Origin of the sequence: Buttiauxella cochleicola, assembly GCF_021283185.1 — a bacterium.
Classification (GTDB): Bacteria; Pseudomonadota; Gammaproteobacteria; order Enterobacterales; family Enterobacteriaceae; genus Buttiauxella; species Buttiauxella massiliensis.
The window spans coordinates 115,343-173,013 of sequence record NZ_JAJSOS010000010.1; the positions used below are offsets into that span (position 1 = coordinate 115,343).

The 57,671-nt window shown below is 49.5% G+C and carries 47 protein-coding genes, 4 tRNA genes and 2 pseudogenes (2 of these 53 running past the window's edge); 19 read left to right on the top strand and 34 right to left on the bottom strand.

What is annotated here, in order from left to right:
• From gudD to syd, 7 genes and pseudogenes are all read right to left on the bottom strand, one after another.
• Nucleotides 1–609, bottom strand: the 5' end (the start) of a protein-coding gene (gene gudD, locus LVQ76_RS16245; RefSeq protein ID WP_232922058.1) for a glucarate dehydratase. 726 nt of this gene lie to the left of the window's left edge; only the first 609 of its 1,335 coding nucleotides appear in the window; it begins with the start codon at nt 607–609; its stop codon lies beyond the left edge, outside the window.
• Nucleotides 610–637: 28 nt separating this feature from the next.
• Nucleotides 638–1,324 (bottom strand): annotated as a pseudogene (locus LVQ76_RS16250) (enolase C-terminal domain-like protein); the annotation flags it as partial.
• Nucleotides 1,321–1,683 (bottom strand): annotated as a pseudogene (locus LVQ76_RS16255) (MFS transporter); the annotation flags it as partial. The pseudogenes LVQ76_RS16255 and LVQ76_RS16250, both read right to left, overlap by 4 nt.
• 476 nt (nt 1,684–2,159) lie before the next feature.
• Nucleotides 2,160–2,609 carry a flavodoxin gene (locus tag LVQ76_RS16260; protein ID WP_232922059.1) on the bottom strand — a complete coding sequence of 150 codons (450 nt, stop codon included), beginning with the start codon at nt 2,607–2,609 and terminating at the stop codon, nt 2,160–2,162.
• A 27-nt stretch (nt 2,610–2,636) separates the two neighbouring features.
• Nucleotides 2,637–3,407: a tRNA pseudouridine(65) synthase TruC gene (truC, locus tag LVQ76_RS16265; protein WP_232922060.1), complete on the bottom strand. Its 771-nt coding sequence runs from the start codon at nt 3,405–3,407 to the stop codon at nt 2,637–2,639.
• Nucleotides 3,407–3,736: a YqcC family protein gene (locus LVQ76_RS16270; protein WP_232905211.1), complete on the bottom strand. Its 330-nt coding sequence runs from the start codon at nt 3,734–3,736 to the stop codon at nt 3,407–3,409. Before LVQ76_RS16270 ends, truC begins: the two co-directional genes overlap by 1 nt.
• 654 nt (nt 3,737–4,390) lie before the next feature.
• Nucleotides 4,391–4,939 carry a SecY-interacting protein gene (gene syd / locus LVQ76_RS16275; protein WP_232922061.1) on the bottom strand — a complete coding sequence of 183 codons (549 nt, stop codon included), beginning with the start codon at nt 4,937–4,939 and terminating at the stop codon, nt 4,391–4,393.
• A gap of 68 nt (nt 4,940–5,007) precedes the next feature.
• Here syd and queF point away from each other — a divergent pair, with 68 nt between their 5' ends.
• From queF to LVQ76_RS16295, 4 genes are all read left to right on the top strand, one after another.
• Complete coding sequence (gene queF, locus LVQ76_RS16280) at nt 5,008–5,850, top strand: NADPH-dependent 7-cyano-7-deazaguanine reductase QueF (RefSeq protein ID WP_232922062.1); 843 nt, start codon at nt 5,008–5,010, stop codon at nt 5,848–5,850.
• 115 nt (nt 5,851–5,965) lie between these two features.
• Complete coding sequence (gene ppnN, locus LVQ76_RS16285) at nt 5,966–7,330, top strand: nucleotide 5'-monophosphate nucleosidase PpnN (RefSeq protein ID WP_064513378.1); 1,365 nt, start codon at nt 5,966–5,968, stop codon at nt 7,328–7,330.
• 478 nt (nt 7,331–7,808) lie between these two features.
• A complete protein-coding gene (locus LVQ76_RS16290; protein ID WP_134184453.1) occupies nt 7,809–9,107 on the top strand; it encodes an HAAAP family serine/threonine permease in 1,299 nt (432 codons plus the stop codon).
• A gap of 67 nt (nt 9,108–9,174) precedes the next feature.
• On the top strand, nt 9,175–10,539 hold the full coding sequence (locus tag LVQ76_RS16295) for an L-serine ammonia-lyase (RefSeq protein ID WP_232905209.1): 1,365 nt from the start codon (nt 9,175–9,177) through the stop codon (nt 10,537–10,539).
• A gap of 181 nt (nt 10,540–10,720) precedes the next feature.
• Here the strand turns inward: LVQ76_RS16295 and kduI are convergent, their stop codons facing one another.
• Nucleotides 10,721–11,557, bottom strand: coding sequence for a 5-dehydro-4-deoxy-D-glucuronate isomerase (gene kduI, locus LVQ76_RS16300; RefSeq protein ID WP_151993272.1), 837 nt, complete (start codon nt 11,555–11,557; stop codon nt 10,721–10,723).
• A gap of 408 nt (nt 11,558–11,965) precedes the next feature.
• On the opposite strand from kduI, the gene kdgT reads away from it, so the two are divergent.
• The gene (gene kdgT / locus LVQ76_RS16305) at nt 11,966–12,961 is read left to right on the top strand and encodes a 2-keto-3-deoxygluconate transporter (RefSeq protein ID WP_151993271.1); all 996 of its coding nucleotides are present in this window, start codon (nt 11,966–11,968) and stop codon (nt 12,959–12,961) included.
• A 52-nt stretch (nt 12,962–13,013) separates the two neighbouring features.
• Here the strand turns inward: kdgT and LVQ76_RS16310 are convergent, their stop codons facing one another.
• Nucleotides 13,014–14,198: an aminotransferase-like domain-containing protein gene (locus LVQ76_RS16310; RefSeq protein WP_232922063.1), complete on the bottom strand. Its 1,185-nt coding sequence runs from the start codon at nt 14,196–14,198 to the stop codon at nt 13,014–13,016.
• A 186-nt stretch (nt 14,199–14,384) separates the two neighbouring features.
• On the opposite strand from LVQ76_RS16310, the gene xni reads away from it, so the two are divergent.
• The gene (xni, locus tag LVQ76_RS16315; RefSeq protein ID WP_232865797.1) at nt 14,385–15,155 is read left to right on the top strand and encodes a flap endonuclease Xni; all 771 of its coding nucleotides are present in this window, start codon (nt 14,385–14,387) and stop codon (nt 15,153–15,155) included.
• A 40-nt stretch (nt 15,156–15,195) separates the two neighbouring features.
• Here the strand turns inward: xni and rlmM are convergent, their stop codons facing one another.
• From rlmM to LVQ76_RS16335, 4 genes are all read right to left on the bottom strand, one after another.
• Nucleotides 15,196–16,296 carry a 23S rRNA (cytidine(2498)-2'-O)-methyltransferase RlmM gene (rlmM, locus tag LVQ76_RS16320; protein WP_151993269.1) on the bottom strand — a complete coding sequence of 367 codons (1,101 nt, stop codon included), beginning with the start codon at nt 16,294–16,296 and terminating at the stop codon, nt 15,196–15,198.
• On the bottom strand, nt 16,289–16,684 hold the full coding sequence (locus LVQ76_RS16325; protein ID WP_034457526.1) for a DUF423 domain-containing protein: 396 nt from the start codon (nt 16,682–16,684) through the stop codon (nt 16,289–16,291). The genes rlmM and LVQ76_RS16325 overlap by 8 nt, the downstream gene beginning before the upstream one ends.
• 49 nt (nt 16,685–16,733) lie before the next feature.
• Complete coding sequence (gene gcvA, locus LVQ76_RS16330; RefSeq protein WP_034457527.1) at nt 16,734–17,651, bottom strand: glycine cleavage system transcriptional regulator GcvA; 918 nt, start codon at nt 17,649–17,651, stop codon at nt 16,734–16,736.
• 368 nt (nt 17,652–18,019) lie between these two features.
• Nucleotides 18,020–18,247: a YgdI/YgdR family lipoprotein gene (locus LVQ76_RS16335; protein ID WP_034457528.1), complete on the bottom strand. Its 228-nt coding sequence runs from the start codon at nt 18,245–18,247 to the stop codon at nt 18,020–18,022.
• Nucleotides 18,248–18,439: 192 nt separating this feature from the next.
• On the opposite strand from LVQ76_RS16335, the gene csdA reads away from it, so the two are divergent.
• The gene (gene csdA / locus LVQ76_RS16340; protein ID WP_232922064.1) at nt 18,440–19,645 is read left to right on the top strand and encodes a cysteine desulfurase CsdA; all 1,206 of its coding nucleotides are present in this window, start codon (nt 18,440–18,442) and stop codon (nt 19,643–19,645) included.
• The gene (gene csdE, locus LVQ76_RS16345) at nt 19,646–20,086 is read left to right on the top strand and encodes a cysteine desulfurase sulfur acceptor subunit CsdE (RefSeq protein ID WP_151993266.1); all 441 of its coding nucleotides are present in this window, start codon (nt 19,646–19,648) and stop codon (nt 20,084–20,086) included.
• On the opposite strand, the gene tcdA is transcribed toward csdE, so the two are convergent.
• Together tcdA and mltA are read right to left on the bottom strand one after the other, a co-directional pair.
• Nucleotides 20,077–20,886, bottom strand: coding sequence for a tRNA cyclic N6-threonylcarbamoyladenosine(37) synthase TcdA (gene tcdA / locus LVQ76_RS16350; RefSeq protein ID WP_232922065.1), 810 nt, complete (start codon nt 20,884–20,886; stop codon nt 20,077–20,079). The genes csdE and tcdA overlap by 10 nt on opposite strands.
• A 19-nt stretch (nt 20,887–20,905) precedes the next feature.
• Complete coding sequence (mltA, locus tag LVQ76_RS16355) at nt 20,906–22,006, bottom strand: murein transglycosylase A (protein WP_232865748.1); 1,101 nt, start codon at nt 22,004–22,006, stop codon at nt 20,906–20,908.
• Nucleotides 22,007–22,238: 232 nt separating this feature from the next.
• Here mltA and LVQ76_RS16360 point away from each other — a divergent pair.
• The 4 genes from LVQ76_RS16360 to LVQ76_RS16375 all read left to right on the top strand — a co-directional run bounded on the left by LVQ76_RS16360 (nt 22,239) and on the right by LVQ76_RS16375 (nt 22,731).
• Nucleotides 22,239–22,315, top strand: a tRNA-Met gene (locus tag LVQ76_RS16360).
• 62 nt (nt 22,316–22,377) lie between these two features.
• Nucleotides 22,378–22,454, top strand: a tRNA-Met gene (locus LVQ76_RS16365).
• A gap of 62 nt (nt 22,455–22,516) precedes the next feature.
• A tRNA-Met gene (locus LVQ76_RS16370) sits at nt 22,517–22,593 on the top strand.
• 61 nt (nt 22,594–22,654) lie between these two features.
• Nucleotides 22,655–22,731, top strand: a tRNA-Met gene (locus tag LVQ76_RS16375).
• Between the two features lie 119 nt (nt 22,732–22,850).
• Here LVQ76_RS16375 and amiC read toward each other — a convergent pair.
• The gene (gene amiC / locus LVQ76_RS16380) at nt 22,851–24,107 is read right to left on the bottom strand and encodes an N-acetylmuramoyl-L-alanine amidase AmiC (RefSeq protein WP_151993263.1); all 1,257 of its coding nucleotides are present in this window, start codon (nt 24,105–24,107) and stop codon (nt 22,851–22,853) included.
• Nucleotides 24,108–24,341: 234 nt separating this feature from the next.
• Here amiC and argA point away from each other — a divergent pair, with 234 nt between their 5' ends.
• Nucleotides 24,342–25,673 (top strand): amino-acid N-acetyltransferase, encoded by a 1,332-nt coding sequence (argA, locus tag LVQ76_RS16385; RefSeq protein ID WP_064513409.1) that lies wholly within the window; start codon nt 24,342–24,344, stop codon nt 25,671–25,673.
• A gap of 24 nt (nt 25,674–25,697) precedes the next feature.
• Here argA and recD read toward each other — a convergent pair whose 3' ends face one another.
• The 12 genes from recD to rppH form a co-directional block, all read right to left on the bottom strand.
• Entirely contained in the window at nt 25,698–27,533 is a 1,836-nt protein-coding gene (gene recD / locus LVQ76_RS16390; protein WP_232922066.1) for an exodeoxyribonuclease V subunit alpha, read from the bottom strand.
• The gene (gene recB / locus LVQ76_RS16395) at nt 27,530–31,072 is read right to left on the bottom strand and encodes an exodeoxyribonuclease V subunit beta (RefSeq protein WP_232922067.1); all 3,543 of its coding nucleotides are present in this window, start codon (nt 31,070–31,072) and stop codon (nt 27,530–27,532) included. Before recB ends, recD begins: the two co-directional genes overlap by 4 nt.
• 44 nt (nt 31,073–31,116) lie before the next feature.
• Nucleotides 31,117–34,005, bottom strand: a complete 2,889-nt coding sequence (gene ptrA / locus LVQ76_RS16400) for a pitrilysin (RefSeq protein WP_232922068.1) — start codon at nt 34,003–34,005, stop codon at nt 31,117–31,119.
• 155 nt (nt 34,006–34,160) lie between these two features.
• Nucleotides 34,161–37,535 (bottom strand): exodeoxyribonuclease V subunit gamma, encoded by a 3,375-nt coding sequence (gene recC, locus LVQ76_RS16405; protein WP_232922069.1) that lies wholly within the window; start codon nt 37,533–37,535, stop codon nt 34,161–34,163.
• Between the two features lie 7 nt (nt 37,536–37,542).
• Nucleotides 37,543–37,884 (bottom strand): prepilin-type N-terminal cleavage/methylation domain-containing protein, encoded by a 342-nt coding sequence (locus tag LVQ76_RS16410; RefSeq protein ID WP_064513419.1) that lies wholly within the window; start codon nt 37,882–37,884, stop codon nt 37,543–37,545.
• Nucleotides 37,866–38,300 (bottom strand): DUF2509 family protein, encoded by a 435-nt coding sequence (locus tag LVQ76_RS16415; protein WP_232865754.1) that lies wholly within the window; start codon nt 38,298–38,300, stop codon nt 37,866–37,868. Before LVQ76_RS16415 ends, LVQ76_RS16410 begins: the two co-directional genes overlap by 19 nt.
• Complete coding sequence (locus LVQ76_RS16420) at nt 38,297–38,857, bottom strand: prepilin peptidase-dependent protein (protein WP_151993257.1); 561 nt, start codon at nt 38,855–38,857, stop codon at nt 38,297–38,299. Before LVQ76_RS16420 ends, LVQ76_RS16415 begins: the two co-directional genes overlap by 4 nt.
• Nucleotides 38,848–39,321: a prepilin peptidase-dependent protein gene (locus LVQ76_RS16425; RefSeq protein ID WP_151993256.1), complete on the bottom strand. Its 474-nt coding sequence runs from the start codon at nt 39,319–39,321 to the stop codon at nt 38,848–38,850. The genes LVQ76_RS16420 and LVQ76_RS16425 overlap by 10 nt, the downstream gene beginning before the upstream one ends.
• A 184-nt stretch (nt 39,322–39,505) precedes the next feature.
• Nucleotides 39,506–40,300, bottom strand: a complete 795-nt coding sequence (gene thyA, locus LVQ76_RS16430) for a thymidylate synthase (protein ID WP_151993255.1) — start codon at nt 40,298–40,300, stop codon at nt 39,506–39,508.
• 6 nt (nt 40,301–40,306) lie between these two features.
• Entirely contained in the window at nt 40,307–41,182 is an 876-nt protein-coding gene (gene lgt, locus LVQ76_RS16435) for a prolipoprotein diacylglyceryl transferase (protein WP_151993254.1), read from the bottom strand.
• A gap of 234 nt (nt 41,183–41,416) precedes the next feature.
• The gene (gene ptsP, locus LVQ76_RS16440) at nt 41,417–43,663 is read right to left on the bottom strand and encodes a phosphoenolpyruvate--protein phosphotransferase (protein ID WP_232922070.1); all 2,247 of its coding nucleotides are present in this window, start codon (nt 43,661–43,663) and stop codon (nt 41,417–41,419) included.
• A 12-nt stretch (nt 43,664–43,675) separates the two neighbouring features.
• Complete coding sequence (rppH, locus tag LVQ76_RS16445) at nt 43,676–44,206, bottom strand: RNA pyrophosphohydrolase (protein ID WP_034457550.1); 531 nt, start codon at nt 44,204–44,206, stop codon at nt 43,676–43,678.
• 685 nt (nt 44,207–44,891) lie between these two features.
• Here rppH and mutH point away from each other — a divergent pair.
• The 4 genes from mutH to LVQ76_RS16465 all read left to right on the top strand — a co-directional run bounded on the left by mutH (nt 44,892) and on the right by LVQ76_RS16465 (nt 48,030).
• Nucleotides 44,892–45,578 (top strand): DNA mismatch repair endonuclease MutH, encoded by a 687-nt coding sequence (gene mutH, locus LVQ76_RS16450; RefSeq protein ID WP_232865759.1) that lies wholly within the window; start codon nt 44,892–44,894, stop codon nt 45,576–45,578.
• 73 nt (nt 45,579–45,651) lie between these two features.
• The gene (locus tag LVQ76_RS16455) at nt 45,652–46,365 is read left to right on the top strand and encodes a TerC family protein (RefSeq protein WP_232865760.1); all 714 of its coding nucleotides are present in this window, start codon (nt 45,652–45,654) and stop codon (nt 46,363–46,365) included.
• A gap of 126 nt (nt 46,366–46,491) precedes the next feature.
• Entirely contained in the window at nt 46,492–46,710 is a 219-nt protein-coding gene (locus LVQ76_RS16460; RefSeq protein ID WP_034457556.1) for a YgdI/YgdR family lipoprotein, read from the top strand.
• A 279-nt stretch (nt 46,711–46,989) separates the two neighbouring features.
• Nucleotides 46,990–48,030 carry an NADP(H)-dependent aldo-keto reductase gene (locus tag LVQ76_RS16465; RefSeq protein WP_232865762.1) on the top strand — a complete coding sequence of 347 codons (1,041 nt, stop codon included), beginning with the start codon at nt 46,990–46,992 and terminating at the stop codon, nt 48,028–48,030.
• Between the two features lie 35 nt (nt 48,031–48,065).
• Here LVQ76_RS16465 and lplT read toward each other — a convergent pair whose 3' ends face one another.
• Nucleotides 48,066–49,262 (bottom strand): lysophospholipid transporter LplT, encoded by a 1,197-nt coding sequence (lplT, locus tag LVQ76_RS16470; protein WP_232865763.1) that lies wholly within the window; start codon nt 49,260–49,262, stop codon nt 48,066–48,068.
• Entirely contained in the window at nt 49,255–51,414 is a 2,160-nt protein-coding gene (gene aas, locus LVQ76_RS16475) for a bifunctional acyl-ACP--phospholipid O-acyltransferase/long-chain-fatty-acid--ACP ligase (protein WP_232922071.1), read from the bottom strand. The genes lplT and aas overlap by 8 nt, the downstream gene beginning before the upstream one ends.
• Nucleotides 51,415–52,107: 693 nt before the next feature.
• On the opposite strand from aas, the gene galR reads away from it, so the two are divergent.
• Nucleotides 52,108–53,115, top strand: coding sequence for an HTH-type transcriptional regulator GalR (gene galR, locus LVQ76_RS16480; protein WP_064555224.1), 1,008 nt, complete (start codon nt 52,108–52,110; stop codon nt 53,113–53,115).
• 3 nt (nt 53,116–53,118) lie between these two features.
• On the opposite strand, the gene LVQ76_RS16485 is transcribed toward galR, so the two are convergent.
• The 4 genes from LVQ76_RS16485 to LVQ76_RS16500 form a co-directional block, all read right to left on the bottom strand.
• Nucleotides 53,119–53,568, bottom strand: a complete 450-nt coding sequence (locus LVQ76_RS16485; RefSeq protein WP_232905197.1) for a GNAT family N-acetyltransferase — start codon at nt 53,566–53,568, stop codon at nt 53,119–53,121.
• Nucleotides 53,565–54,338 carry a GntR family transcriptional regulator gene (locus LVQ76_RS16490; protein ID WP_232922072.1) on the bottom strand — a complete coding sequence of 258 codons (774 nt, stop codon included), beginning with the start codon at nt 54,336–54,338 and terminating at the stop codon, nt 53,565–53,567. The genes LVQ76_RS16485 and LVQ76_RS16490 overlap by 4 nt, the downstream gene beginning before the upstream one ends.
• Nucleotides 54,339–54,427: 89 nt before the next feature.
• Complete coding sequence (locus LVQ76_RS16495; RefSeq protein ID WP_232922073.1) at nt 54,428–55,855, bottom strand: glycoside hydrolase family 1 protein; 1,428 nt, start codon at nt 55,853–55,855, stop codon at nt 54,428–54,430.
• A 7-nt stretch (nt 55,856–55,862) separates the two neighbouring features.
• Nucleotides 55,863–57,200, bottom strand: coding sequence for a PTS sugar transporter subunit IIC (locus LVQ76_RS16500; RefSeq protein WP_232922074.1), 1,338 nt, complete (start codon nt 57,198–57,200; stop codon nt 55,863–55,865).
• Between the two features lie 306 nt (nt 57,201–57,506).
• Here LVQ76_RS16500 and LVQ76_RS16505 point away from each other — a divergent pair, with 306 nt between their 5' ends.
• A protein-coding gene (locus LVQ76_RS16505; RefSeq protein WP_232922075.1) for a LacI family DNA-binding transcriptional regulator crosses the window boundary here: on the top strand, nt 57,507–57,671 show its 5' portion. Its footprint extends 864 nt past the window's final position; the window shows 165 of its 1,029 coding nt (coding positions 1–165); it begins with the start codon at nt 57,507–57,509; its stop codon lies off the right edge, out of view.

The window sequence follows — 57,671 nt, forward strand, 5'->3', positions numbered from 1 at the left end:
TTTGAAGTCATTGAAGCCATATTTCTCGTAAGCTGCTTCTGCCAGACGCACGACGGAATCAGGTGTCATGGCCTCATCATGGCGAATGCGGTACCAATCGCATTTCTCATCGGGCTGGCTCTGATAAGGCAGCGGAGTTTGTTTGCGATTGCCGACGAAGAACAGATAGCCCAGCATTTCGACTTCGCTACGCTGCTGCCCGTCACCCAACAAAGACGCCACATTCACGCCCAGATGCTGACCCAGCAGGTCCAGCATGGCGGACTCAATGCCGGTAACGACGTGAATCGTGGTGCGCAAATCGAAAGTCTGTAAACCACGTCCACCGGAATCACGGTCGGCAAACTCGGCACGCACCAGGTTGAGAATATTTTTATACTCACCCAGCGTTTTGCCAATTACCAGGGCGGCGGCCTCTTCCAGAGTCTGGCGAATTTTTTCACCACCAGGAATTTCACCCACCCCCGTATGGCCAGAGTTATCTTTGATAATCACAATATTACGGGTGAAAAACGGTGAGTGTGCGCCGCTCAGGTTCATCAGCATGCTGTCATGGCCTGCAACGGGAATAACCTGCATCGCAGTGACTATCGGAGTAGAAGTTGTCATGTTATTTATTCCTTTTCTTTCATATGAGTTAGTTGCGGCCAAATGCCGGGCATTTACGATCAAACTTCCAGCCCGGAACCAGATACTGCATTGCCGTCGCGTCGTTGCGCGAGCCACCTGGCAGGGACTTATACACCTCGTGAGCTTTTTGTACCTGTTCCCAGTCAAGCTCAACCCCCAGGCCTGGTGCATCCGGCACGGCGATTTTGCCGTTAACGATTTGCAGTGGGGAATTGGTCAGGCGCTGCTCGCCTTCCTGCCAAATCCAGTGTGTGTCGATAGCCGTTGGTTTACCGGGTGCAGCAGCAGCCACATGGGTAAACATCGCCAGGGAAATATCGAAATGGTTATTAGAGTGACAACCCCACGTTAGCCCCCATTCATCGCACATCTGCGCGACGCGAACGGCTCCGCTGAGTGTCCAGAAATGTGGGTCGGCTAACGGAATGTCCACTGCGTTAAGCATGATGGCGTGATTCATTTCGCGCCAGTTGGTGGCAATCATATTGGTTGCGACAGGCAAGCCGGTGGCGCGGCGGAACTCAGCCATCACTTCACGGCCTGAATAGCCTTGTTCCGCACCGCATGGGTCTTCGGCATAGGTCAACACATCGCCCATTCCTTTACACAACGCGATGGCTTCTTCCAGCATCCATGCCCCATTAGGGTCAACGGTAATGCGTGCATCCGGGAAACGTTTTTTTAGCTCGCGCGCAGCGTAAACAGCGCGATGATGATGCCAAAACCACTGAAGATATCAACGAAACCTTGTAGCAAGGTAAACAGCGACCAGATAAAGATGGACCAGAAATAAACCCGTTTTGAACCGAATTTATCCAGCAACCAGCCGCCGGGAATTTACCCTATGACATATGCCCAGGAAAACGCGGAAAACACATAACCCATGCCAATAGGATCGAGGCCGATATCTTTTGCCATTTCTGAACCGGCAATAGATAACGTGGCGCGGTCTCAATAGTTAAACGAGGTGACGATGAAGAGCATTACTACTATCCAATAACGAGCGTTGGTCCTTTTTTCGGCAACGCTCGCCGTTTGGCTAATTGTATTCATGTTGCACTCCTGAATTTTCACTTTCATGCCCTAAATAATTCGAGTTGCATCGCGGCGGCAAGAGAACGAGTCCCGATGAGCTTAGTAAACTAAGTGATTCGGGTGAGCGAACGTAGCCAACAACAATGCAGCTTGAAGAATGAAGGGCGAAGCTACATTCATTCTGAACTGAATTTGTAGGGTAATCAGAATGAGGTATCAGCCTGTCCACAGTATTTTTGTGATGCTGTATCTGCGGTTTTTATTTGGCTGATGGAAAGTATATGAAGGGAGTGAGCGAGTCTCATCGTGCAAAGACACAAGTTTACCGAACGATTTATGAGCAGTTTATGGCGACTGTCCAACGCGCTGGGGGATGGTTCACGATTTTTGAAACAACCAGATAAAACGAAGGGATTAAGCTTGAGGTGAAGCGGAGTGCAAATTTTATTCGGAGGGCAGGTAAGTGTGATGTCACCCGCCCTGGATTCATGTTGTTACTTTAACAATCCAGCCCACTGCTCAACCCAAGGGTTAGAGACCGATTCAGGTTCGGGATGATCGTTAGCATCAATGGCTAAAACTGTGCCCACACGTTTAGCGCCCTGCTCTTGCAGTAAGGAATCAAACTGCTTCCCGCCACCACAAAAATGCTCGTAGTTGCTGTCACCTAATGCAATCAAACCGTAATGCAATTCAGGCTGGTAACCGATTTTGTCTTTGAGGGCCTGAAACAGAGGAACAATACTGTCTGGCAAATCGCCCTGGCCGGTGGTTGATGTCACAACCAGCACATATTGATCGCTATATTTTTGCCAGTCGGCAAGTTCAGGATCTTCGAATACTGTTGCTTTATGACCATTCTTTTTTAGGATCGCTGCGGCTTCTTCTGCCACCAACAGCGAGTTTCCATACATCGTGCCAACAAAAATTCCCACTTCGGCCATCAGTTAACTCCTTGCGTTACGGCTGTATTATTCATCCTGGCCGTTGCTTGCAACAAACTCAACCTTTTCGATATCACTCAGCAATCCGCTCCAGCCAAACTGTGACATCATCTGCATCCAGGTGTCATCAAGGTTTGCACGCAGGCACAGCGGTTCACCGGTAACCGGGTGATTTAACGAAAGCTGACTTGCGTGAAGCATTAAACGCTCGCAGCCAAAATGTTCCGCAGCGGCACGGTTTTGACGCAAATCACCATGTTTTGAGTCACCAATCATCGGGTGGCGCAAATGAGACATATGACGGCGTAACTGGTGTTTACGACCAGTTTTAGGTTCGAGTTCAACCAGGCTGTAGCGCGCTGTTGGGTAACGCCCAACCGGAACCGGCATTTCCACTGTCGCCAGACCACGATAATGCGTTACCGCAGGTTGTGCCTCTTTATCCTGAGTCGCTTTTTTATCGGCGATTTTGTCCAGCTCTTCAACGAGCGGGTAATCAAGCACCGCATCATCTTCAAGCCAGCCACGCGTCACAGCGTGGTAGCGCTTCTGAATCTGGTGATTTTCAAACTGCTGAGACAATAAATGCGCGACTTCGCTGGAAAGCGCCATCAGCAATACGCCAGATGTTGGCCTGTCGAGGCGATGAACGGTGAAAACGTGCTTGCCGATTTGGTCGCGTACGGTTTGCATCACAAAAACGGTTTCGTGCCTGTCGAGCCAGCTGCGATGAACCAACCAACCTGACGGCTTATTAACGGCCACCAGCCACTCATCCTGATAAATAATTTCCAGCATTATTTCGTGTCACTCGCAAACAGAGCATCGAGATCTTGTAGCGCTTTTAACAGCGGATCGCGCCCGACATGTGCCGCATCCAGCGCCATTTCGTAATAAGGCGCGAGGGCAAAATCAGCAGGCAGAGGGTGTTGAGCGTCAAGAAGTGCGTGCATTCGGGGAATCAGAACCCATTGCAACCATTCGTGAGGCTGCATTGTATCCAGGCAAAATGGTTGCGTGCTTTCAAAGGCTTCAGCATCTGGAGCACAGCCCTGCCAAAGTTGATGGTCACGCAAAACTTGTTCAATGATAAGTAAATGCTGGCGTACCAGCGCGTGGCGTTCCATGAAAACCTCCGGCATCAGTCAAAAGAAGCCGGCAATCATACCACTTCTTGCAATGGGCGAAAAAAAGCATAAAAAAAGGGAGCACTGTATAAACAGTGCTCCCGGTTCGTTTCGCAGCTAATCCGGCTACTTTTGGTGCTCCCTGCTCGTCCGTGACAACTATGTCCTGTGGTCTCCTGACCTACAATCCGTCGTACTCGCTTCCTGCTACCATCATCCTGAGGTGTTCCGGCATCATCCTGATGCAATATCCTTTGGTCTTCCAGACCCACCGAACATCCAAATTCGGCTCTCTTTCTCCGTCCTGGAGGTGTCCCTTACTCTTCCTGAGTGATCCTTGCTTCGTCCTGAAGCCTTCCTTGCAACACCATCCTGGTGTGTTCCGCTTCTTCAATGAAGTGACATCATCCTGACATCTCCTTCACTTCCCGACTTCCTGTCGACGGACATAGAATCTACCATTTCGTTCACTCTGGCAAGGCACTCACAACTGAAGCTTACGATAACTTTCATTCAAAAGCAGACCGGAATAATCATAATATTATGATAAATAATGATTTTTATATTTATCACTCACAAAAGTCTGCATGCAAAGTTAGAGATCTCTTACAGCTTGTGTAAGAGATCTCTCACAAGCCCATCAGCGATCCACGCTTAAATAACCTGTGGCTCAAGGTCGTTAAGGAAAGAAATCAGCGATGGGGCGATTATTTTGCGCTGCTTAGTACCAATTTTCTCCAGCACCACTTCACCGCTTAAATTGCACAGCGACACCACTTCCATTTCATCGGGTGTGGTCGCAAGGAATAGCGTTGGTGAAAGTTTCAGTCTTTTTTGCGTGACCAGATGGCCAATCAGGTTCTCCAGAACACGCTGGAAATCATCTTCGCTCCAGGCCTGTAACAAAGTTAAGGACTGACTGCCTAAAAGTGCAGGCATGTCGCCAGCAAATTGCGTGGTGTAGAACTGATGCGCCGCAGGCTGTAATGCAATGTCCATTGCTCGTTCTACCGCGCTAAGATCGTTTTCCGGTGCAAAAGGCTGCGGCTGCCAACGCACATCGTCACCCGTAGTTGTCACGATACACGGCGACGGCACACCATATAATTCTTCGCTCGCGGGCCACCCACCCACCTGCTCACGCCATGCATGACAAAAGCGATTGGTAAAATCTTCCAGTGCCTGACGTACGTCGTTATCCACCAATTTCTCACTCCCTCAAGGCTGCGGTACAATAAAGGCCAATTGTACCTGCATTCTATTGGTGACACATGTCTTATGAAAAACACCAGGCGCTGAGCGGCCTGACGCTGGGCAAGCCAACTGCTTACCAGGATAAATACCAGCCATCTTTACTACAACCTGTACCGCGTAGTCTTAATCGCGATCCGCTTGGCTTACAGGCTGATAACCTGCCATTCAGTGGCGGCGATATCTGGACCTTGTACGAACTGTCCTGGCTAAACAGTAATGGTTTGCCTCAGGTGGCAGTCGGGCATGTGCAGCTTGATGCAAACAGCGTGAACCTGGTTGAGTCTAAAAGCTTTAAGCTCTATTTAAATAGCTTCAATCAGACGCAGTTTGCCGACTGGGAAACCGTTCAGGAAACGTTAAAACGTGATTTAAGCACCTGCGCGCAGGGCGATGTGAGCGTGGTGTTATTCCGTCTGCGTGAACTCGAAGGCCAGGAAATTGCGGCGTTCCACGGCGAGTGTATTGATGATCAAAATATCACTATTGATAACTACGAATTTAACGCCGATTACCTCAGTGGTGCGGCTGGCGACGAAATCGTAGAGGAAACACTGGTCAGCCACCTGCTGAAATCCAACTGTCTGATCACCCACCAGCCAGATTGGGGTTCCGTGCAGATTCGCTACCGTGGCCCACGCATCGACCGGGAAAAGCTGCTGCGCTACCTGGTGTCGTTCCGTCATCACAATGAATTCCACGAACAGTGCGTTGAGCGCATCTTCAATGACATCCAGCATTTTTGTAACCCGGAAAGCCTGAGCGTTTACGCACGCTATACCCGTCGTGGCGGCCTGGATATTAACCCGTGGCGCACCAATACCGATTTCCACCCGGCATTTGGGCGTCTGGTTCGTCAATAAGTGCGAAACGCCTCGCAGCCTGAGGTGGGATTATTGTTTTCAGGTTGTTAAATTGAACATTGCGGGGCTATTGTAATCATTGGGAGCGGCACTTTACGCTTCGTAAGGAGTTAACTTGATTACACATATTAGCCCGCTAGGCTCAATGGATATGTTGTCGCAACTGGAAGTGGACATGCTTAAGCGCACGGCCAGTAGCGACCTTTATCAACTGTTTCGCAATTGTTCACTTGCCGTACTTAACTCAGGAAGCCAGACCGATAGCAGTAAAGAGCTGTTGTCGCGTTACGAAAACTTCGATATCAACATTTTGCGCCGCGAACGTGGTGTCAAACTCGAACTGATTAACCCTCCTGAAGACGCTTTCGTCGATGGTCGTATCATCCGGGCTTTGCAAGCTAACCTGTTTGCCGTATTACGCGATATTTTATTCGTTAACGGTCAACTCTCCAGCGCAGGTCGCTTCCAGAATCTCGATCTGGAAGAACCGGCAAATATCACCAATATGGTGTTCTCTATCTTACGTAATGCCCGTGCACTGCACGTCGGCGAAGCGCCAAACCTGGTCGTATGCTGGGGTGGGCACTCAATCAACGAAAACGAATACCTCTATGCCCGTCGCGTCGGCACACAACTAGGCCTGCGTGAACTCAATATTTGTACCGGCTGTGGCCCTGGTGCTATGGAAGCCCCAATGAAGGGGGCGGCTGTAGGCCATGCACAACAGCGCTACAAAGAAAGCCGCTTTATTGGTATGACCGAGCCGTCAATCATTGCCGCTGAGCCACCGAATCCACTGGTGAATGAGCTGATTATCATGCCTGATATCGAAAAACGCCTTGAAGCGTTTGTTCGTATTGCGCATGGCATCATCATCTTCCCTGGTGGGGTTGGTACCGCGGAGGAGCTGCTTTACCTGCTCGGCATTCTGATGAATCCTCACAACCATGATCAAGTATTGCCACTGATTCTGACCGGGCCGAAAGAAAGTGCTGACTACTTCCGAGTGCTCGACGAGTTCATCGTCAACACCGTGGGTGAGCAAGCGCGACGTCATTATCAAATCATTATTGACGACCCGGCTGAAGTAGCCCGTCAGATGAAAAAGGCTATGCCTAAAGTGAAAGAGAATCGCCGTGAAACGGGTGATGCTTATAGCTTCAACTGGTCGATTCGAATTGCGCCAGATTTGCAGATGCCGTTTGAGCCAACCCATGAAAACATGGCGAATCTCAAGTTGTATCCAGACCAACCGGCAGAACAACTGGCTGCCTCTTTGCGTAGGGCATTTTCTGGGATTGTTGCGGGTAACGTTAAAGAAGGCGGGATCCGCGCAATTGAAAAATTCGGGCCATATAAAATCCACGGTGATGCAGACATGATGAAACGCATGGATGTTCTCCTCCAGGGGTTTGTCGCCCAGCACCGTATGAAATTACCAGGCAGTGCTTATATTCCTTGCTACGAAATCTGTACCTAACTCTCCTGGGCGGAGTCACTCCGCCCATCTTTTTTTCCCCAGTTTTGTTCACCCTTTTGCTGTTTTATTCATCTTTTTGCATGTTACCGGTATCAGTGTTTCTCTCTTCATAAAAACTTATGATTTCATATCTCTCCTCACTAAAAATCGTTCTTATACAGGTGATTACACTACAACCAAATAATGAAACTTCGTTTTATAAACCGCAAAACCTTCATATTCAGGGTATAAATACTGCATAAAATATCAGCCGCAGACTGAAAAACTGCAAAAAACCATACAAACAGTAGATTCTTACAATTGGGATCTTGATCACTGATGAATTGACGCCATGAATGTATCTTTCCGCCCGCTGATTATCACTGGCCAAAATTACTATAAAATAGCCTGTAAACAGCATTAAATTTCAGTAGTCAATGGCAAGTCATCGCGATTGAACCAGATTTCGAATCATATGTTCCTTTGGAGAAGTAAGTAGATGGAAACCACTCAAACCGGCAGTATTGCCTCTGTCGAGAGCAAAAGTTCGTGGCGCAAGTCCGATACCATGTGGATGCTGGGGCTTTACGGCACCGCAATCGGTGCAGGCGTGTTGTTCTTGCCAATTAATGCCGGTGTAGGCGGTCTGATCCCGCTGTTCATTATGGCAATCCTCGCGTTCCCGATGACTTTCTTTGCCCATCGTGGTCTGACTCGTTTCGTGCTGTCAGGTAAAAATCCTGGCGAAGACATTACTGAAGTTGTAGAAGAGCACTTTGGCGTTGGCGCAGGTAAAGTCATCACCCTGCTCTACTTCTTTGCTATCTACCCAATTTTGCTGGTTTATAGCGTTGCTATCACCAACACAGTTGATAGCTTTATTACTCACCAGTTGGGTCTGGTTTCTCCGCCGCGCGCACTGCTATCACTGATTCTGATCGTTGGCCTGATGACTATCGTTCGTTTCGGCGAGCAGATGATCGTTAAAGCGATGAGTATTCTGGTCTTCCCATTCGTTGCCGCTCTGATGGTTCTGGCACTGTATCTGATCCCTAACTGGAGCAGCGCTGCATTCGATACCATGTCATTTAGCGCAAGCCCGGCAACCGGCAGCGGTTTATGGATGACACTGTGGCTGGCAATTCCGGTAATGGTGTTCTCCTTTAACCACTCACCAATCATCTCTGCCTTCGCTGTAGCGAAACGTAATGAGTATGGTGAAGAAGCTGAGAAAAAATGCTCCCGCATCCTGTCCTACGCACACATCATGATGGTTATTACCGTGATGTTCTTCGTATTCAGCTGCGTACTGAGCCTTTCTCCAGAGAACCTGGCAGAAGCAAAAGCACAGAACATCTCTATTCTGTCTTACCTGGCTAACCACTTTAATGCGCCAGTGATTGCGTGGATGGCACCGATTATCGCTATCGTCGCTATCACCAAATCCTTCCTCGGCCACTATTTAGGTGCTCGTGAAGGCTTCAACGGGATGGTTATCAAGTCCCTGCGCGGCAAAGGCAAGAGCATCGAAATCAGTAAATTGAACCGCATTACTGCAATCTTCATGCTGGTATCGACATGGATTGTCGCCACCCTGAACCCAAGCATTCTGGGCATGATTGAAACCCTCGGCGGCCCAATCATTGCGATGATTCTGTTCCTGATGCCGATGTATGCGATTCAGAAAGTACCAGCGATGCGCAAATATAGCGGTCATATCAGCAATGTATTTGTGGTAATTATGGGTCTAGTCGCTATTTCTGCTATCTCTTACTCTCTATACTCGCTGTTCATCTAACAGTTCTAAACCGCCAGCTTCCTGCTGGCGGTTTTTTTCATTAAGTTATTCAGGCAACGGACGCAACATGATTAGCGTATTCGATATATTCAAAATCGGTATTGGCCCTTCCAGCTCCCATACCGTCGGCCCGATGAAAGCCGGTAAGCAATTCGCAGACGATTTAATCGCGCAAGGGATTTTGCAGAACGTCACGCGTGTAGTGGTTGATGTATATGGTTCACTTTCCCTCACCGGCAAAGGCCACCATACCGATATCGCCATTATCATGGGTCTCGCTGGCAACATGCCTGACACGGTCGATATCGATGCTATCCCTCACTTCATTCAGGACGTGAATACTCACGGTCGTCTGTTACTGGCTAACGGCCAGCGTGAAGTGGAATTCCCGGTCGATAGCTGTATGAACTTCCACGAAGATAATCTTTCACTGCATGAAAACGGTATGCGTATTACTGCGCTGGCGGGCAGCGAGGTTATCTATAGCCAAACTTATTACTCCATCGGCGGCGGTTTTATCGTTGATGAAGCACACTTTGGCCTCGAAGATACTCAACAGGCTGTCGTTCCATATCCCTATAAAAGTGCGGCAGATTTGCAGCGTCATTGCAAAGAAAGCGGGCTTTCATTATCAGGCTTGATGATGCTGAACGAACGCGCGATGCGTCCTCAGTCTGAAATTGATGCACACTTTGCCAACGTCTGGAACGTGATGCGCAGCGGTATCGAGCGTGGTATCACCACCGAAGGCGTGCTGCCGGGCAAAATGCGTGTACCACGCCGCGCAGCAGCATTGCGCAGAATGTTGGTCAGTAGTGACAAGAACAACTCTGATCCAATGGCTGTTGTGGACTGGATTAACATGTTCGCCCTGGCGGTGAACGAAGAAAATGCTGCCGGTGGGCGTGTTGTTACAGCACCGACAAACGGCGCATGTGGCATTGTTCCAGCGGTTCTGGCCTATTACGACAAATTCATTCGCGAAGTTAATACCAACTCTTGCGCACGATACTTCCTCGCAGCCGGTGCGATTGGTTCTCTGTATAAGATGAACGCATCGATTTCAGGTGCAGAGGTCGGTTGCCAGGGCGAGGTCGGCGTTGCCTGTTCTATGGCGGCGGCAGGTCTTGCTGAACTGTTGGGTGGTAGCCCAAGCCAGGTGTGTATTGCTGCCGAAATCGGCATGGAGCATAACCTTGGTCTGACATGCGACCCGGTTGCCGGGCAAGTTCAGGTGCCATGCATTGAGCGTAATGCTATTGCGGCGGTGAAAGCGGTGAATGCGGCACGTATGGCATTGCGTCGTACCAGCGAACCTCGCGTCTGCCTCGATAAGGTTATCGACACCATGTACGAAACAGGCAAAGACATGAACGCCAAATATCGAGAAACCTCTCGCGGCGGGCTGGCCATGAAAGTGTCATGCGATTAATACCAAAAAGGCTCTCATCTGAGAGCCTTTTTTAATGGCGTTTTTATATCCAGGCGACCCTCTAAATAATTCGCGTTACAGAAAGGCGGTGAGTAAGGGAATCCCAATGAGCTTACTCTAGTAAGTGATTTGGGTGTCCGAGTGAAACCAACGCATCTGCAACGCGAAGTATGACGAGGGTTTAGCGCAGATCGCCGACCTTCACATGGTCCATATCATCAAACACTTGGTTCTCGCCAACCATACCCCAGATAAAGGTATACGCACGCGTACCCACACCTGAGTGAATTGACCAGCTTGGTGAGATCACAGCTTGCTCGTTCTGCATCACAATGTGACGAGTTTCTTGCGGCTGACCCATCATGTGGAATACGCAGCTATCCTGCTCAAGTCCGAAGTAGAAATAGACTTCCATACGACGTTCGTGAGTATGGCAAGGCATAGTGTTCCACAGGTTGCCTGGCTCCAGTTGGGTCAGACCCATGCTCAATTGACAGGTTTCCAGTACATCCGGAACGAAGTACTTGTTGATGGTACGACGGTTACTGGTAACGCTGTCGCCCAGAGTAACCGGAGAAACATCCGCAGGCGTTACGCGCTTGGTTGGGTAAGTAGTATGAGCCGGTGCACAGTTATAGTAGAAGCGTGCTGGATTTGCCGGGTCAATGCTTGCAAACACCACTTCTTTAGCACCTTTACCAACATACAGACCATCACGAGCGCCAATTTCGTAGCAAGTCCCATCGACAGTAATTGTGCCCTGCCCACCAATGTTAATCACACCCAGTTCACGACGCTCCAGGAAGTAGCTCACACCTAACTGTTTGCCCACTTCACCGCCAACGCTCACAGTGCGAGTTACTGGCATGACACCACCAACGATGATGCGGTCAATGTGGCTGTAAGTCATGGTGTACTCATCGGCGGTAAAAATAGTTTCAATCAGAAACTCTTTACGCAGACCGGCAGTATCCAGTGTTTTTGCATGATCACTATGAATGCTTTGACGAATATCCATTACTTTTCCTTACTGGGAATAAGAGGCGGAAACAAAATCACGCCCGTTACTATTAATAATAATTTAGCAATTAAAATAGAGTTATTCACAAGACCTCTACATTTAACTGCACCACATAGACAGTTTATCACCAGAATAAATAAATAATGTGATCCAAATTGAAATATCGTTTCAATTTGATTGAAGTGTAGTTCCAATCAGTAGATAGTTCATTTCAAGAGGGATGTATGAGATTAAAAACTCATAACCAGTCACTCTTCAGGTCAATGCAGTTTGCCACCAAGAGCAAAGAACAACGCTGACCAGAAAAGAACAAATCCAGGGAAAACAATGGGTTTCAACCGCTTACTGTTACGTAATTCTTTCGTTTGCACGCTGTAATGAACGAAGGAATGATGAGGAATTACCATGAAGATTAAAGCTACCATTGAACGCATTCCTGGTGGAATGATGTTGGTTCCATTGATACTTGGAGCTATTTTAAATACTTTCGCTCCAGATACTGGCGCCTATTTTGGTTCATTTACTAAAGGGATGATAAGCGGCACCGTTCCAATTCTGGCGGTCTGGTTCTTCTGTATTGGTGCTTCAATTGATCTTCGTGCAACGGGTACCGTTCTTCGCAAGTCTGGCACCCTGGTACTGACCAAAATTGCGGTTGCCTGGGTTGTGGCTATGATTGCCGCTTCCTTTATTCCCGAAGGTGGTATTCAGACGGGTATGTTTGCCGGTTTGTCCGTTCTGGCCCTCGTTTCTGCGATGGACATGACCAACGGTGGCCTGTATGCGAGCCTGATGAACCAGTACGGTACTAAAGAAGAGTCAGGTGCATTCGTTCTAATGTCTCTGGAATCTGGCCCACTGATGACCATGGTGATTCTGGGATCCGCAGGTCTGGCTTCATTTGAACCTCACCACTTTATCGGTGCCGTGCTGCCATTCCTGATTGGTTTTGCGTTGGGTAACCTTGACCACGATTTCCGTGCATTCTTCAGCAAAGCAACGCCAGTACTGATTCCGTTCTTCGGCTTTGCACTAGGTAACACCATCAACCTGACCGTGATTATGCACACCGGCCTGCTAGGTGTGATGTTGGGTGTCGCGGTAATCATTATCACCGGTATTCCACTGATTCTTGCTGATAAATACATTGGTGGCGGCAACGGTACAGCAGGTATTGCAGCATCTTCCGCAGCAGGGGCAGCGGTGGCGAACCCGGTTATCATTGCGCAAATCAACCCGGCATTTGAGCCAGTAGCCGCGTCAGCAACAGCCCTGGTTGCTGCGAGTGTGATTGTGACGGCAATTCTGGTGCCAATCATTACCGCGCTCTATTCAAGGCGTATGGGCGGCAAAGTCGCTAAAAAGAGCGAAACAGATGATGTGGTTGAGCTTTCACATTAATAGTTAAAACACTTAATACAAAAATGGAGCCTTTCGGCTCCATTTTTTCATCTTACAGCGCAGATTTAAGTCGCTGAACTGCATCATAAAGCTGATCTTCAGTGGCAGTTGCGTAAGAGAAGCGCAGAGTTTTCTTGTCGGCGTTATCGCTAAAGAAGAACTCACCAGGTACATACACGACACCTTTTTCCAGGGTCTGCTGTAACCAACGAGTAGTGTCAAATTCGTAGCGGAAAGCGGCCCACAAGAACATCCCACCCTGCGGCTGATTGAAGGTGATGTGCTCGCCGAGTTCCTGTTGTAAAAACACTGACAAGCTCAGGCACTTCTTCTTATACGCTTCACGAATAAGTTCGATTTGCGGATTCAGGCGATCAAGTGTCAGATACGCCGACACCAGTGATTGTGTAAATGAGTTAGCGTGCAAATCTGTGGCTTGTTTAATGATGGCCACTTTTTGCTTCATCCATTCTGGCAAAACAATCCAACCTACGCGCAACCCTGGCGCCAGAATTTTAGAAAATGTTGAGGTATACACCACGTTATCTCTGCTGCCGCGTTCAGTTGCCACTTCCAGCAAGGTTTTTTCACGTGTGTCTGAGAAACTAATCGCCCCGTACGGATCATCTTCAACAATGACAAAATGGTGCTCTTCTGCCAGTTTGACCAGTTTTTCACGGCGGCTGGCACTGAGTGTTGTGCCGCTTGGGTTACCAAATGTCGGAACGATGTAGACACCTTTAATGCGTGTTGTCTTCAGTAACTCTTCCAGCTCATCGACGATCATACCGTGCTCGTCGCTGCCCACTGATTTCACATTGGCTTCATTGAGGCTGAGGATTTGCAGCGTCGCCAGGTAAGTTGGGCGCTCAACAACAAACACATCTCCCGGGTTCACCAGCGCACGCATCAGCAAATCCAATGCTTGCTGCGAACCAGAAGTGATCAGAAGTTGATCAGGAGTAGTGGTAATGCCGCGTTCCTGGCACAATCCAACTAGCTGATGACGCAATTCAACATTGCCTTCAGTCAAACCATATTGGAAAGCATCGTTAAAATTCTCAGCGACCACTTTTTGAGTCGCGACACCCAGCCCTTCGGTATCAAACAATTCGCTGGAAGGAATGCCTCCGGCGAGCGAAATCACGCCAGGCATTTTGCTGTGCTTCAATAATTCTCTGATTGCTGACGGTTGTAGAGCCTGAATACGATGTGCGAGGTGTGAACTATTACTCATGTTGTTGTCTCTGGTTTTTCTATTTATTTAAAATATACATAGCAACCTAACTAGTTAGCAATGCATTTTCAGATCACTAAATACGACTTTTATTGCGAGCCGCTTTCCTGATTGCGCTTCCCGAATTCGCGGTCACTCTACAGAAATGTTAGTGTGTACAAAGCAAATGTCGAAAGCGAAATATCCATGATGATTCATTTACTTATCGTTGACGCCCTGAACCTGATACGTCGTATTCATGCGGTCCAGGGATCACCCTGCGTTGAAACTTGTTTGCATGCCCTTGATGCGCTGATAACACACAGTCAGCCTACGCATGCTGTCGCCGTGTTTGACGACGAAGACCGCCGTGAAGGTTGGCGACATCAGGTCTTGCCAGACTATAAAGCGGGGCGCGCGCCAATGCCAGATACCTTGCACCAGGAAATGCCACTCTTGCGCGAAGCCTTCGCTAAAAGAGGTGTAGCTTGTTGGCATTCCCATGGAAATGAAGCAGATGACCTGGCAGCAACTCTTGCAGTAAAAGTAGCAGCCGGTGGGCATCGCGCCACCATCGTTTCGACCGATAAAGGCTTTTGCCAACTGTTAGCTCCCACTATTCAAATCCGTGATTATTTTCAAAAGCGTTGGTTAGATGAGCCTTTTATTGCACAGGAATATGGCGTTCAACCTGAACAGCTGGCTGATTTTTGGGGACTTGCAGGGATAAGCAGCAGCAAAATTTCCGGCGTTCCGGGCATTGGACCGAAAAGTGCCACACAGTTAATCAATCAATTTTCCACACTGGAAGGGCTGTACGAAAGGCTGGATGAAGTACCTGAGAAATGGCGCAAGAAATTAGAGCAGCATCGGGAAATAGCGTTTATCAGCCGCCAGGTTGCACAGCTACAGACGGATTTGGTGCTTGATGGGAATTTGCAGCAGTTACGCTTGCCGGGTGGAACACCTTCACCCTAGCCCTCTCCATGAGGAGAAGGTTGGGATGAGGGTAAGTTAATTATCTTTCGTCGCGACGACCACCGACAGCCGCCCACATACGGCGCACATGCACGGTCACTTCTTCACGGTCGTGGTACAACTGGCGAGCCTGGATCTCAGCGCTGATACCATGTTCTGCCAGTTTTTCATGAATCAATGCCAGGTTTTGCGACACTTCTTCATAGCGCTTCTTCATTGGCAGCTTGAGGTTGAAAATGGTTTCACGGCACCAGCCATTAATTAGCCATGTAGCCATTAGATTCGCCACTTTCGCCGGTTTCTCAACCATGTCACAAACCATCCAGGAGATGTTGTTGCGGCTTGGCTTATATTTGAAACCATCTTCCTGCAACCAGGTCACCTGCCCTGTGTCCATCAGGCTTTGCGCCATTGGGCCGTTGTCGACGGAACAAACCCACATGTTGCGCTGCGTTAACTGGTAAGTCCAACCGCCTGGACAGGCCCCCAAGTCAACGGCATGCATCCCGTTTGCCAGACGCTCATCCCATTCATCAGCCGGAATGAAAGTATGGAAAGCTTCTTCCAGTTTCAAGGTTGAACGGCTTGGTGCCTCAGAAGGCAATTTCAGACGTTGGATGCCCATATAGAAAGGCGAGTTGTTATTGCTATAGGAATAACCGGTATAACAACAGCCTGGCGCGATAAAGAACACATGCACTACCGGGCGTTTTGGCGTTTCGTAATTGGTGAGAATCCCCGCTTCACGCAGGCTTGCACGTAATGGCACCGTCAACTTGCGGCAGAACTTCATCAGTTCTTTGCTTTCATTGGTGTCGGCAACTTCAACGCGCAGATCGCCACCTTTTTCTACGACACCGGTCAGCATTCCTGTGATTGGCGTAATACGATCTTCGGTTGGAAGATCTTTAAGCAGTTCACCGGCAACAATCATCTGGCGAGCAAAGATCAAATCTTTAAACGGCAGCTCACGCGCCAGTTTATCGGCATCATCTTGCTGATAACATTCGTAAATAACATAACCGCTGTTTTCTTTAACACGCGCAAAACCAAAAATGTCGCGTTGACTGGCTTTATCGGTAATCTCTGCCGCACACTCTTTCTCAAAGCCTTGTCGGCAATACAAAATAACTTTATTCATGGCTTACGCCCCTACGTTTCAGGCGCATTGCACCAATCAACATCAATATCCAACCGGCCAGAAAACTGATTCCACCGACGGGGGTAACAAACGCCCAAAGGCGTAAATGAGACAGCGCCAGACAATAAAGGCTGCCGCTAAATAGAACGGTTCCGAGCGCCATAAATACGCTGCTCCAGTAAAACCAGATGCTGATCCGACGCTGCATAGCAACCGCCAGACCAAAAATCGCTAATGTGTGAAAAGCCTGATATTCAAGGCCGGTTTGAATCCAACCCATCTCCACAACACCAAGCGTTTTGCTCAAAACGTGAGCCCCGAAGGCTCCGAGAGCAACAAAGACAAAACCGCTAATTGCGGTAAAAATCAGCATGAAACGGCTGGTCATGGTGTAACCCTAAAGTAAGGCGTAGCGGCATGGCTACGCGATGGTTTGCTTATTGATCGTAGCGAAAACGGAATTTTTCTTGTTCGCTCGCTGTTTTCGCCAGAATCCACTGCCTGAAGGCCGCTATTTTACCCAGTTCTGCCTGGCTGTCATGACAAACAAGATAAAACGCGTTTTTACTCACCAGAACATCATTGAATGGGCAAACTAAACGCCCCGCTTCAAGCTCTGATTGCGCCATAACATTATTCGCCAGCGCAATACCTTGCCCGTGAATAGCAGCCTGGAGCACCATTGCACTGTGGCTGAAAATGGGGCCTTGCTGCACATTAATATGGCTTACGCCTAATTGCCGAGTATAGGTCTGCCAGTCACGACGAGAAGCATCATGCAGCAAAGTATGATGGGCTAAATCTTCAGGAGTTTTGATTGGTTTATCGCCCGTTAACAGCAAAGGCGAGCAGACCGGCAGCAAGTATTCTGCATAAAGCTTTTCCACTCTCAAACCCGGCCAGTTTCCACGCCCGTAAAAAATCGCGACGTCGACATCATCAGAAAGTTTATCTTCCTGACGGTCAACAGCCTGAATTCGTACGTCGATTCCCGGATAAGCTGTATTAAAGCTAGTTAGGCGTGGCACAAGCCAGTGAATGGCAAAACTTGGCAGTAAACTGACCGTTAACGCACCTTTAGCGCTACGCGCCTGAAGCTTACGCGTTGCTTCTGTCAGTTGCGAAAATATCTCTTTGATGTCCAGATAGTAACTCTGCCCCTCTTCTGTCAGCAACAAAGAGCGGTTACGACGGCGGAACAGCTTAAGGCCCAGAAAATCCTCCAGAGACTTAATCTGGTGGCTCACGGCGGCCTGTGTCACGAATAATTCATCGGCCGCTTTAGTAAAACTCAGGTGACGAGCAGCGGCGTCAAATACACGTAAGGCATTTAAAGGTGGCAAACGCTTGGACATAGTTGATTGGCTTAAATGTTAAAGTCTATTAACAAACAGGTGAACTTAGTTAACCTATTAGTTTTTTTTATCTGAGCCATTATAAATTGTCCGTTGAGGATGCACCAGCAAATACCTATAGTGGCGTCACTTCCTGAGCCGGAACGAAAAGTTATCTGAAATGCGTGTTTCGGAGGGCTTTTGGCTTACGGTTGTGATGTTGTGTTGTTGTGTTTGCAATTGGTCTGGCATTCCAGACCCCGGTAGCTAAGCTACCCCTTTTTCACTTCCTGTACATTTACCCTGTCTGTCCATAGTGATTAATGTAGCACCGCAAATTGCGGTGCTTTTTTTTGCCTGTAATTTGAGCAAAAGTTTGAGTAAAAAGATTACTGATCCAGTTCAACCATCTCTTTCACATCAGTACGATTAATCTGCTGTTTGTTACCGTTGGCATCTTTATACGAAATCATCCCGGTTTCATCATCAGTTTTCGGTTTGCCATCGGACACGATGGTGCGGCCATCGTTGGTGTGCATTACGTAATTCGGGCTAGAACATCCTGAAAGACCAAAAGCCATAACACCTACAAATACTGCTGCGGCTGCCTTGTTCATATTCTTCTCCTTAGTAGCGTTTAATGCTGATTAACTCTAAAAAATAAAGTAGGTGAAATACTCACCTAACATTAATTAGCATAACCCTCTTTCACGAGCTTGCCAGTTTATGCAGATTATTCCGAAGGCATTGATCCCTTGTGTGATTACAGCAAATGCGCCACGATCTACGGATTGGATACGAGGAAAATCATGAAAACTTTTAATCCTGCCCAGTTTCGCAGCCAGTTTCCGGCACTGGCAGATGCGGGGGTCTATCTCGATAGCGCCGCAACCACACTTAAACCTCTCGCCGTTATTGAAGCGACCGAACAGTTTTATAGCCTTAGCGCCGGTAATGTTCACCGCAGCCAGTTCGCGGCAGCACAGCGTCTTACAGAACGCTATGAAGCGGCTCGCGACAGCGTAGCGACTCTACTCACCGCGCCTTCCGGCAAAGATATCGTCTGGACTCGTGGCACTACCGAAGCAATCAACCTGGTAGCGCAGTGTTATGCACGCCCTCGCCTGCAACCAGGTGACGAAATTATTGTTAGCGAAGCCGAACACCACGCTAACTTTGTGCCGTGGTTAATGGTCGCTGAGCAAACTGGCGCGAAGGTCATTAAGCTGCCGCTGGGAAAAGATTACCTCGCTGATTTGAGCAAACTGCCAGAATTGCTAAACGAGCGGACTAAAATTCTGGCATTAGGCCAGATGTCGAATGTGACGGGCGGCTGCCCGGATCTGGTTAAAGCCATAACTGCGGCTCATGCCGCAGGCGCGGTTGTAATGGTTGATGGCGCGCAAGGGGTGGTGCACTGCCCACCTGACGTACAAGCGTTAGATATCGATTTTTATGCCTTCTCCGCCCATAAGCTTTATGGCCCAACCGGCATCGGTGCGCTATACGGTAAAAGCGAGCTGTTAGAAGAAATGTCGCCATGGCTTGGCGGCGGTAAGATGATTACGCACGTCTCGTTTGAAGGGTTTAAAACGCAACCCGTGCCGTATCGCTTTGAAGCAGGTACGCCAAACGTCGCGGGTGTGATTGGCCTGAGCGCCGCTCTTGAGTGGCTGGAAAGCGTTGATTTGCAGGAGGCTGAAGCATATAGCCGTGGGCTTGCAACACTCGCTGAAGCGCAGCTGGCTACGCGCCCAGGTTTTCGCAGTTTCCGCTGCCAGGATTCAAGCTTGCTGGCGTTCGATTTCGCGGGCGTTCACCACAACGATATGGTCACGCTGCTGGCAGAATCTGGTATTTCGCTGCGTGCGGGGCAACACTGTGCACAGCCGCTGCTCGCCGCATTAGGGGTGAGCGGGACACTGCGCGCCTCTTTTGCGCCATATAATACGCAAAGCGATGTGGATGCGCTGGTCAAAGCCATCGACAATGCCCTGGAAATTTTGGTGGATTAAATGACAAGTGGATTCCTGGCAGGTCACCCTTTTGGCACCTCAATCACCGCTGACAACCTACGAGCCACATTTGCTCCATTGCAGCAGTGGGAAGATAAATACCGCCAGCTAATCCTGCTAGGGAAACAGCTTCCAGCACTCCCGGCTGATTTAAAGTGCGAAAATATCGAGATCGCTGGCTGCGAAAACCGCGTCTGGTTGGGTCACAACCTTCAGGCAAATGGCACTCTGCATTTCTATGGTGACAGCGAAGGGCGAATTGTTCGCGGTTTGCTGGCGGTGTTACTCACCGCCATTGAAGGGAAAACGGCTGAACAATTGCTGAATGAAGATCCGCTTGCTCTGTTTGATGATCTTGGCCTGCGCAACCAGTTAAGTGCTTCACGCAGCAGCGGGCTTGCGTCATTAGCGCAAGCCGTGCGCGTTGTGGCTCAGGCCTGAGTACGCGCCGCTTTTGCCATCATTTTCTTTAATACATGGGACACCGCCACGAAACCAAAGCTGGCGGTGACCATGGTTGCCGCACCAAAACCGGATGCACAATCCATGCGTTTCGGGCCATCAGCGGTACTTTTCATAGCGCAGACGGAACCATCAGCCTGCGGGTAAACCAGCGCTTCGGTGGAAAACACGCAATCAATTCCGAGCTTTCCTTTGCTGTTCTTCACCACGCCAAAATCGCTTTTTAATCTTTCACGCAGTTTTGCCGCCAATGGATCCTGAATCGTTTTCGCCAGATCTGTTACCTGGATCTGCGTTGGATCGATTTGCCCACCAGCCCCACCAGTAGTCACCAACGGGATCTTGTAACGACGACAATAAGCTATCAAGGCGGCTTTTGGGCGCACACTATCAATAGCATCAATCACATAGCTAAAGCCCTGGCTGAGCAATTGCTCGGTATTTTCGGCAGTAATAAAGTCATCCACCACTGTCACACGGCATTCCGGGTTAATTTCTCGGATACGAGCAGCCATCACTTCTGCCTTAGACTGCCCTACCGTAGCTCGCAAAGCGTGAATCTGACGGTTAGTGTTCGTCACACAAACATCGTCCATGTCGATAAGCGTAATTGCACCGATACCTGTACGAGCCAGTGCTTCTGCAGCCCATGAGCCCACGCCGCCAATGCCAATCACACAAACATGTGCATCAGCGAACAATTGCAGTGCATCACGGCCATACAAACGAGCAGTACCACCAAAGCGTTGCAGCCAGGTATCGGTCAAAACTACAGACATTACGTTATCCTCGGAAATATTAGCCATTAAATACCGTGCCACTGGCCCCTGGCGCGTTTTTCAACACCCAAACGCGGCCATAATGGTTGTACCAACCCGCACGGTGACCGGCATCAGCCCCAATCCCCTGGTAGATATCAAAGTGCTGCCCTTTAATCGCACCGCCAACATCCAGCGCAACCATGACACGCAGTTCATATTGCCCGCTGAATTTGCCGTTGTTATCCAGTAACGGGACTTCAGCCAGAATAGTGGTGCCCGCAGGAATAATAGAACGGTCAGATGCAACTGATGCGCGACCAATTAACGGCACAGCACTCGCCCCTTTCACTGGCGCGAAGCTTGCTGGTTTAAAGAAGACGAAAGAGGGGTTCTGCTCAAGCAGCTCCTGCACTTGCGCCGGGCTGTGAGTTTCTCCCCAGTGGCGAATCGCCTGCATCGACATATCTTCTTTCTTTACTTCACCACGGTCGATAAGCACCTTACCGATACTGCGGTAGGCATGGCCGTTCTTACCTGAATAGCCAAAGAAGGTTAATGGCTGGCCGTCACCGAAATCGATATAGCCGCTGCCCTGCACATCCATAATGAAGTTATCCATTAAGGAGTTGCTATAAGCAATAATGTAGCTGTCACTCAGTGCACCACTGTAGATCTCAGCACGAGACGGTAAGCGCCCACGCTTTGGTGGCATACGGTAGATAGGATACTGGAACTCGCCCTGGCGGGTATAACGCGCTTGCACCACTGGCGTGTAATAACCCGTGAATTGCACGTTACCGTAATTATCCGCACCTTCCATCTGCCAGGCATCGATACCGTACTGGCTCAGCTTGCTGGTGTCACCACCGGCACGTAACCACTGCTGCACGGCACCGTAAACATCGCTCTTGCTATTATAGAGGCGAGGAGACGCAGAACGGATCTGGTTAACTTGTTCAGCAAAGTCGCCACCGTTAATCGGTGCACCCACCGCATCGGGGCGGTTTACGAGTGAAAAAGGCTGAGAAAACTTCCCGTCTTTATATTGCTGGCCTTTATCTGTCGGTTTTGAGGAACAGCCCGCCAGAATGGCAACCATCACCCCAGTTACAATGTACTTCGTCCAACGTCCTATCATTACTTCCTCGCCCTGATTATATTTCGCGCCTGGCCCGGGATACTTCAAGATGCAGCCACGGGAAGATAGCAAACACGCCGCAAGAATTAAACGTGTTGAACCCCACGCAGACCAGATGTGTTCACTATCTGTACTTAAAGTAAATTATTATCAGCTACATGTGACAAATCGGGCATTTATTAAAAAAAAGGTTGCATCAAAAGCCGGGCAGAGTATAGTGCGCTTCCACGGACGCGGGGTGGAGCAGCCTGGTAGCTCGTCGGGCTCATAACCCGAAGGTCGTCAGTTCAAATCTGGCCCCCGCAACCAATTAAAAAGTCGCTGAGTTTAGCGCGGTGGTGAAAACCATTAGCAGTAAGTAGTTATACGGACGCGGGGTGGAGCAGCCTGGTAGCTCGTCGGGCTCATAACCCGAAGGTCGTCAGTTCAAATCTGGCCCCCGCAACCAACTACAAAGTCGCTGAGTTTAGCGCGGTGGTGAAAGCCATTAGCAGTAAATAGTTATACGGACGCGGGGTGGAGCAGCCTGGTAGCTCGTCGGGCTCATAACCCGAAGGTCGTCAGTTCAAATCTGGCCCCCGCAACCAACTAAGTCGCTGAGTTTCGCGCAATGATGAAAGTCATTTGGGTACTAAAGAAGTTTACGGACGCGGGGTGGAGCAGCCTGGTAGCTCGTCGGGCTCATAACCCGAAGGTCGTCAGTTCAAATCTGGCCCCCGCAACCAATATTAAAAGCACTCTCAGGAGGGCTTTTTTTGTATCTGAAATTCGCTCACACAGTTCTACTATCCCCTAAATAATCCGAGCGCAGCCAACACAGCTGCGGTTCGAAGTATAACGGGGATTAGCCGAGCCGCGCTAATCGCGCACTATCCGCAAAATAAGCCTTTATGCCTGCCAGAATAGACTCGGCCACTTCCTGCTGGAATGTCGCGGTGCGCAACTTTCGCTCTTCCTCAACGTTACTCAGAAACGCAGTCTCCACCAGAATGGATGGAATATCCGGGGCTTTCAGCACTGCAAACCCAGCCTGATCGACGCTGTTCTTATGCAGTTTGTTCACTTTCCCTAACCGGGCCAGCACTTCTTTGCCGAACTTAAGGCTATCGTTGATAGTCAACGACTGCACCATATCGAACATCGTATGGTCGAGATAACGATCCCCACTCTTACTGACGCCACCGATTAAGTCGGCGGCATTCTGCGTTTGTGCGAGGAATTTTGCGGCGGTACTGGTCGCGCCTTTGGTGGAAAGCGCAAAAACGGAGGATCCGCGAGCAGCCCCCGTGGTAAACGCATCGGCATGAATAGAAACAAACAGATCGGCACGCTGCTTCTGTGCCTTCGCTACCCTGACTTTTAACGGGATAAACACATCCTCATTGCGGGTCATGTAGGCTTTCATATTCGCTTCTTTATCAATCAGCGCTTTCAGGCGGCGAGCAATCTGCAGCACAATATCTTTTTCGCGCGTTTTGTTCGGCCCAATCGCACCGGGATCTTCCCCGCCGTGGCCAGGATCTAGCATGATAACAATCGGCCGGTCACGCCCGGCTTTACCCGGCTGTGGCCCTTGTTCTGGCGACGGCGGCTTGTCTTTATCCAGCTTGCCGTTGTTGTAATCTTCCAGCAATGCCAACAGCGGATCTTGCTCGCTATTCATATTCGCCGGATACAAATCCATCACCAGGCGCTCTTTAAATTCAGCCACCGGGGCAAGTCCAAACAGATGTGGTGTGACGTTCTGTTTGAGTTCAAAAACCATGCGTACGGTATGCGGGTCAAACTGCCCGACACGCGCAGATTTGATGAAGGGATCGTCAGCACGAATCTGGCCACCGATTCCTTTCAATACTGAATTTAAATTCACACCTTCAATGTCGACAACGACTCGATCGGGGTTACTAAGAGCGAACTGCTTATACTTAAGCTCCTTGTTCGATTCCAGCGTGACACGAGTGTAAGACGAAGCAGGCCAGACACGCACCGCCACAACCAGGCTTGAGGCAGCAAAGCCAACCTGGCTAACACTTAGCAGCCACATAGCGCCTGCTCCCTGGAGCAACCGGCGCCGAGTTATTAATGGACTGGAATCAGACATAGCTCTCCTGAGCGGTGTATTTCCGGGAATCGAATAATCAATTTTATTTTTTGAGCCGAAAACTTTAACGAAACAGGCCCGGACTGTCACTCATTAAAGGGTAAACATTCGCAATCAAGCACCTGGCAGGTTGAATGCAGAAATATCCGCTTTGTGGAAATTGCCGCTTGCACCGAAGGCAATAAAAGAATAAAAATACAGAAATTACGAATAATCATGCAATGAGGTCTGGCCGTGGTGAAGGAACGTAGAACCGAACTGGTACAGGGATTCCGCCATTCTGTTCCCTATATAAATGCCCATCGGGGAAAAACGTTTGTCATTATGCTTGGCGGCGAAGCCATCGAACACGAGAACTTTTCCAGTATCGTTAATGATATTGGGCTACTGCACAGCCTGGGGATTCGTCTGGTGGTGGTGTATGGCGCCCGCCCACAGATAGATGCCAATTTGGCTTCGCATAATCATGAGCCTATCTACCACAAACATACGCGTGTCACCGATGCAAAAACGCTGGAGCTGGTAAAGCAAGCGGCCGGTTTATTGCAGCTGGATATTACCGCGCGTTTGTCCATGAGTCTTGGCAACACGCCTTTGCAGGGCGCACATATCAACGTGGTGAGCGGCAACTTTATTATTGCGCAACCATTGGGCGTGGATGATGGCGTGGATTATTGCCACAGCGGGCGCGTGCGTCGTATCGACGAAGAGGCCATTCACCGTCAGCTTGATAACGGTGCGATTGTTTTGATGGGACCAGTGGCGGTTTCTGTAACAGGTGAAAGCTTCAACCTCACATCTGAAGAGATTGCCACGCAGCTGGCCGTGAAACTGAAAGCCGAAAAAATGATTGGCTTCTGCTCTTCTCAGGGCGTTATTGACGACAACGGCAATATCGTTTCCGAACTGTTCCCTAACGATGCGCAAAAACGTATTGAAGAACTGGAAGAAGCCGGTGATTACCACTCTGGCACCGTGCGTTTCTTACGGGGTGCTTTGAAAGCCTGCCGTAGCGGTGTGCGTCGTAGCCATTTAATTAGTTATCAGGAAGATGGTGCGTTATTGCAGGAGTTATTCTCACGCGACGGGATCGGTACACAAATTGTTATGGAGAGTGCGGAGCAAATTCGTCGCGCCACCATTAACGATATCGGCGGTATTCTGGAATTGATTCGCCCTCTGGAACAGCAAGGGATTCTGGTGCGTCGCTCGCGTGAACAACTGGAAATGGAGATCGACAAATTCACTATTATCCAGCGCGACAATCTGACTATCGCCTGTGCAGCACTCTATCCATTCCTGGAGGAAGGAATTGGCGAAATGGCCTGCGTAGCAGTTCACCCGGACTATCGTAGCTCGTCACGCGGTGAAGTGTTGTTACAACGTATTGCCACACAAGCCCGGCAAATGGGTCTAAGCAAGTTGTTCGTGCTGACAACCCGTAGCATTCACTGGTTCCAGGAGCGCGGGTTTATGCCGGTCGATGTTGAGCTGCTGCCAGAAAGTAAAAAAGAGATGTACAACTATCAACGCCGATCGAAAGTGCTAATGGCGGATTTAGCGTAACCAATAAGCTAGCCCTTTCCAGGGCTAGCTAAAACTCTCCATCAATCCGCTGCGTCTTTCCGTCTTTGTCACAATGGCTTTTTCCAGCACCCGATCATCGGCATACAAAGATAGCCTGCTTCGAGCACGAGTAATCGCGGTGTAGACCAGTTCACGCGTAACCACAGCGGTATACTGATTTGGCAGAACAAGGGCTGCGTGCTCAAATTCCGAACCCTGGGATTTATGCACCGTCATAGCATAGGCGGTGTCATGCCCCGGTAAACGACTCGGCTGCACTGATTTTATTGTGCCATCCGGCATCGGGAACCAGACGCGTAGCCCCTTGCCTCTATCTAACGCGATACCAATATCACCATTGAATAAGCCTAACGAACTGTCGTTACGCGAAATCATAATTGGCCTGCCGTTGTACCATCTTGAAGCAGTCTGATTTGGCCGCTCAATAAGCCTTTTTTGAATCAGTGCAAGTTCGATTCTGTTGTTCAGGCCACTGACGCCAAACGGGCCATCACGCAATGCACATAACAACTGATAACGCCCAAAAGCTTCAATAATAGCTACAGGCTCTGCGTGATTACGTATTAATTCCAGATACGGCCGATACCCATCCACTGCATCAGCAATCATCAACGCGTAGTCTTCAGTTTCGCGCAGTGGCTGCTTTGCGATATCGCCAAAACCTTTAGCAAACACCGCTTTAGCCTGTTTCACATCGCTTGCATTAACAGCATAGGCCAACTGCCCAATCCCTGATTTGCTATCAAAACGGTAGCTTTTTTGCAGCAGACAAAGCCCGTCTCGCAGCACGCTAGCTTCGATTCCTTCACCTGTCGCCAGTGAGTAACCCGTCAGTCGACTTAATTCGGCCGCACGAACAGGAGAATATCCGTGTGTAACATAATGGCAAATATCCCCGAGCACCGCCCCCGCTTCCACCGATGCCAATTGATCGCGGTCGCCTAAGAAAATGATCCGCGCATGTGCTGGCAACGCATGAATCAGCTTTGCCATCATTGGCAAATCCACCATCGAGGCTTCATCTACCACCAGCACATCAAGATGCAATGGGTTCCCTGCGTGATAGCGCAGACGTTGGCTGTTAGGTTGTGCGCCCAATAAGCGGTGCAAGGTACAAGCATCGCTCGGCAACGAGGCTTTTTGCGCATCATCCAGCGGCAAACGCCGTAGAGCGGAACCTAAGGATTCGGTTAAACGTGCAGCGGCTTTACCCGTTGGAGCCGCCAGCTGGATACGCAAAGGTTTTGCGTCCGACAGCTGAACAAGTGCTGCGAGCAATTTGGCCACCGTAGTGGTTTTCCCGGTTCCTGGCCCACCAGAAATAACTGAAATGCGTCGTGTCAGTGCCACGGCGGCGGCAACCTTTTGCCAGTCGATATCAGCTGTTGGCTCAAAGAGTTGATTTAGTACACGGATAATCTGCGTTTCATCAAGTGGGATTGCGCAGTTCTCTTCACCAAAAAATCGCGCGACAGACTGTTCGTTTTGCCACATCCGGTTGAGGTACAAGCGCTCGCCAATTAATTTCAGCGGTGTCGCCCCTTCATGCTCACTCACCGCATCAGATGTCAGTAGCAGCTCGCGCCAGTTGGCTTTGGTACCAACCAGAGCGAAAAGTTGCTCAGCAAAATCAGGTTGCCGCCCGGCAAAACAGAACTCCGGCTTTAAGCGCGAAAGCGGGATACACACATGGCCTTCACCTGCATCGTGACTGACAAGTGCCGCTGCCAGCATGACTGCGGGCTCGTCGTCACTGGCAATCATCATGGCGAATTGCGCATCCAATGCGCGCAACAATTTTTGCTCGACCGCCTGCTGTAGCAACGCAGACATTTTCATGGCGTAACCTCGTCCGTTTGCCCGGCAAACAATGCGTCCATCTGCTCAATTAATTGCACAGAAGGGCGTGTGGTAAATATTCCCTGTGACGAGCCATTGCTTTCAACCCCGCGCAAAAATAGATAAATAACACCACCAAAATGCCTTTGGTAATCGTAGTCAGGCATACGGTGGCGCAAATAGCGGTGCAGTGCCAGTGTATATAACTGATATTGCAGGTCGTAACGATGGGATTGCATCGCACCCGCCATCGCTTCCTGGGTATAGGCGCTGCTGTCTTCACCCAGCCAGTTGGATTTGTAATCCAGCAGGTAGTAACGCCCTTGCCAGCGAAAAACCAGGTCGATAAACCCTTTCAGCATGCCACGCACCTGTTTGAAGTTTAACGGTGGACAACCTGCCGATAACGAGTCATGTCCACGCACCAATCTGTCCAAATGTGCAGCCTGCAAATCACTTTCAATGGGTAGATAGAACTCTAGTTCGACCTGTTTTTCCTGAGGAGATAATTGGTTAAGCGAGACGCCCGAATCATTTAACGATGCCTGTAAAATTGTCTGCAGCCATTCAGTGACAATCGGCTGCCACTCTTCAGCAAAACCTTGCTCTGTGAGTTGCTTTGCAACCCACACATCGTCAATCGGCTGAGTAAAATCAATGCCTTCAAATAAGCTATGCAAAAATGTGCCCGGCCCGGCCCCACGCGGGAAGGTGTGTGGAGTTAGTGATGGCTCACTTTGCACTGGCACTACACCTGCAGCATCCACATCTAATCTGGGTAATAGATCCAGCATCTGGCTACTGCCATGTTGCTGCAAACCGGAGTAACTGGTTACACGCCAGTTATCAGCAACCTGCCTTTTCATCACTCTGGCACTTAGTTCCGGGAGTGCGGCACTGACAGGCTGCCACGGGGTGTAGTCTTCCGAGTGAGGTTCTTCGACGCTAATCGACTCACTGACCAGTTCCTGCAAACATGCCTGTAAACCAGCCGCATCTTTCGCTTCACCTTTTTGCAGAAGATACCCCAGCGCCCCAAGATGTAGATCGCTGGTCCCTTTTTTGGCACGATTCCCCTTAAACAATGGGGCGACACCAAGACTGCAATGCCAGATAGAGCGCGTCAAAGCGACGTACAGCAAGCGTAAATCCTCCGCCAGTCGCTCTTCTTCCGCAAGACTAAGACTCTCCTCATCGTCGCTTAAATCCAGCAGCGGTGAGAATGTTGAACGGTCGTGGTACAGACCACTGTTTTGCGCCCGATAGTTGGCGATGAATGGCAACCAGACCAACGGATACTCAAGCCCTTTTGATTTATGGATAGTGACAACCTGAACCAAATGCCTGTCGCTTTCGAGGCGTAGTTGTTGGCTAAACGCGTTGCTGTCAGGTTCAGCGACCTGTTGCGCCAACCATCGAACCAGAGCATGTTCACTGTCAGTTTGCGCCGCTTCTTCTTGTAGCAATTCGCTGATGTGTAAAATGTCGGTAAGACGCCTTTCACCTCCCGGCGTTGCTAACAAATTTTCAGCAATCTGGCGATGCGCAATAAGCGCTCGCAACATCGGCATTACGCCCCGGCGTAGCCAAATTTGTCGATATTCTGAAAACTCTTCAACCAACTGATCCCAGGCATTTTCATCGTTATTCAGCGCCTCAATCATTTGGGCATCAAGGCCAAGCATACTGGTCGCAACAGCACTTCTCAGTGCTGTTTCAATTTCAGGAGCCAGTACAGCCTGCAGAATCCACAAAATCTCTCGCGCTTCAGGCGTTGCAAAAACCGAGTCACGATTTGAAAGGTAAACAGAGGGGATATTTAGCGCGCTCAAAGCCTCGCGAACAATTGAAGCTTCACCGCGACTACGAACCAAAATAGTGATGTCTGATGACTGTACCGGGCGAGATGCCTCACCTTTCCACAATAGAGCCTCACCGCGCTGCCCGGCACTCAGCCAGTCGCGAATCTGCTGCGCACACTGCATGGCCATGATTTGTTGGTAATCACTCACACCGCAACCGTCACCCGACTGCGCCCAGAGCGACATCGCCGGCTGGTTCTTCCCTTTCATGGTAAAACGCAGGCCGCTGTTCTTCGCCGCGGCTTTCACTGCCATGAACGGAATTTGCTCGAATAAGAAGGGATTATCCAGTTGTTGGAACAGCGTATTTACGCTGCTTATCATTGCAGGTGATGAGCGCCAGTTAGTATCCAATGTGTAGTGGGCACTTACCTCATGACGAGCTTTCATGTAGGTAAAGATATCTGCCCCACGGAAAGCGTAAATGGCTTGTTTTGGGTCACCGATAAGCAACAGCGCCGTATCGGGCTGATTGATATATAAGCGCCTGAAAATGCGGTATTGCTGAGGGTCGGTATCCTGGAACTCATCAATCATCGCAGCAGGGAAACGGCCACGAATGGCGGCTGCAAGGGCATCACCACCCGGCTTATGCAGAGCTTCATCAAGACGCGTCAGCATATCGTCAAACCCGAGTTCGCCACGGCGAAGCTTTTCCTGCTGAACGGTATAGCGGATTTCAGCCATAGCACGAGCGATAACTAAATCACGCAGTGTTAATGGCTCACCCAATAAATCGTTAATCGCTCTGAAAACAGGATGCTGCGGCGGTTGGCCTTCTTTGGTTTTCTCGTCGAGCATCGACTGAGAGAAACGCTCAAGTTGGTCAGGCAATTTATAGGTAGTGGTTTCTGTCTGCGCCCATGCGCCAACAATGTTCAGCCAGTTAGGTAAGTTTTTGCTGCTGTAACTGCGGCGGTCTATCTTCGCCACACTCAGGAGTTGCGCAATTTCATCCGCGCAGGCACACCATTGTGCTTTCACATCTTCAATAGCGTTAATTATTTTCTGATGCCGTGCGAGTAGCGTTTCATCATCAGCTGGCGGCTGTTTAAGTACCGGCTGTTCACCTTGCAACCAGCTGTTTATGTCTCTGAGAAGTTCTTCCGGGCCAGCCCACTCCTCTGCCATAACCTGCGCGACCGGTTTAGGAAGCGGGTAACAATGGCGACGCCAGAAATCAGCACAGGCATTACGGCGCAGCCGTGACTCATCTTCAATGAGTTGTTGCTCAAACAGCATGCCTGATTCGAAGGCATTCAGGCTGAGCATTCGCTGGCAAAAACCATGGATAGTGAAAATGGCCGCTTCGTCCATTTGCTGTTCTGCAAGGCGTAAAACTTGGGCAGCCTGATGAAGATCTGGAATTTCAGCCAGCAGGTTTTGGAACAATGGATTGTCAGTGCGATTGCGTACACAGGCGATACGCAACTCATGAATATTGGCGCGAATACGGCCGCGGAGCTCTTCGGTCGCAGCCTGAGTAAAGGTAACGACCAATAATTCTTCAACGGAGAGTGGCCGGGGATGAGCATTTTGCCCACCCAGGCCAAGCAGCAAACGCAAATAGAGTGCCGCAATGGTAAATGTCTTTCCGGTACCGGCAGAGGCTTCAATCAGCCGCTCCCCCGTCAGAGGTAAACTAAGAGGGTCAAGCGGCTGAGCGATTCCGGTCATTATTATACCCATTGTCTTTCAAGTTGCAGGTGCCGTGGCCGCCATTACTTAGCGTCTACAAGCGGCAATGATTGCTGCAGAGAGCTGACCTCCTTCCAGGTTTTCCAGCCTTTCGGAGTGGCATAATCTGACTTGCCATTGTGGCTACCAGAAACTTGCGACAGTACAGCTATTCCCTGCGGTTCAATCACTGCCTGATGGAAGAAATCAGCCAGTTTTTGCGGCGTAAGTTTTTTAATTTCGGCGACTACTTTATCACGCGAATCAAAATCCAGGTTTCCGCGTTCGAAATCTTTGCTCAGTTGTGAAGCCTCCTGAGACAAGGTCTGCGGTGCCTGCATTATCTCACTGATCATCCCCTGCTGCATTTGAGCAAAATCTTCAGCGCTCATCTCACGCAACTTCTTTTCAGCCGTTGGGTAAAACGCTTTAAACCGCTGGTACAAGTAGGCTGGTTGCTTATCGTTACTTTGCAGCAAGAAACCAATCCCCCACTGGCGCCCAACTGACATCGGGAACGCAAACACGGCATAACCCAACTGTTCCTGGGTACGCAACTGGTTGTAGAACCAAGGCTGAATGATTTGCCCCAGCATAGAGCTGTAAGCAGTACTTACCGTTTCATCGAAACCTTTCGGGACATAAACTGCGGCCAGCGCTGAATCCGTGCTGCCTCCTGTTTTTTCAAACATCGCTAAATGTTTGCTATCAACAAGCACGTCTTTATTGCGGCACCACTCATTACCTTTGGTAGTCAGCTGGCTTTGTACGTTATGCGCAAGCTCTTTTGCCTGACCAGGAGACATATTACCCAGTACTAAAAACTCAGGTTTAGCATTAGTTTTTAAAACTTCCCGATAATCAAGCACGTCTTTTATCGTCAGATCAGGCAGCAACGCGCGGCGCGTTTCACGCTGGAAATATGGCACCTGCGACACCATCTGCACCGGCATAATCGCCTGATCGTAAGCTTTGCCTTTGTCTGCCGAATCCATCATTTGGGCATACCATGACTTTGCCTGATCCAACTGCTCTTGAGTCGGTGTATAGGAGAAATAGCCTTTTAGCAGTGCTTCAAAAAGCTGTGGCAAACGTTGGGTATAACCGTTGGCATTAACCATCAAACCGCTATTGGCATTTGTAGAGAAGCCAATACCGCCAATGGAGGCCTGGTTGCTTAACTCGTCCAACGCGATTCCAGCCAGATAGTCATTCAGGGCAAATAAGACCTGGTTTTTTGCACTATCCATCGCCTGTGGGTTACGCAGCACCATAGTTACGTCAGCTTTTGGTTCACTGGCAAAATAGTGACTTGGCATATACAACACACGCAAGCCTGGTTCTTTTACCAGCAACTCAGGGTGAGCATAGGTTTTATCTGGTTTAACTAACGTAAAGTCATCCGGGATGTACGGGTTCAATTGCGGCAATGCCAGTTTGATTGCTGCCGTTTTTTTCTGCCAGGTATCGAAGACTTGTGTTGTGATTTTATCGACCTGATAAGGCGCTTCTACAAAGTAAGCCGTTTTGTTATGTGGCTCTTTCGGGCTGATATACCAGACACGTGCATTTTGCGGCGTCATCATCTCCAGGCGAGCTTTAATAGCCGCTGGATCGTATTGATCGGCGATGTTGACAGCATCAAGTGTGTGCTCGACCGGCACGCGAAGCATGGTGTCCGCTAACCATTCAACGTAATCCATATCACGGGTTATTGATGGATAACGGAAGTCGAGATCGAGAACATGGGCAAGTTCGTCGAAATAACTTTTATCGACGCCATTCTCACGCAATTTATTTAAGTAACTGAAAATAGCCGCAACCACTTCATCACGCTGCGCGAGACCTTTATCAGTCAACGATACGGAGATTGCGAACACGCCACTATTACCGTTAACTAACGGGTCGGAATCGGCACGGATGCTATCCGCCAGCCCCTGCTTTTGCAGCCAGTCAGAAAGCGTATTATTGCTACGGTTACCAATCAAATAGCCAATTAATTCATCAGTTTTGCTGCGGAATTTATCGCTATTATTGTCGATACGGAATTCAACACGCACCACTTTGCGAGGCAATGCGGGGACGTAATGAATTACGATTCCTTTTTGCGCATCCGTGACAACCGGCACATTAATAACTGGCCGTTCAATGTTTTTATTTGGCACCCGGCCATAGGTTTCCACAGCAATTTTTGCCAGTTCCGGCAATGGTTTATTACTGTAAATAACGGCCTTCATCAGGTTCGCAGAATAATATTTATCACGGAAAGCTATCAGAGCATCCAGCAGCTTGCTGCCTGGTTTGTCGCGCAGAGTTTCAAGGTTACCGCCGGAAAAACGCGAACCCGGATGTGCAGGGTTGATAGTTTCAGCACTAACTTGCGCCATACGCATACCGTCACGGGCGCGAGCTAAGGTCAGCTCAGCATTAACCGCATTACGTTCACGTTCAGCATATTCTGGGGCGAGATTGGGTTCAGCGATAGCATCAGACAAACGGTCAACAGCCCCTTCCAGCGCATCGTTTTCCACTTCGAGATAAAACGCAGTGCGGTAAGTTGCAGTACTGGCGTTGTGGCTGCCACCATGCTTTTTGAGAAACTCTGACAGGCTATCCGGCTCCGGATATTTTTTAGAGCCCATCAGCGTCATATGTTCAAGATAGTGAGCCAAGCCAAGATGGTCGTTAGGATCTTCTAAAGATCCAACAGGAACAACCAACGCAGACAATGACTTAACAGCTTGCGGATCAGAAACCAGCAGCACTGTCATACCATTATCAAGACGTATAGCCTGATATTGACGGTTGTCTTTCTCACTTTTGCGGATAGTTTCCTGGATAGGTTGCCAACCCGTGTCTGCCTGACTTAATGGTGCCCAAAGGGCAACTAACAACAAGAAAAGCGGTTTTAACCAGGTGCTGCATTTAGGCATTCACAAACCTCATAATCACGAAACTTCCTAACTCACTCATCATTAACAACTTTTAAAAAAAATCTACTATTTTAGTTGTTTCTTTTTTCGCCAACCCTGAGCAAGTAGCGCATCATAGATGAACCTGCCGGGTTGTGCAATTTTTATACAGACATTTAAGCTTTATTGAAACGAAACAGCGGCAGTAAGTAGCGCTCCGCCTCTCTTATAATTGCCTCGTAGTAGTCTGGCTCGAGCGTACGATACAGTCGTTGTAACCACATATCGGCCCCCTCACCTTCAACTCTCTGATTCCCTTCCCAGGCCGCCAATAGTTTACTTTTGGCTTTCTGTTGCGTCTGCTCATCCCATAAAATGGCATCATTCGCGGGTTCATAACAGGCTTTTATCCATGCTCCACCACTCATGGGAAGCAATAAGAGCGGTTGTACTAATCCTTTCCGATAACCATCAATAAGTTGCTGGAGATAGCTTTTTGCCTGTTTCACATCAAGTGCAGGGAATTTCCACTCTGTTGAATCCCTTCCATACAGGCGGCTTTCACCATCACCTCCCAATGCACACCAGACAACATGTTCAATCCATAGCTGCAGACCGTGTGCCGGGTTGAGGATGGAAGGACGCCAGCGTAACAAGCCATCAGCCTGCACATCCGACAACCAACCTTCAAGCCTTGTTCCGTCTAAATCGAGCGAGACTTCCAGGCTGTTACCGTTTTGCCGTTCGGCTCTCACTTTTTGCGCCAGCTCAGCCATTTCTGTTAACTGGGTTTCCCATAAAATCTCACCGAAAGCTCCATACGGCAACGAGCCTGCCGCACGGTAGCGGCGGAATAGTTGCTGAGAGTCACCTTCCTGAACCAGGGTATTGAGCAGTTCCTGATTCATCTGGAAACGCTCAAGGCTATCTAATGTGAACGGCTCGGCATCGGGTAAATCGCTCTCTTCAAGTCGAAAATGGATACCCAGACGCATCTGGAAAAACGCTCGTACTGGATGACGCCAGAAACGCTGTAACTGGTCGAGCGTAATGACTTCCTGGCTCTCTTCTTGTAATGGTTGAATAAATGCCACCTGAGCCTGGCCCTGCTCACTTGCAGCAGGCAACCATTCGTTGGCATAGCTTTGTACAAGCGCTCCTGGCAAAAAATTACCAGCCTCAAAAGGAGTGCGATAATGCCGCTGAACCAGATGTTTTTTCACAAGCTCACTGCTTTCATCACAGGTCTGTTCCGTGTTCTGTGGCAAACAATGGCTTTGCGCGATGTAGTCCAGTAATTCATCAACCAGCACTGAAGGGTAGCGTTGGCTGTTGTCCTGAATAGACCGCCCGATATAGCTGATATAAAAACGTAATTGTGCCGAATTGAGGGCTTCAAGGAATAAGTAACGGTCATCGTCCCTGCGGCTACGGTCACCACGTTGCGGCTTCTGGCTCATTAGATCAAACCCAAGTGGCGCCAGCGTACGCGGATAAACGCCATCATTCATACCAAGCAAGCACACAACTTTGAAAGGAATGGAACGCATCGGCATCAGGGTACAGAAGTTTATTGGCCCGGCCAGGAAACGTTGACTGATACGTTCCTGATCGAGGCGCTGGGCCAGCTCGTCACGTAATAACGTCAGCGAGATATGTTCCTGGTAACGCGACTCAAGACCATATTTAATGATCTCTTGCCACTGCTGTTCAATCAGCGCCAACGCACCTTCTGTTTCAGTATCAGGCATGAAGAAACTCGATAACATGTCACGGCAGACTGTTGTCCACTCGGCTAATGGCCGGGTTACAGAGAGCTCCCTACGCCAGATGTTCAACTGCATTAGTAATTCGGCCAGTTGCCCGACAAGTTCAGCAATTAAACCGCTCGACTCATCGTAAGGGAGAATTGACTGCCATTCACCCGCCTGACTATCCATTGCATAACCCAACAGCATACGCGTGAGACCAAAGCGCCAAGTGTGCTGCCCGGTTGCGGGAAGATCCAATTCACGCACATTGTCGTCGTCAATTCCCCAACGGATCCCAGATTCATTGACCCATTGGCGCAAATAGCGCAGCCCTTCTTCGTTAATTGAGAAGCGAGCAGCCAGTGCGGGAACCTCAAGCAGCGCAAGAACATCCTGTGCAGCGAAACGGCTATCAGGAAGGGAAAGTAGAGAAATAAACGCCTGCAGAGCCGGGTGAGCCTGCCTGGCGCGACGGTCAGAAATCGCAAAGGGTAAGCGACGCTCACCAACAGCATTACCAAATACGGCCTGGATAAATGGGCTGTAGCTATCGATATCTGCCACCATCACGATGATGTCACGAGGAGTTAATGCCGGATCGGCATCCAGCATCGCAAGCAGTTGATCGTGCAGCACTTCGACTTCACGCTGAGGACTGTGGCATTCATGGAATGTCACTGATTGATCATTAAGGGCAAGAAGACGTTTCTTATGACTATGTTCAAACTCTTCTTCGGTTAATCCGGTGACAGCATTGTTTTGCAGCTCCAGCAAATCGTACTGCACATTGCGCAGCACATTGTCAGGCTCAATATCGACAAATACGTCAATCTCTTCAAAACGCTGTAATTCAGCTAACAAGTACGTGTAATCACGCCCCAACTTCCCCCATGAGGCCAGCAGTGGGTTGCCAATGTCTTGCTCACCATCGTCGTTGAACAATGCTGAGGCTGTGTCGCAATCTTTAAACAGTGGCAACGTGATGTCTCGCTGCGCGTGGCTGCGACGCCGACGGCTGATCAAGCGTGCAAGATAAGCGGGGTCTTTAATATCGCCCCAGTAGTAGCGGCAAGGGTTGGTAAACAGCAAATGCACGTCAATGTGCTTACCAAGTGCCTGTAGCGCCTGAAGATAAACCGGTGGCAATGCCGAAATACCACAAATAAACACACGCTCTGGTAAGCCCGGCGGGCATTCACTGCTTTTTTCCAGAGTATCAATGAAACGTTGATAGAGATTTGCACGGTGCCATTGCGGCTGTTCAAGTTCTTGCGTATGCCGTACCAATGCAGCCCAGAGCGGAGCCTGCCACAATTGGGCTTCACCCACATTGTCTACAAGTTCACCTTTTTCCCACAGGCTTAACCATGTAGGCCGATAAACTAAATATTGGTCATAGAGGTCAGCAATTCTTGAGGCCAACTGGGAGAGTTTTCGCCCATTTTCATCTTCTTCAAGATACTGACTCAGCAGTGAAAATTCAGGCTGCTCCAGCATCGTGGGGATGAGCGTCATCAATTTCCAGCTCATGCTTTGCTTGTTAAAAGCACTTTGCTCAGGAATGTTTGGTAACACACGTACAAACATGTCCCAGATGAAACTGGCGGGAAGCGGGAAACTAATATTCGCCGCGATACCAAATTTTTGTGCCAGGGTCATTTGTAGCCACTGAGCCATACCGGTGCTTTGCACCAACACCACTTCAGGCTGGAATGGGTCCGGCAACGGTTGCCTTTCCACAATAAATTCCATAATTGCTTCCAGCACATCCAGCCGGTTGGAATGGTAAACACGCAACATAGAATCGCTACTCCTGACTTTTCTCTTTTTGCGGGCAATGTAGCCGCGATAGCTGCCCGGTTCGCCCGCCAGGGCTAATAATAGTAACGGCGATGCTGACACATCCCGCCGCTGATGTCTGCTGTCGACTGACTTTCCATCCATCTGTTGGCAATGGCACATCAGGCTCGCTCATTTCTACGGCTAAACGCCACAGCTGGCGAGAATGCCATTGAGACTGAAAACCTTGTTGTAATACCCGGTAATACCCCAGCAGAGCTAGCATCACTACTGAAAATAGTGCCATAGCACATAACACTTCAATCAGGCTAAATCCGCGCTCTAATGATTTTACTGTGGTAACTGACATCTGGGCACCTCAGCAAAAGGGCAAAAATCCAGCCAGCCATGAGGGGTTGATAACCAATGTGAATTATCTACAACACCCCATCGCCAAAGTGTGAGTGGCAATTGCGCTCCTGAATACGTTCCACGCACCGCCATCAACACCTCATTTCTTTCGACCAACAAGACGCAGGCCTTCCAGCCTTTTTCTATTTCTTGCTGGCAGTGCCAGGTTTGCTTAGGTTGCCAGATTAACTGACTTCCCCAGGCCTGAGCAGAAATGGCAGCAGCATATTGCTTAAGAAAACCTATTTCGCTGGCGACTAAGTGCCGCTGGTGACTTAACTGTCGTTGTAATCCACCTAGCATTAATATCCCCAGCGCAAACAATAGCAGCACGAATCCGAGGGTGATATTTCCCCGCTCAGGATGTCCACTCACAAGTTATATCCCACAACGGTATGGTGCAAAGACACCTGGTTTCGGCCTTTTTTGAAAGCCGCTTCCAGTTCAATTATTAACAGCGGAGGCATTGAGTGACGAGCCTGGCGGGTCACCGAGAATTTCTGTATAGCCATTATTGCTGGATCGGATATTTTCTCCCAGCCACTTCCTTCACAACTGGTAGCTCCGCGCATAAATTCCAGATTGCTACCGTTTAGTCGATAACCTGCCAATTCAGTTTCGGCATGGCTGGAAGGCTCCCAGCGCCCATTACTATTGCTATCCCATTGCAACAAAACGCATCCGCCCTCTTTGCGCAGTATCAACCCATCTCCCTGGCAGCTTCCGTGGCAATAGCCTGCTCTTTGCAACTGTTTCCCCAAACTGAACGCCAACTGCCAGAGTGACTCTTGTAGACTTTCTTTTTGATATTGCTGCAATACTGCTTGTTGCAGAGCTGGAAATAACCGTCCTGCACCTAGCAAAACAATACTACTTAATGCCATGGCGATGAGCGTTTCCAGTAAGGTGAATCCCTGCTGATTTAGCTGCATTTGTTGCTCCCTATAACCTCGCAGACACGAACTCTTCCCTGAGCCGAAAGAACAACCCGCCATTTACCAGCCATGCTTTGCAACAATATATGGCCAGGCCAGGCGGTATTTCTCAATCCATAGAATCCCACACCTGGCGTTATCTCAGTAATATCAACATCAGTAAAAGGCTGGTTTAATCGCCAGCGTTTGTCAGAATGACATTCACTGTCCTCCGCCAACTTACTAGTAAGACACCACATTTTTTCTGTTCGTTTCACTACTAACAGATGGTCTCGGTTATGCCAGTTAGCATCACTGCGTAGCTCTTCGAGCAAATTGCGGACATGCTGGGTGGTTATCCATAGCCGTTGCTGTTGCTGCCACTGTTGCCAGCCAAACAAACCTCCAGCGCCAAGTACCGCAACAATGATCATTACCACCATCATTTCTATCAGGCTAAAGCCTTGTTGTTTTATTTTCATGGCGGCAGTGTGCCAGCCGAAAAATTCTTCGCCACTGCCAAAGAACTATTTTTCGGGGTGACTCGAAGGATAGTTTTAGGGTTTCATAAGGTTGCAGAAGTGCTGGAAAGAGGCTCGCAAAGACAAAATTCAGGCAAAAAAAACCGGCGCACAAATGGCACCGGTTATGGCAGGCTGTCAGTCGTCAGATAGCGACTGGCGCTTTGATCGCAGGGTGCGGATCGTAGCCCTCGATTTCAAAATCTTCGAAACGGTAATCGAACAGTGATTCAGGTTTACGTTTAATAACCAGTTTTGGCAGAGCCCGTGGCTCACGGGTTAACTGCAAGCGAGTTTGCTCGAGGTGGTTGCTGTACAAATGAGTATCGCCACCGGTCCAGACAAAATCACCCACTTCCAGGTCACATTGCTGCGCCATCATATGCACCAGTAATGCATAGCTGGCGATATTAAACGGCAGGCCAAGGAAGATGTCACATGAACGTTGATAAAGCTGGCAGGAAAGCTTGCCGTCAGCCACATAGAACTGGAAGAACGCATGGCATGGTGCCAGTGCCATTTTATCCAGCTCACCCACGTTCCACGCCGAAACAATAATGCGGCGTGAGTCGGGATCGTTTTTAAGCTGGTTAATCACAGTGGTTAACTGGTCAATATGGCGGCCATCTGGCGTTGCCCAAGAGCGCCACTGCTTGCCATACACAGGGCCAAGGTCGCCATTTTCATCTGCCCATTCGTCCCAGATAGAGACGTTGTTTTCATGCAGATATGCAACGTTGGTTTCCCCCTTCAGGAACCACAGTAGTTCATGAATGATGGAGCGTAAATGGCAGCGTTTAGTGGTAACCAGCGGGAAACCATCTTGCAAATTGAAGCGCATCTGATGACCGAAAATCGACAGCGTACCGGTGCCAGTGCGGTCATCTTTTGGAGTGCCGTTTTCCAGCACATGTTTCATCAAATCAAGATACTGTTGCATGTTTCCTCACGAAAGCTGTTGCTGTGGACGACGACGATACGCCCAAACCATCATTACCACACCGGCGACAATCATCGGAATCGAGAGGATTTGCCCCATGCTGATGTACTGCACCCACGCACCGGTAAACTGTGCATCCGGCTGGCGGAAGAATTCAACGATAATGCGGAAAGCACCATAGCCAATCAGGAACAGGCCGGATACAGCCCCCATTGGGCGCGGTTTACGGATGAAGACGTTAAGAATGATGAACAGCACGATACCTTCCAAAACCATCTCGTAAAGCTGAGAAGGATGACGTGGTAAGACACCGTAGGTGTTAAACAGCGACTGCCATTCAGGATGTGTAGCCAACAGGCCAACGTCTTCACTGCGGGAACCAGGGAACAGCATCGCCCACTGGAAGTTTGGATCAACACGGCCCCACAGTTCACCATTGATGAAGTTGCCCAGGCGGCCTGCGCCCAAACCAAATGGGATCAATGGTGCAATAAAATCAGCAACCTGGAAGAAGTTGCGGTGAGTACGGCGCGCGAACCAAATCATCACGCAGATAACACCAACTAGCCCGCCGTGGAAGGACATACCGCCATCCCAGACTTTAAACAGATACAGTGGGTCAGCAAGGAAGGATGGCAGGTTGTAGAAGAAGACATAACCAAGGCGTCCGCCGAGGAATACCCCGAGGAAGCCAGCATATAGCAGGTTTTCGACTTCGTCTTTCGTCCAACCGCTACCTGGCTTATTGGCGCGACGACCCGCAAGCCACATAGCAAACACGAAACCAACCAGGTACATCACTCCGTACCAGTGCAAAGAGACTGGCCCGACGGAAAAAATCACCGGGTCAAATTCAGGGAAATGCAGATAGCCACTATTCATCTGTCACCACAAACCATTGTTACCCCACCGAAAGTCGACGATGGGTTGCAAGTACGCATCTGTGCGGATGCGCTCCGAAAGCAGCGGATCATAGCACAAAGGGCTCAAGGATTAAGTCGGTGAAGTTGTAAAAGATATGTAATGCCCTTCATACTTCGAGCCGCGGCTGTGTTGGCTGCAACTCGAATTATTTCGGCATGAATAAGGTATGAGAAAGAAGAGCGGCGCCAGCAACTAACGCCCGCCGCGAATCAAACCACCCATTCCTCGTCGTTCCATGAAGGACGCAACCTGATGGCGCACTTCTGTCGATAATTGAGCTTCCAGGCTACGCTGCGCAAGCTGTTGTGTCTCTTCCAGGCTAATGTGGCGCAACAGATATTTGACGCGAGCCACCGAGCGGCCGTTCATCGACAAATGGCGATAACCCATACCCACCAGCAGTGCCACGCACATCGGGTCACCCGCCATTTCACCACATAAACATAGGTCAATACCGTTACGTTCCGCCTCTTTCGCAATGTGGCTCAACGCACGGATCATTGCCGGGTGAAGACTGTCATACAGGCTTGCAACGCGAGTGTTATTGCGATCGACGGCCAGCAAATATTGCGTCAGGTCGTTGGTGCCCACAGAGATAAAATCAACGCGGCTGGCAAGGTGCCCCATCATGAATACCATCGACGGGACTTCAACCATCACACCAATACGCGGCTTAGGTAGCTCATAACCGAGTACCTCTTCCACTTCGCGCCCGGCACGGTCAATCAGGCGGCGTGCCTCATCAATCTCGTCGATGCTGGTGATCATCGGTAGCAGAATGCTCAAGTTACCCGTGGCCGCATTAGCACGCAGCATAGCGCGCACCTGCACGAGGAAAATCTCAGGTTGGTCAAGCGTGATACGGATTCCTCGCCAGCCCAGACATGGATTTTCTTCACTGATAGGCATATACGGCAATTGTTTATCCGCCCCAACATCAAGCGTTCGTAGCGTGACCGGTTTTTCGTTAAACATCTGCAACATGCCCTGATATTGGGCGACCTGTTCTTCTTCTGACGGGAAGCCGCTTTGCAGCATGAACGGGATTTCGGTGCGGTATAAACCTATTCCGTCGATACGACTGCCAAGTTGCTGCTCATGCTCCGGGCTCAGACCCGCATTCAGCATGACTTGCACACGCTCACCACTTTTCAGTGCCGCCGGGCTATCAACACCGTCTTCAACCAGAAGAGTGAGTTCATTCTCTTCGGTGATAAGCCGTTGGTATTCCTGCAACAACACTGTTTCAGGGTCAACCAGCAATTCACCCCGATAGCCATCAACAACCAATGTGCGCCGATGCAGCACAGAGGGTTGAATATCAGCTCCCATGACGGTTGGAATGCCCAACGCCCGCACCATGATTGCAGCATGCGAGTTCGCAGCACCATCACGCACAACAACACCAACCAGGCGGTTTTGCGGCAATTCAGCAAGCGTGGTTGCAGATAGCTCATCAGCCACCAGCACAAAGCGTTCAGGCCATGTATTTGGGCTCTGAATGTTGTCATCAAGATGGAATAGCAGACGTTGACCGAGCGTGCGGAGATCGCCCGCTCGTTCTTTTAGGTAGCTGTCGCTGAGGCTTGCGAATTGCTCCGCAAATTTTTCGATGACTTTTTTGACTGCCCATTCTGCCACTGACCCTTTATCCACCTCTTCGAATAGTTCACGACGAAGTCGGGCATCGGTAAGTAGGTGAGAATAAAGGTCAAAGATGGCCGCAGTTTCTTTCTGAGCTCCCGCTGCAAAGCGTTTGCTATAGCGGCGAAATTCGTTGGAAGCCTCTTCAAGTGCTGCAGTCAGACGTTCACGCTCAAGTGTCGTATCGAGTGTAGATGCCTCCGACACTTGCTCCATTAAAGGGAGTGTCGAATCCATCCAACCTTCGGCAATTGCTACACCCGGAGATGCAGGCAACGCACGAATACGCGTTTGGCGATATTGACCAAATAAGGCAGCCAGCTGTGATTGAGAGAGGATTGCCGCCATTTGTGTGGCGAGCGTAACGAGGAAAGACTCCTCGCTTTCATCATATTGCCGGTGCTCACGTTGTTGTACTACCAACACACCCAGCAACTGGCGACGCTGGATGATAGGGACACCCAGGAAGGCGCGAAAACGTTCTTCTTTTACTGCAGGTACATATTTAAAACTTGGGTGCTTCTGCGCATCAGCAAGGTTTATCGGCTCTGCAAGACGCCCAACCAGTCCGACAATGCCTTCATCAAATGCGAGTGTAATGGTGCGACCACGTGGCTTTTTAAGGCCACGTGTTGCCATGAGATAAAAGCAGCGCCTGTCATGATCTGCGAGATAAACCGAGCATACCTCGGTATCCATCGCAAGGCAGATGTCTGTAACCAAAATATCCAGCGCCTCATTGAGGCGCGGGGCACTGGCAACCTTCTCGACTATTTCTCGCAGACGGGTAAGCATTTTTCGCGTGACTTAACCTCTTTTACGTCGCCATGCAGGCGCGTTATTACGTGGTGGCGCAACTTCCTGTAGCGGCATTACGACGCTTGCAAACTCTTTCATCACCCGACGATACACATCGCGTTTAAAGGAGACGACCTGACGAACCGGATACCAATAACTAACCCAACGCCAGCCATCAAACTCTGGGGTACTACTGGTTTGCATATTGATATCGTTATCGCTACTGATCAACTGCAAGAGAAACCATTTTTGTTTCTGGCCGATACAAACCGGCTTTGTGTCCCAACGCACCAAACGTTTAGGTAACTTGTAACGTAACCAGTTTCGGGTCGAGGCGAGTATTCGGACATCTTTTCGCTGTAAACCCACTTCCTCGAAAAGCTCCCGGTACATTGCCTGTTCCGGGGATTCGCCAGGATTGATGCCACCTTGCGGAAACTGCCAGGAATGTTGACCAAAACGCCTGGCCCACATTACCTGACCCTGCCGATTACAGATTACGATACCAACATTCGGGCGGTAGCCATCATCATCGATCACCGGACTACCTCAAAACAAACTTAGATTAGGGCGATTGTTTCATACAAGCGCTAGACGGTAAACCACTGTGTAACGGTTCTCAGAAGGAATAACATTTGAATAACTCACAAAATATGACCGAGTTATAAACATTAACGTGGATGGGCCTCGCAGTTTATTCACTTTTTCTGTGGATATAACTGTGAAGAACTACCTTATACACTCGGGACAACTTAGGATAACTCCTGAAACCCATTAAAAATATGAAATAAAATAATCAATATATTCAATACAATAAAGATATAATGAATAACTTACAGCTCAGTAGTGTGACGATCATCACACATGAAGATCTCACACTGATGAAAGATCGACCAATGACGTTTTTATCCACAGATTGTGCCAACAAGTTAGTCACAATCTGGTGAAAAAATGGGTTTAACCCCCAGTCAAGGCTGTAAATCGAACCAGTAGTGAGCTTTTTTATCACTTATCCCATTTTTCTGTGGATAACCCGGTGTAAGATCCTGTTCACTCCCGGTGACCAGAATGGGAAAAGGTTTTTTCCAAATTAAAAAACGATAAGTTTTAATCTTAAAAGTTATTAAAAATCAGTGCATTGTCATTCTTATCCCCGGCACGCTAAACTATCTTTATATCGCGGGATAATTACGCTTACTTTTTGAACAGCCAGTAACAAGATAACATGCAAACACTCAGTCCCTTACTTAACCCTCCAGAAAACGAACAGATATTACTGACTCAAGCTCAGAAGCTGGCTGGCTATACGCTAGGTGAACTGGCAGCTTTAGCCAGATTGCCGATCCCAAAGGATCTCAAGCGCGACAAAGGCTGGATCGGTGTTTTGCTTGAACTATGGCTGGGTGCCAGTGCTGGTAGCAAACCTGAACAAGATTTCGCAGCATTAGGAATTGAGCTGAAAACTATTCCTGTGGATAGATTTGGCCGCCCGTTGGAAACTACTTTTGTTTGCGTGGCCCCGCTCACCGGTAACACAGGGGTGACGTGGGAAACCAGCCATGTGCGCCACAAATTAAAACGGGTTCTGTGGGTTCCGGTTGAAGGAGAGCGGCAAATTCCTCTTGCTGAGCGTCATATCGGCACGCCTTTGCTGTGGGCTCCTTCCGAGGAAGAAGAGCAGCAGTTGCGTCAGGATTGGGAAGAGTTAATGGATTTGATTGTGCTCGGCCAGGTTGAGCGCATCACCGCACGACACGGAGAAGTGTTGCAGTTACGCCCCAAAGCCGCCAATAGCAAAGCGCTAACCAATGCATTCGGTGCTGATGGCGCGCCAATTCTTACGCTCCCGCGCGGTTTTTATCTGAAAAAGAACTTTACCGCCGCTTTACTGGCTAATCATTTCTCGTTGTAGCACCAATTAATTTGTGTCCTGCGTTCAGCTCGCGTTTATAATTGGCGTTTTATAATTTCTGGCAGGGCTTTAAATGTTGTTTGCATGGGTTACCGATCCTAACGCGTGGATGGCGCTAGGGACACTGACGATTCTGGAAATCGTTCTGGGTATCGACAATATCATCTTCCTCTCACTTGTTGTGGCGAAGCTGCCTAAAGCGCAGCAAGCCAAAGCGCGCCGCCTGGGACTGGGGGCTGCGATGATTATGCGTTTGGTGTTACTGGCGTCTATCGCCTGGATGACGCACTTAATTCACCCTCTGTTTTCCGTGATGGGCCATGCGTTCTCGGCACGAGACCTCATTTTGACATTAGGTGGCGTGTTCTTAATCTGGAAAGCGAGCAAAGAGATTCACGAGTCCATTGAAGGTGAAGAGGAAGGAATAAAAACCAACGTTCACTCCTTCTTTGGCGCAATTGTGCAGATAATGCTGCTGGATATTATCTTCAGTCTGGATTCCGTCATTACAGCCGTTGGCCTGTCCGATCATCTGTTTATTATGATGGCTGCTGTGGTGATTGCCGTAATGGTGATGATGTTTGCTGCAAAATCGATTGGTGATTTTGTAGAACGCCACCCTTCGGTGAAAATGCTGGCGCTGTCATTCTTGTTGCTGGTCGGTTTTACGCTGATTCTTGAAGGCTTCGATATTCATGTGCCGAAAGGTTACATCTACTTTGCGATGTTCTTCTCAATTGCGGTAGAAACACTAAATCTTATTCGCAACAAAAAGAACCCGCTTTAATCGTCTCGGGGGAAGCATTCTCGCTTCCCCGCTGTTTCTTTTAAGAATTTACTGCTTACTTTTAACAGTTGCCCGAGTTATTACTAGACTGTATATGTCATTCCATACCACACGAGGCGAATAACGATGAAAAAATGGGCAGTTATAATTTCCGCTGTCGGTCTGGCATTTGCGGTTTCAGGTTGTAGCAGCGATTACGTGATGGCAACCAAAGATGGCCGTATGATCCTGACTGATGGTAAACCGCAAGTCGATGACGACACCGGTTTGGTTAGCTATCGCGATCAGCAAGGCAATGAGATGCAGATTAATCGCGATGATGTTTCACAAATTATCGAACGTTAGTAAATACAGCGTATAAAGGTCAGCGCCTCGCTGGCCTGTAACACTTTTTCTTCACATTCCCCCTTCCGCTTTTGCCTCCCTTCTGCCATGTTTATACCCGTCATACTTCAAGCTGCATCATTGTTGGCTACGTTTATTCACCCGAATCACTTACTTATGTAAGCTCATCGGGATTCATTCACTTGCCGCCGCGATGCAGCTCGAATTATTTTGGTTATTAGTCAATTTTTTGTCGGGTGCTTGCCTGACCGATAAGACAGAAGAATAAGGAAGGCGGCTATGCAATATCACCGTATCCCCCACAGCTCTCTTGAAATAAGTACGCTAGGGCTGGGAACCATGACGTTTGGTGAGCAAAACAGCGAAGCCGACGCTCATGAACAACTCGATTACGCAGTCAGCCAGGGTGTTAACCTGATTGATGTCGCAGAAATGTACCCTGTACCCCCTCGCCCGGAAACCCAAGGCTTAACAGAAACCTACGTCGGTAACTGGCTAAAGCAGCGCGCGAATCGCGAAAAACTGATTATCGCCACAAAAGTCAGTGGCCCAAGCCGCAACAACGATGCCGGCATCCGCCCAAATCAAATGCTGGATCGCAGAAATATTCGTGATGCGTTAGATGCCAGCCTGAAGCGTTTGCAAACCGACTATATCGACCTTTATCAGGTTCACTGGCCACAACGTGCCACCAACTGCTTTGGTAAATTGGGGTATACGTGGACCGATAACGCTGTACCGGTCACCCTGCTTGAAACCCTGGAAGCACTCACGGAGTTCCAGCGTGCCGGGAAAATCCGCTATATCGGCGTCTCCAATGAAACACCATGGGGCGTGATGCGTTATCTGCAACTTGCTGAAAAGCATGATTTGCCGCGCATCGTCACCATTCAGAACCCATACAGTCTGGTGAACCGCAGCTTTGAAGTGGGGCTGGCAGAAATTACTCAGCGCGAAGGTGTGGAGTTGCTGGCTTACTCCTGTCTGGCGTTCGGTACGCTGACCGGTAAATATCTCAACGGAGCTAAACCTGCTGGCGCTCGCAACACGCTATTTAGCCGGTTCACTCGTTATAGCGGCGAACAGACTCAGCATGCCGTTGCCGCCTATGTTGATGTTGCTAAGCGACACAATCTTGACCCAGCCCAAATGGCTCTGGCGTTTGTTCGCCGTCAGCCGTTTGTTGCCAGCACGCTGTTAGGTGCCACCACACTTGAGCAGTTGAAAACTAACCTTGAGAGCCTGCATCTGGACTTGAGCGAAGACGTACTTGAAGAGTTAGAAGCGGTGAACCGGATTTATACTTATCCGGCACCGTGATGTAGAAATATCCTCTCCCCAGGGAGAGGATAAAACTATTTCTGCCGAATCTGCCAAACCCACAGCCAGCCAATCGCGAGCGCAAACACGGCACCAAAACCAATTCCAATTCCGACTATCGGCGCGCCGGTTTTTACCGCCAGCGAATAAAGCCCCAGCATTAGCAACATCGCGGTATTTTCGCCGAGATTCTGCACAGCAATCGCATTCCCCGCGCCAACCGAATGTTTCCCTCGTTCCTGAAGCAATGCGTTCAGCGGCACAACAAAGAAACCACCCATAATACCAATCAGCACCAGCAGCATATAAGACGGCAGCAATGCAGTTTGCATGGCGAAGAACAGTACGCCAACGCCAATCAAAATACCGGCAGGCATACAACGCGCTACAGTTTTAAGCGTCACCAGTTTCGCCGCCGCACCTGCCCCAACGACAATCCCCACCGCCACCATCGCATTCAGATACGTTGGCGTCGCGTTATCGGTAATACCCAGCGCCACCGGCACCCACAACACCAGCAAGAAGCGCAGTGTTACGCCTGCCCCCCAGAACAAACTGGTGCCAACTAGTGAGAAACGAGTTTCACCGTTGTGCCAAAGTGTGCGACACGCCGTGAAGAAACTGCGTGTCATCGGCGCAAAGCGCCATGACTGACCAGGGCGTGCAGGGGCGAGTTTTGGGATGAATAGGTTAGCAACAACCGCGCCCGCATACACCAGCACGCACAGGCTAAGTGCCGCCACGATATGCCAGTCGGCCAGCACACCGCCAGCCATTGAGCCAAGCAAAATTGCGGCAATAGTCGAAGATTCCATCAGGCCATTGGCCTTCACCAGACGATCGCCAGTGGTTAGTTCACCGAGAATGCCATATTTAGCCGGTGAATAAGCAGCAGCCCCCACGCCCACCAGCGTATAGCCGATAAACGGGTTGAAGCCAAAGCAGATAATCGCCGCCCCCATTAACTTAAGGCTGTTGGCGAACATCATCACCCGCCCTTTGGCAAAGCTGTCAGCTATCTGGCCGACAAACGGAGCAAACAGAATGTACGCACCGACAAAGACCATCTGCAAAACAGGCTGGCTCCAGTCGGGGTAGAACTGTTGTTTTAGCACCGCAAGCGTGGCAAACAGCAGCGCGTTATCACCAAACGCCGATAGAAACTGCGCGCCGGTAACTGCCATCATACCTCTGGACCAGATAGAGGTATCGTTCACGGCATTATCATGCATTCTCTGTCTCCGGTTGGTCTACCAGCGCTTTCAGGCTGACGTAATCGGGTTTACCGCTACCTAACACAGGCAACTGTTTCAGGAAGCGAATATCGCGCGGAATAGCCAGCTCTGGCACACCATTTGCGCGAGCATATTGCAGCAGTTTTTCGCGGTTAAGCTCGTTATCAGTGGTGAACATCACCAGTGCCTCACCCTTTGCTACATCCATTTTGATGACGGTTGCATGCATTTTTTCTGGGGAAACGCCGAGTGCCAGTTGCTCCACCATTTCCAACGAAACCATTTCACCGGCAATTTTTGCAAAGCGTTTTGCTCGTCCCTGAATAACACAAAAACCGTTTTCATCAAATTTGACGATATCACCCGTGTCATACCAACCCGGTTCAACTTCACCCAGCGCGTTTTCAGCACTCGGCGCTTCCAGCACGCCAGGGTTTTCCACACGAAGATAACCTTTCATGATGTTCGGCCCTTTCAGTTGTAGCCGACCACCATCTTCAATACCAGGAACCGCCATCAGACGGGCATCCATCGCCGGGAGAATGCGCCCCACAGTGCCGACTTTCGCCGCCATGGGAACGTTGATGGAAACCACGGGGGCGCACTCTGTTACGCCGTAGCCTTCAAGAATGCGCAGGCCGAATTTGTCCTGCCAGATTTGTTTGGTGCTCTCCTGAAGTTTTTCCGCCCCTGCCACGACATACCGCAGACGGTAGAAATCATATGGATTAGCAAAACGAGCATAGTTGCCAAGGAACGTAGAGGTGCCAAACAACACGGTACAGTTACGGTCATACACCAGTTCCGGCACAATGCGGTAATGCAGCGGGCTTGGATAAAGGAACACTTCCGCGCCAGTGAATAGCGGTGTGAATAGACCTACCGTCAGGCCAAAAGAGTGGAATAGCGGCAGCGCTGACATAAAGCGGTCATTGGCGGTGAAATCGGCAATCGTGCGAATTTGCTCGACGTTTGCCAGCAGGCTTTTATGGCTATGCACCACGCCTTTAGGGTTCCCTTCGGAACCGGAAGTGAACAGCACCATCGCAGCATCTTCTGGCTGCTGTTTAACTTGTGCGAGATGCGGCACGAATAAATGGCCGAATATCCATAGCTTATCGCCAAGCGTGACATCTGCTTTTAAATCTTCCAGGAACACCCAGCGCACTTGCGTAAGCTGCTCCGGAAGGTGCCATAACTTGCCTTTATCGAGGAACTGACGCGAGGTGAAAATCGTTTTGAGCTGTGCTGCCGTAATCGCGCTGGTCAACCCTTTCACGCCCGCGGTGTAGTTCATCATGGCAGGAACTCGTCCGCGCGATGAAGCACCAAAAATTACCGCAGCGGTAATTGCCGCATTCGGCAACATCAGCCCGATGGTTTCGCCCGGCGCACTGTATTTATTCAGAATGCGCCCAACAAACAGCGTTTTGGTCAGCAAGCTACGATAGGTATCAGGTTTGAAATTGATGTCTTCGATACAGTTTTTACGGTCACCATAGCGGTACTGTGCGGAAAGCAAAGCCTCGTACAATGTTTCCCTAGGGCGCACTGCCATACGCGCTTCCATCATAATTTGATGGAGCATCTCACCAGCTATTTTGCGGCGGTCGCGGGCACGTGGTGCATCTGGCATCGCAACTGAAGTGGGTGGCAGAATGTGCAGATTAATGCGCGGGAATAAGCGGCGTTTGACCAACCCTTTCAGGCGGCTGAAAAATGTCAGTTCGGCGCCGTCAATGCGAATAGGGATAACAGTCGCATTAGATTTAGCGGCAACAAACCCTGCGCCCTCATAGATTTTCATCAATGAGCCACTCACCGTGATGCGCCCTTCCGGGAAGATGACAACCGGCCTGCCCTGCTCAACCAGGCGGACCAGATGCTTAATCGACATCGGTTTTGTTGGGTCAAGCGGCACAAAATCAATCAAGGATTTTAACCAACGCATATACCACTGCTGGCTAATCGAGGAGTACACAGCAAAAACCGGACGCCCCGGTAAAAATAACGCCAGTAAAATGCCGTCAATAAAGGAGACGTGATTGGGGACAATCAGAACGCGTGATTGGGAAAGAAGTTGTTGATCGCCATGAAGTCGCACCCTGAACAGAATACGAAAAAGCGTACGGAAAAAACCAAATAGCATAGCAACTCCCTTTGTCATTAATAATGCCGCAGATGTTTAAGTGTAGTGGCAGCAGATTACATGACTAACTAAAAAGGAGCGATAGTTTGGCGGAATGCATTGTCTGAAAAAAAGGCAAAAAAAACCTGCGCATCTGCGCAGGTCGGTGCAAAAGAATTGTACTTAACAACGTAACTAGAATTCTCACCAATCAATACCTCTGGGATCTGAATTGTGGCTCAGTCCAGTCAGTGTCACCAGCGAGAAAAAGCAAGAGAATTAGCGGAAAGTGCAACCAGGTGTTTAAAACATCGCGTCTTGTTACAGGCAGGCAAATTTTGGGCAAAAAAAACCTGCGCATCCGCGCAGGTTGGTGTAAATCATGTGATCAGCATTAGATGCTGACATCACCTATCAATACCTCTGGGACTTCAAATGTAGCAGTGGCTTAATACTTTTCGCCATGGCGAAATAGCAACAGCACGCTGCAAACTGTAAGCAAAGATTTAGTCTGAAATCATTAAAAATCCAGAACATGCCTCTGTCTGCCGCTGCGCTTGAATTCCCGTATTCGCTAAGTGTAACGATTACACTCAAAACGCCCCCATTTTGCGTAGGTTTGCGACAAGGAATACAGTTGCGACCTTGAAGTGACGCGTCTTTTCCGTAACACTTAAAGTTGTGTAAGCGTTTACCCACCAAGGAATATTTACGATGGCGACAATAAAGGATGTAGCAAGACTGGCAGGCGTTTCTGTCGCCACTGTGTCTCGTGTCATTAATGATTCACCAAAAGCCAGCGACGCATCACGTCAGGCAGTCACCTGCGCGATGGAAGAGCTAAATTATCACCCTAACGCCAATGCGCGTGCACTGGCACAGCAAACCACTGAAACTATTGGTCTTATCGTTGGTGATGTGTCCGACCCATTCTTTGGCGCAATGGTAAAAGCGGTCGAACAAGTTGCTTACCGCACCGGTAACTTTTTGTTGATCGGCAACGGCTATCACAACGAACAAAAAGAGCGCCAGGCCATTGAACAACTCATTCGCCATCGTTGTGCGGCATTAGTGGTTCACGCGAAGATGATTCCTGATAGTGAATTGATTTCACTAATGAAGCAGATGCCTGGGATGGTAGTGATTAACCGCATCTTGCCCGGTTTTGAGCAGCGTTGTGTGGCGCTGGACGATCGCTATGGCGCGTGGCTCGCGACACGACACCTGATTCAGCAAGGCCATACCAAAATTGGTTATCTGTGTTCCAACCACCAGATTTCCGATGCGGATGACCGGCTACAGGGTTACTACGATGCGCTAACGGAGCACGGCTTGTCGGTGAATGATCGCTTAGTGACTTACGGTGAGCCGGATGAAAGCGGCGGTGAACAGGCCATGACCGAATTATTAGGCCGAGGGAAACATTTCAGTGCCGTCGCCTGTTATAACGATTCTATGGCCGCAGGTGCGATGGGCGTTCTAAACGACAACGGAATTGACGTACCAAAAGAGATTTCACTGATTGGCTTCGATGATGTGCTGATCTCGCGCTATGTGCGTCCACGCCTGACAACAGTGCGTTACCCGATAATCACTATGGCAGCACAAGCTGCAGAACTGGCACTGGCGCTGGCTGAAAAACGTGAATTACCCGAAATCACTCATATGTTTAGCCCAACACTTGTACGCCGTCATTCAGTCATTGCGTATTCAGGCGAATGATTTTCAGAGAGTGAATTGGTACAGATGGACGGGCGTATTTGGGTAGTCCAGGCCATCGCCAATGTACTGCCAGCCAAAGCGTTCATAATAGCCTTTACAGGCTGAATAGAGATAAAGGTGCGGATAACCTAATTCACGGGCATGTTCGATAACGTGTTGTTGCAGTTTTGCCCCTAAACCATATCCGCGCTGGTTTTCATCGATGTAAAGTGCAGCCAGCCAAGGGTAAAGATCCTGCCGGCTAATCAGATCGCAGCGCCACAATCCTACAGTGCCAACCAGTTTCTCACCTTCTACGGCAACAAACGTCAGCGGCATTTCACCTTCCCGCTGGCTGGTCACCACAATTGAGGCGAAAAAGTCCCGGCTATCGGGAGTGCCAAACGCCTGCCACAGCCAGTCGGTGACTTGCTGTTCATGCTGCGGCACGGCACAAAGTGGCACAATTTTCACATCAGTTTTCCCTGGAAGATAGGAACGGACTCGAACAAATAGCCGTCAAAATCAGGGGCATCAGAATCAGACTGTTCAAGCAGACTGTTTTTCACGTTCTCAAGATGCTGCCACATTGCCTGCCACGACCCCATGACATCCCGGCGGCGAAGTGCAGCCAGAATAGTTTGTAAGTCGCCAAGCCATTTAAGACGATAACTTCGGGAATCGATATGCGCGCGCAGTTGCTGCCACATTGGGCTGCTGTCCATATGGCGCCAGATACTTTCAACCGTCGCCAGTAGCATCTGGTTTTGCGAAGCACCTGCCAGCAACAGATGAAACATTTTGCAGTTATCCTGGCCCAGGTCGTTAATCGCAATCGCACGCTGCTCTTGTTCAAGAATACGTTTGAGATTGTCGATATCAGCTTTGGTCGCCATTTTTGCGGCGAATGCTGCAATATTGCTTTCCAGCAACTGGCGCGCCTGGAGCATTTCAAATGGGCCAATATCGCTACTGAAAAAGGCTTCTTCTTCCGCTTCGTTTTCTGCAGGAACACGGGTGACATACACTCCTGAGCCCTGTCGAATATCGACCGTACCTTGCAGTTCAAGCATGAGCAGTGCTTCACGGACTATGGTGCGGCTAACACCGTAAGTCTCAGCAATATTTCGTTCCGGCGGTAAACGCGAACCGACCGGATACAATCCCTGTATTATTTGCGCGCGCAGATCCTCACCAATTTCCTGGTATTGTTTTTTTTCTGGCGAAAGTACGAGCTTATCCACAATATTACCTATGTGTTTGCTAAAAAAGCGGCGTTGTGTCCTGCCGCTGATTAATACCCATTAGCTTATCAAACTATTCATCTGAAATATTATTTCCATTCGTCGTTAAGGTTAAGCTGTAACGTTCGAGATTCGCTGACAGACCGATACCAATGAGCTGATTTTTTAGCGCGCCGCTCACGGTTGTTTTGCAGATTAATTTCAATCAAACCGTAACGGTTTTTGAATGCATTCATTGGGGAAACGTTATCGGTGAATGCCCACAGCATATAACCCTGGCAATTTGCCCCATCTTCACGGGCGCGCAGCGCCTGGTACAAATGCTCACTGATAAACGTAATCCGATAATCATCTTCAATCACACCATCGGCATTACGGAATTGCGCTTCATTTTCGGTACCCATTCCACTCTCCGCGACAAACCACGGAATATTGCGATACTCAGTTTTAATGCGCATCGCCATGTCATAAACAATGCACGGGTAAATTTCCCACCCTCGCGACTTATTCATCCGCCGCCCTGGCAACTCAAACGGCTCATAATAATAAGCCGGATGGAATGGCGTCTCCGGGTTCCAGGCTCTCGACGGTGCTTTTACCCGATGTGGGTAGTACAAGTTAATCCCCAATTCATCAACGGTATTTTCGCGGATGATCGCGAGTTCTTGTTCTGTGTAATCCCACTGCACATTGTGTTTTTCTAGCAGCTCAATCAACTGTTCCGGATATTCACCATGCACCAGAGGGTCAAGGAATACGCGGTTGTAGAACAGGTCGTAAATTTGCGCGGCCTGCTGATCATGGGTGGCACTGGAACGTGCGTAAGTGACTTCCGGATTAAGAATGCATCCCACGGTTCCGCTGTATCCTTTCTCGTGGAACAGTTTCACCACTTTTGCCGTGGCGAGGTTTTTGTGGTGATTCCACTGCATCCATTTATGAGTATTTTGCTCGTATGGCCAGCGCAGCGCGTCAAGATAGACGCGGGTTTGCACCACAATCGGCTCGTTAAAGGTAAACCAGCGATTCACTTTGTGAGCATAACGGGCAAACACTTTTTCAGCGTACAGCACATACAGCTCGACCACCTTTTTCGACGCCCAGCCGCCGTAGGTTTCAAACAGCGTAGCGGGCAGTTCGTAGTGTTCGAGGCAGATCATCGGCTCAATGCCGGTGCGGCGCATTTCGTCGATCAGATTGTCGTAGTACTGCGCATATTCCTCATCAACCACGCCATTTTCGTAATCAGTGAAAAAGCGCGACCAGTTGATGGAGGTGCGGTAATGCGTCAATCCTGCCTGTCTCATCAACGCCACATCTTCGTGGTAACGATTGATAAAATCCGTGGCGACCGCCGGGCCGTAGCCTTCGTGCCAGACGTGGCGGTCGTTTTTATACCAGGCGTCGAGCCAGGAATCTTGCCCTTCTTTCTTACCGCTCCAGCCTTCGGTTTGCCACGCTGATGCCGCAGCGCCAAGGATGAAATCTTTTGGGATGGTGATTTTTACGTTGCTCATACCTTCCTCACGCGTTATTGGCAATTTGTTGCCGTTCGGCCTGCAGTTGCGCCTGTTCGGCACGGCGAGAAGCAATTTTCACAAATGGCAGGTAAATCAGGATGGAAACCAGAATGCAGCCCAATTGCGTGACGACCGCGCCCATGGAACCCGCTGTCGAAAGCCAGGCGTTGATCAGCGGCGGTGTGGTCCACGGCACCATTACAACGGCTTTACCAGCAAAACCCATCGCCGTTGCAAAGTAACCAATAGTGCCGGTGACCAGTGGCGTAATGATGAAGGGAATGGCCAAAATAGGATTAAGCATAATCGGCATACCAAAAATCACCGGCTCGTTAATATTAAAGATCCCAGGGCCAAAAGAGAGCTTGGCTATCTCTTTCATTTCTTTGCGCTTAGTGGCGATCATGACCGCAATCAGCAGGCCGATAGTTAAACCCGAGCCACCAATACTCATATACACATCCCAGAACGGCATGGTGATGATATTAGGAATCTCTTTACCCTGTTCAAACGCGCTCATGTTGACGGTAATCGCCCCCAGCAGTAGCGGCTCGCGGATAGGTTTAATCATCTGATTACCGTGAATGCCAATCACCCAGAACAGTTGGGCGACAAACATCAGCAGCAGAATACCCGGCAGGCTTTGCACCACTTTTTCCAGCGGCTGTTGCACCACCTGATAGACCGCGTCATACAGATACATGCCGGTGGTCTGGTGGAAAATAAAACCGAAAGTGGCGATGGCGGTAACGGTAATAATTGACGGGATCAGTGCGGAGAAAGAGGCAGAAACGTTCGGCGGCACGGTGTCAGGCATCTTGATCTTCAGCCCTTCGCGTTTTTCCAGCCAGCAGTAAATTTCAACCGATAAAATAGCGATAAACATGCCAAGGAACAGGCTGCGGGTATCAGAAAACTGGCGTGCCAGAATGTCTTTCACCATATGCATCTGCCCATCGACCATCATCTCGATGGTGGTCGGCGTAACACAGATAAAGCAGATCACCGCCAGCAAGCCCGGGAACAGACTTTTAATACCGTTGATCCGGCCCAGTTCGATACCAATCAGGAACACCGCGCCAATGTTCAAGAAGTTAAGCGTGGCGTAGTTTATCGCCGCGGTAATCGGCTTTAGTTGTGCGAGAAACGACAGCGATGAAAAACTGGCAAGACCGTTTTTGGGATCCAGCACCATGTTAGAGATTAGTACTGAGAATGCCCCGACGATGATCACTGGCATCAGGGTAATAAAGGAAGCTTTGATCGCCATAATATAGCGGTAGCTATTAAATTTAGTGGCAAAACTTCCCAGAGAGTCGATTAACTTTTCCTGCAAAGCCATAGGGTATACCTCAGTGTTGTCGTTTTTTATTATTTACTGCGATGGAAGACGACCGATTTGGTATACCAAAAATAGAAGTAACTGCGTAACATTTCCGTGACAAATGTCCCACATTGTTATATTGGAATTCCAATGCCAACCAGTTCACTTATTTTGGTATACCAAATAGAGGTAAGTAGCCTTAATCATTCAAAAGCGTGATCCGTGGCATAACGAACCCGCAAGCCCGATGTTTCATAAGCACAGCATGTTAAACTAGCGAAATCATGCGACCACGCAGCAAGCGTCTTAATCAGGAATGAATTGATGGTAACAATGCTGGATGTCGCGCTACGCGCTGGCGTTTCTAAAGCAACGGTATCACGCGTGCTCAACGGGATTGGGCAAGTCAAAGAGAGCACCCGTGAACAGGTATTTAACGCCATGGAAGAGTTGGGCTACCGGCCTAACTTTTTGGCGCGATCTCTTGCC

What these genes read in the sequence shown, in the direction of transcription:
- LVQ76_RS16260 (WP_232922059.1), bottom strand. Translation starts at nt 2,609, where the DNA reads ATGGCCGAAGTGGGAATTTTTGTTGGCACGATGTATGGAAACTCGCTG.
- truC (WP_232922060.1), bottom strand. Translation starts at nt 3,407, where the DNA reads ATGCTGGAAATTATTTATCAGGATGAGTGGCTGGTGGCCGTTAATAAG.
- LVQ76_RS16270 (WP_232905211.1), bottom strand. Translation starts at nt 3,736, where the DNA reads ATGGAACGCCACGCGCTGGTACGCCAGCATTTACTTATCATTGAACAA.
- queF (WP_232922062.1), top strand. Translation starts at nt 5,008, where the DNA reads ATGTCTTATGAAAAACACCAGGCGCTGAGCGGCCTGACGCTGGGCAAG.
- LVQ76_RS16290 (WP_134184453.1), top strand. Translation starts at nt 7,809, where the DNA reads ATGGAAACCACTCAAACCGGCAGTATTGCCTCTGTCGAGAGCAAAAGT.
- LVQ76_RS16295 (WP_232905209.1), top strand. Translation starts at nt 9,175, where the DNA reads ATGATTAGCGTATTCGATATATTCAAAATCGGTATTGGCCCTTCCAGC.
- kduI (WP_151993272.1), bottom strand. Translation starts at nt 11,557, where the DNA reads ATGGATATTCGTCAAAGCATTCATAGTGATCATGCAAAAACACTGGAT.
- kdgT (WP_151993271.1), top strand. Translation starts at nt 11,966, where the DNA reads ATGAAGATTAAAGCTACCATTGAACGCATTCCTGGTGGAATGATGTTG.
- LVQ76_RS16310 (WP_232922063.1), bottom strand. Translation starts at nt 14,198, where the DNA reads ATGAGTAATAGTTCACACCTCGCACATCGTATTCAGGCTCTACAACCG.
- xni (WP_232865797.1), top strand. Translation starts at nt 14,385, where the DNA reads ATGATGATTCATTTACTTATCGTTGACGCCCTGAACCTGATACGTCGT.
- rlmM (WP_151993269.1), bottom strand. Translation starts at nt 16,296, where the DNA reads ATGAATAAAGTTATTTTGTATTGCCGACAAGGCTTTGAGAAAGAGTGT.
- LVQ76_RS16325 (WP_034457526.1), bottom strand. Translation starts at nt 16,684, where the DNA reads ATGACCAGCCGTTTCATGCTGATTTTTACCGCAATTAGCGGTTTTGTC.
- gcvA (WP_034457527.1), bottom strand. Translation starts at nt 17,651, where the DNA reads ATGTCCAAGCGTTTGCCACCTTTAAATGCCTTACGTGTATTTGACGCC.
- LVQ76_RS16335 (WP_034457528.1), bottom strand. Translation starts at nt 18,247, where the DNA reads ATGAACAAGGCAGCCGCAGCAGTATTTGTAGGTGTTATGGCTTTTGGT.
- csdA (WP_232922064.1), top strand. Translation starts at nt 18,440, where the DNA reads ATGAAAACTTTTAATCCTGCCCAGTTTCGCAGCCAGTTTCCGGCACTG.
- csdE (WP_151993266.1), top strand. Translation starts at nt 19,646, where the DNA reads ATGACAAGTGGATTCCTGGCAGGTCACCCTTTTGGCACCTCAATCACC.
- tcdA (WP_232922065.1), bottom strand. Translation starts at nt 20,886, where the DNA reads ATGTCTGTAGTTTTGACCGATACCTGGCTGCAACGCTTTGGTGGTACT.
- mltA (WP_232865748.1), bottom strand. Translation starts at nt 22,006, where the DNA reads ATGATAGGACGTTGGACGAAGTACATTGTAACTGGGGTGATGGTTGCC.
- amiC (WP_151993263.1), bottom strand. Translation starts at nt 24,107, where the DNA reads ATGTCTGATTCCAGTCCATTAATAACTCGGCGCCGGTTGCTCCAGGGA.
- recD (WP_232922066.1), bottom strand. Translation starts at nt 27,533, where the DNA reads ATGAAAATGTCTGCGTTGCTACAGCAGGCGGTCGAGCAAAAATTGTTG.
- recB (WP_232922067.1), bottom strand. Translation starts at nt 31,072, where the DNA reads ATGACCGGAATCGCTCAGCCGCTTGACCCTCTTAGTTTACCTCTGACG.
- ptrA (WP_232922068.1), bottom strand. Translation starts at nt 34,005, where the DNA reads ATGCCTAAATGCAGCACCTGGTTAAAACCGCTTTTCTTGTTGTTAGTT.
- recC (WP_232922069.1), bottom strand. Translation starts at nt 37,535, where the DNA reads ATGTTGCGTGTTTACCATTCCAACCGGCTGGATGTGCTGGAAGCAATT.
- LVQ76_RS16410 (WP_064513419.1), bottom strand. Translation starts at nt 37,884, where the DNA reads ATGTCAGTTACCACAGTAAAATCATTAGAGCGCGGATTTAGCCTGATT.
- LVQ76_RS16420 (WP_151993257.1), bottom strand. Translation starts at nt 38,857, where the DNA reads ATGCAGCTAAATCAGCAGGGATTCACCTTACTGGAAACGCTCATCGCC.
- LVQ76_RS16425 (WP_151993256.1), bottom strand. Translation starts at nt 39,321, where the DNA reads ATGAAAATAAAACAACAAGGCTTTAGCCTGATAGAAATGATGGTGGTA.
- thyA (WP_151993255.1), bottom strand. Translation starts at nt 40,300, where the DNA reads ATGCAACAGTATCTTGATTTGATGAAACATGTGCTGGAAAACGGCACT.
- lgt (WP_151993254.1), bottom strand. Translation starts at nt 41,182, where the DNA reads ATGAATAGTGGCTATCTGCATTTCCCTGAATTTGACCCGGTGATTTTT.
- ptsP (WP_232922070.1), bottom strand. Translation starts at nt 43,663, where the DNA reads ATGCTTACCCGTCTGCGAGAAATAGTCGAGAAGGTTGCCAGTGCCCCG.
- mutH (WP_232865759.1), top strand. Translation starts at nt 44,892, where the DNA reads ATGCAAACACTCAGTCCCTTACTTAACCCTCCAGAAAACGAACAGATA.
- LVQ76_RS16455 (WP_232865760.1), top strand. Translation starts at nt 45,652, where the DNA reads ATGTTGTTTGCATGGGTTACCGATCCTAACGCGTGGATGGCGCTAGGG.
- LVQ76_RS16460 (WP_034457556.1), top strand. Translation starts at nt 46,492, where the DNA reads ATGAAAAAATGGGCAGTTATAATTTCCGCTGTCGGTCTGGCATTTGCG.
- LVQ76_RS16465 (WP_232865762.1), top strand. Translation starts at nt 46,990, where the DNA reads ATGCAATATCACCGTATCCCCCACAGCTCTCTTGAAATAAGTACGCTA.
- lplT (WP_232865763.1), bottom strand. Translation starts at nt 49,262, where the DNA reads ATGCATGATAATGCCGTGAACGATACCTCTATCTGGTCCAGAGGTATG.
- aas (WP_232922071.1), bottom strand. Translation starts at nt 51,414, where the DNA reads ATGCTATTTGGTTTTTTCCGTACGCTTTTTCGTATTCTGTTCAGGGTG.
- galR (WP_064555224.1), top strand. Translation starts at nt 52,108, where the DNA reads ATGGCGACAATAAAGGATGTAGCAAGACTGGCAGGCGTTTCTGTCGCC.
- LVQ76_RS16495 (WP_232922073.1), bottom strand. Translation starts at nt 55,855, where the DNA reads ATGAGCAACGTAAAAATCACCATCCCAAAAGATTTCATCCTTGGCGCT.
- LVQ76_RS16500 (WP_232922074.1), bottom strand. Translation starts at nt 57,200, where the DNA reads ATGGCTTTGCAGGAAAAGTTAATCGACTCTCTGGGAAGTTTTGCCACT.